The 57,671-nt window shown below is 42.8% G+C and carries 50 protein-coding genes (2 of these 50 cut by a window edge); 26 read left to right on the top strand and 24 right to left on the bottom strand.

The annotated features are described in order from the left end of the window. Positions 1-470: the 5' portion of a hypothetical protein gene (locus A2W93_05375; GenBank protein OFY56305.1), read on the bottom strand. The gene continues 79 nt to the left of window position 1, outside the view; 470 of the gene's 549 nt are visible here — the first part of the coding sequence; it begins with the start codon at positions 468-470; the stop codon falls past the left edge of the window. A 9-nt stretch (positions 471-479) separates the two neighbouring features. Next, positions 480-1,751 carry a serine--tRNA ligase gene (locus A2W93_05370; protein ID OFY56304.1) on the bottom strand — a complete coding sequence of 424 codons (1,272 nt, stop codon included), beginning with the start codon at positions 1,749-1,751 and terminating at the stop codon, positions 480-482. Between the two features lie 164 nt (positions 1,752-1,915). On the opposite strand from A2W93_05370, the gene A2W93_05365 reads away from it, so the two are divergent. From A2W93_05365 to A2W93_05355, 3 genes are read left to right on the top strand one after another with little or no spacing between them, the layout of a single operon-like run. Next, positions 1,916-2,662 carry an ABC transporter permease gene (locus A2W93_05365; GenBank protein ID OFY56303.1) on the top strand — a complete coding sequence of 249 codons (747 nt, stop codon included), beginning with the start codon at positions 1,916-1,918 and terminating at the stop codon, positions 2,660-2,662. Next, entirely contained in the window at positions 2,659-3,411 is a 753-nt protein-coding gene (locus A2W93_05360; GenBank protein OFY56302.1) for an ABC transporter ATP-binding protein, read from the top strand. Before A2W93_05365 ends, A2W93_05360 begins: the two co-directional genes overlap by 4 nt. Then, positions 3,408-3,935: a hypothetical protein gene (locus A2W93_05355; protein ID OFY56301.1), complete on the top strand. Its 528-nt coding sequence runs from the start codon at positions 3,408-3,410 to the stop codon at positions 3,933-3,935. Before A2W93_05360 ends, A2W93_05355 begins: the two co-directional genes overlap by 4 nt. A gap of 141 nt (positions 3,936-4,076) precedes the next feature. Here the strand turns inward: A2W93_05355 and A2W93_05350 are convergent, their stop codons facing one another. From A2W93_05350 to A2W93_05320, 7 genes are read right to left on the bottom strand one after another with little or no spacing between them, the layout of a single operon-like run. After that, entirely contained in the window at positions 4,077-4,667 is a 591-nt protein-coding gene (locus A2W93_05350) for a hypothetical protein (protein ID OFY56300.1), read from the bottom strand. Between the two features lies 1 nt (position 4,668). Further along, positions 4,669-5,136, bottom strand: coding sequence for a hypothetical protein (locus tag A2W93_05345; protein ID OFY56299.1), 468 nt, complete (start codon positions 5,134-5,136; stop codon positions 4,669-4,671). Beyond that, positions 5,133-6,128 (bottom strand): hypothetical protein, encoded by a 996-nt coding sequence (locus A2W93_05340; GenBank protein ID OFY56298.1) that lies wholly within the window; start codon positions 6,126-6,128, stop codon positions 5,133-5,135. Before A2W93_05340 ends, A2W93_05345 begins: the two co-directional genes overlap by 4 nt. Continuing rightward, a complete protein-coding gene (locus A2W93_05335; protein OFY56297.1) occupies positions 6,121-6,711 on the bottom strand; it encodes a hypothetical protein in 591 nt (196 codons plus the stop codon). Before A2W93_05335 ends, A2W93_05340 begins: the two co-directional genes overlap by 8 nt. After that, a complete protein-coding gene (locus A2W93_05330; GenBank protein ID OFY56296.1) occupies positions 6,708-7,145 on the bottom strand; it encodes a hypothetical protein in 438 nt (145 codons plus the stop codon). The genes A2W93_05335 and A2W93_05330 overlap by 4 nt, the downstream gene beginning before the upstream one ends. Beyond that, positions 7,142-10,021 (bottom strand): hypothetical protein, encoded by a 2,880-nt coding sequence (locus tag A2W93_05325; protein OFY56295.1) that lies wholly within the window; start codon positions 10,019-10,021, stop codon positions 7,142-7,144. Before A2W93_05325 ends, A2W93_05330 begins: the two co-directional genes overlap by 4 nt. A gap of 2 nt (positions 10,022-10,023) precedes the next feature. Further along, a complete protein-coding gene (locus tag A2W93_05320) occupies positions 10,024-11,526 on the bottom strand; it encodes a hypothetical protein (GenBank protein ID OFY56294.1) in 1,503 nt (500 codons plus the stop codon). 345 nt (positions 11,527-11,871) lie between these two features. Here A2W93_05320 and A2W93_05315 point away from each other — a divergent pair, with 345 nt between their 5' ends. The 7 genes from A2W93_05315 to A2W93_05285 all read left to right on the top strand — a co-directional run bounded on the left by A2W93_05315 (position 11,872) and on the right by A2W93_05285 (position 18,445). Next, on the top strand, positions 11,872-12,375 hold the full coding sequence (locus A2W93_05315) for an RNA polymerase subunit sigma-24 (GenBank protein OFY56293.1): 504 nt from the start codon (positions 11,872-11,874) through the stop codon (positions 12,373-12,375). Continuing rightward, positions 12,372-13,373 carry a hypothetical protein gene (locus A2W93_05310; protein ID OFY56292.1) on the top strand — a complete coding sequence of 334 codons (1,002 nt, stop codon included), beginning with the start codon at positions 12,372-12,374 and terminating at the stop codon, positions 13,371-13,373. The genes A2W93_05315 and A2W93_05310 overlap by 4 nt, the downstream gene beginning before the upstream one ends. Before the next feature lie 54 nt (positions 13,374-13,427). Beyond that, positions 13,428-14,813 carry a hypothetical protein gene (locus A2W93_05305; protein ID OFY56291.1) on the top strand — a complete coding sequence of 462 codons (1,386 nt, stop codon included), beginning with the start codon at positions 13,428-13,430 and terminating at the stop codon, positions 14,811-14,813. Positions 14,814-14,944: 131 nt separating this feature from the next. After that, a complete protein-coding gene (locus A2W93_05300; protein ID OFY56290.1) occupies positions 14,945-16,393 on the top strand; it encodes a hypothetical protein in 1,449 nt (482 codons plus the stop codon). Positions 16,394-16,475: 82 nt separating this feature from the next. Continuing rightward, the gene (locus tag A2W93_05295) at positions 16,476-16,952 is read left to right on the top strand and encodes a hypothetical protein (protein OFY56289.1); all 477 of its coding nucleotides are present in this window, start codon (positions 16,476-16,478) and stop codon (positions 16,950-16,952) included. 213 nt (positions 16,953-17,165) lie between these two features. Then, on the top strand, positions 17,166-18,167 hold the full coding sequence (locus A2W93_05290) for a 3-oxoacyl-ACP synthase (GenBank protein OFY56288.1): 1,002 nt from the start codon (positions 17,166-17,168) through the stop codon (positions 18,165-18,167). 110 nt (positions 18,168-18,277) lie between these two features. After that, positions 18,278-18,445: a 4Fe-4S ferredoxin gene (locus tag A2W93_05285; GenBank protein OFY56287.1), complete on the top strand. Its 168-nt coding sequence runs from the start codon at positions 18,278-18,280 to the stop codon at positions 18,443-18,445. 242 nt (positions 18,446-18,687) lie between these two features. Here A2W93_05285 and A2W93_05280 read toward each other — a convergent pair whose 3' ends face one another. After that, the gene (locus A2W93_05280) at positions 18,688-18,984 is read right to left on the bottom strand and encodes a hypothetical protein (GenBank protein ID OFY56286.1); all 297 of its coding nucleotides are present in this window, start codon (positions 18,982-18,984) and stop codon (positions 18,688-18,690) included. Between the two features lie 211 nt (positions 18,985-19,195). Here A2W93_05280 and A2W93_05275 point away from each other — a divergent pair, with 211 nt between their 5' ends. Beyond that, entirely contained in the window at positions 19,196-20,308 is a 1,113-nt protein-coding gene (locus A2W93_05275; GenBank protein OFY56285.1) for a hypothetical protein, read from the top strand. A 3-nt stretch (positions 20,309-20,311) separates the two neighbouring features. On the opposite strand, the gene A2W93_05270 is transcribed toward A2W93_05275, so the two are convergent. From A2W93_05270 to A2W93_05250, 5 genes are all read right to left on the bottom strand, one after another. Continuing rightward, on the bottom strand, positions 20,312-20,839 hold the full coding sequence (locus A2W93_05270) for a hypothetical protein (protein ID OFY56284.1): 528 nt from the start codon (positions 20,837-20,839) through the stop codon (positions 20,312-20,314). Positions 20,840-20,928: 89 nt separating this feature from the next. Beyond that, positions 20,929-22,842, bottom strand: a complete 1,914-nt coding sequence (locus tag A2W93_05265; GenBank protein OFY56283.1) for a hypothetical protein — start codon at positions 22,840-22,842, stop codon at positions 20,929-20,931. 71 nt (positions 22,843-22,913) lie between these two features. Then, a complete protein-coding gene (locus tag A2W93_05260) occupies positions 22,914-23,672 on the bottom strand; it encodes an NAD(P)-dependent oxidoreductase (GenBank protein OFY56282.1) in 759 nt (252 codons plus the stop codon). Beyond that, positions 23,669-24,991: a hypothetical protein gene (locus tag A2W93_05255; protein OFY56281.1), complete on the bottom strand. Its 1,323-nt coding sequence runs from the start codon at positions 24,989-24,991 to the stop codon at positions 23,669-23,671. The genes A2W93_05260 and A2W93_05255 overlap by 4 nt, the downstream gene beginning before the upstream one ends. Further along, complete coding sequence (locus A2W93_05250) at positions 24,988-28,665, bottom strand: phosphoribosylformylglycinamidine synthase (GenBank protein OFY56280.1); 3,678 nt, start codon at positions 28,663-28,665, stop codon at positions 24,988-24,990. The genes A2W93_05255 and A2W93_05250 overlap by 4 nt, the downstream gene beginning before the upstream one ends. Before the next feature lie 427 nt (positions 28,666-29,092). Between A2W93_05250 and A2W93_05245 the strand changes: the two genes are divergently transcribed. Genes A2W93_05245 through A2W93_05235 form a run of 3 tightly spaced genes read left to right on the top strand, consistent with a single transcriptional unit; the run spans position 29,093 to position 31,359 of the window. After that, positions 29,093-29,656 (top strand): hypothetical protein, encoded by a 564-nt coding sequence (locus A2W93_05245; GenBank protein ID OFY56331.1) that lies wholly within the window; start codon positions 29,093-29,095, stop codon positions 29,654-29,656. Beyond that, entirely contained in the window at positions 29,646-30,281 is a 636-nt protein-coding gene (locus A2W93_05240) for a hypothetical protein (GenBank protein OFY56279.1), read from the top strand. Before A2W93_05245 ends, A2W93_05240 begins: the two co-directional genes overlap by 11 nt. A gap of 4 nt (positions 30,282-30,285) precedes the next feature. Further along, positions 30,286-31,359, top strand: a complete 1,074-nt coding sequence (locus A2W93_05235; GenBank protein OFY56278.1) for a hypothetical protein — start codon at positions 30,286-30,288, stop codon at positions 31,357-31,359. 99 nt (positions 31,360-31,458) lie between these two features. Here A2W93_05235 and A2W93_05230 read toward each other — a convergent pair whose 3' ends face one another. From A2W93_05230 to A2W93_05210, 5 genes are all read right to left on the bottom strand, one after another. After that, positions 31,459-33,675: a hypothetical protein gene (locus A2W93_05230; GenBank protein ID OFY56277.1), complete on the bottom strand. Its 2,217-nt coding sequence runs from the start codon at positions 33,673-33,675 to the stop codon at positions 31,459-31,461. Positions 33,676-33,678: 3 nt separating this feature from the next. Beyond that, positions 33,679-34,200, bottom strand: coding sequence for a hypothetical protein (locus A2W93_05225; GenBank protein ID OFY56276.1), 522 nt, complete (start codon positions 34,198-34,200; stop codon positions 33,679-33,681). Between the two features lie 13 nt (positions 34,201-34,213). After that, positions 34,214-34,534, bottom strand: a complete 321-nt coding sequence (locus A2W93_05220) for a hypothetical protein (protein ID OFY56275.1) — start codon at positions 34,532-34,534, stop codon at positions 34,214-34,216. Positions 34,535-34,676: 142 nt separating this feature from the next. Then, a complete protein-coding gene (locus A2W93_05215; GenBank protein OFY56274.1) occupies positions 34,677-35,339 on the bottom strand; it encodes a hypothetical protein in 663 nt (220 codons plus the stop codon). Between the two features lie 127 nt (positions 35,340-35,466). Beyond that, on the bottom strand, positions 35,467-35,784 hold the full coding sequence (locus tag A2W93_05210) for a hypothetical protein (protein ID OFY56273.1): 318 nt from the start codon (positions 35,782-35,784) through the stop codon (positions 35,467-35,469). A gap of 209 nt (positions 35,785-35,993) precedes the next feature. On the opposite strand from A2W93_05210, the gene A2W93_05205 reads away from it, so the two are divergent. After that, positions 35,994-37,358 carry an MATE family efflux transporter gene (locus A2W93_05205; GenBank protein OFY56272.1) on the top strand — a complete coding sequence of 455 codons (1,365 nt, stop codon included), beginning with the start codon at positions 35,994-35,996 and terminating at the stop codon, positions 37,356-37,358. A gap of 99 nt (positions 37,359-37,457) precedes the next feature. Here the strand turns inward: A2W93_05205 and A2W93_05200 are convergent, their stop codons facing one another. Beyond that, entirely contained in the window at positions 37,458-37,688 is a 231-nt protein-coding gene (locus A2W93_05200; protein ID OFY56271.1) for a hypothetical protein, read from the bottom strand. 98 nt (positions 37,689-37,786) lie between these two features. Between A2W93_05200 and A2W93_05195 the strand changes: the two genes are divergently transcribed. The 4 genes from A2W93_05195 (at position 37,787) to A2W93_05180 (ending at position 44,150) form a co-directional block, all read left to right on the top strand. Then, positions 37,787-38,236 (top strand): glutamyl-tRNA amidotransferase, encoded by a 450-nt coding sequence (locus A2W93_05195; GenBank protein ID OFY56330.1) that lies wholly within the window; start codon positions 37,787-37,789, stop codon positions 38,234-38,236. 11 nt (positions 38,237-38,247) lie between these two features. Beyond that, on the top strand, positions 38,248-39,996 hold the full coding sequence (locus tag A2W93_05190; protein OFY56270.1) for a hypothetical protein: 1,749 nt from the start codon (positions 38,248-38,250) through the stop codon (positions 39,994-39,996). 136 nt (positions 39,997-40,132) lie between these two features. Further along, positions 40,133-43,243, top strand: a complete 3,111-nt coding sequence (locus A2W93_05185) for a hypothetical protein (GenBank protein OFY56269.1) — start codon at positions 40,133-40,135, stop codon at positions 43,241-43,243. 4 nt (positions 43,244-43,247) lie between these two features. After that, complete coding sequence (locus tag A2W93_05180; GenBank protein OFY56268.1) at positions 43,248-44,150, top strand: hypothetical protein; 903 nt, start codon at positions 43,248-43,250, stop codon at positions 44,148-44,150. Positions 44,151-44,486: 336 nt separating this feature from the next. On the opposite strand, the gene A2W93_05175 is transcribed toward A2W93_05180, so the two are convergent. After that, positions 44,487-44,918 carry a hypothetical protein gene (locus A2W93_05175; GenBank protein OFY56267.1) on the bottom strand — a complete coding sequence of 144 codons (432 nt, stop codon included), beginning with the start codon at positions 44,916-44,918 and terminating at the stop codon, positions 44,487-44,489. A 170-nt stretch (positions 44,919-45,088) separates the two neighbouring features. Here A2W93_05175 and A2W93_05170 point away from each other — a divergent pair, with 170 nt between their 5' ends. From A2W93_05170 to A2W93_05150, 5 genes are all read left to right on the top strand, one after another. After that, entirely contained in the window at positions 45,089-46,900 is a 1,812-nt protein-coding gene (locus A2W93_05170) for a hypothetical protein (GenBank protein ID OFY56266.1), read from the top strand. A 250-nt stretch (positions 46,901-47,150) separates the two neighbouring features. Further along, complete coding sequence (locus A2W93_05165) at positions 47,151-47,606, top strand: hypothetical protein (protein OFY56265.1); 456 nt, start codon at positions 47,151-47,153, stop codon at positions 47,604-47,606. Between the two features lie 65 nt (positions 47,607-47,671). Next, positions 47,672-50,821, top strand: a complete 3,150-nt coding sequence (locus A2W93_05160; protein OFY56264.1) for a hypothetical protein — start codon at positions 47,672-47,674, stop codon at positions 50,819-50,821. A 297-nt stretch (positions 50,822-51,118) separates the two neighbouring features. Next, positions 51,119-52,048: a hypothetical protein gene (locus A2W93_05155; GenBank protein OFY56263.1), complete on the top strand. Its 930-nt coding sequence runs from the start codon at positions 51,119-51,121 to the stop codon at positions 52,046-52,048. 224 nt (positions 52,049-52,272) lie between these two features. Next, positions 52,273-52,716 carry a hypothetical protein gene (locus tag A2W93_05150; GenBank protein OFY56262.1) on the top strand — a complete coding sequence of 148 codons (444 nt, stop codon included), beginning with the start codon at positions 52,273-52,275 and terminating at the stop codon, positions 52,714-52,716. Between the two features lie 32 nt (positions 52,717-52,748). Here A2W93_05150 and A2W93_05145 read toward each other — a convergent pair whose 3' ends face one another. Beyond that, positions 52,749-53,312: a DNA-3-methyladenine glycosylase gene (locus A2W93_05145; GenBank protein ID OFY56261.1), complete on the bottom strand. Its 564-nt coding sequence runs from the start codon at positions 53,310-53,312 to the stop codon at positions 52,749-52,751. A 134-nt stretch (positions 53,313-53,446) separates the two neighbouring features. On the opposite strand from A2W93_05145, the gene A2W93_05140 reads away from it, so the two are divergent. After that, the gene (locus A2W93_05140; GenBank protein OFY56260.1) at positions 53,447-55,192 is read left to right on the top strand and encodes a hypothetical protein; all 1,746 of its coding nucleotides are present in this window, start codon (positions 53,447-53,449) and stop codon (positions 55,190-55,192) included. Between the two features lie 205 nt (positions 55,193-55,397). On the opposite strand, the gene A2W93_05135 is transcribed toward A2W93_05140, so the two are convergent. Further along, positions 55,398-56,897 carry a hypothetical protein gene (locus tag A2W93_05135; protein OFY56259.1) on the bottom strand — a complete coding sequence of 500 codons (1,500 nt, stop codon included), beginning with the start codon at positions 56,895-56,897 and terminating at the stop codon, positions 55,398-55,400. Positions 56,898-56,972: 75 nt separating this feature from the next. On the opposite strand from A2W93_05135, the gene A2W93_05130 reads away from it, so the two are divergent. Beyond that, positions 56,973-57,671, top strand: partial view of a DNA primase gene (locus A2W93_05130; protein ID OFY56258.1) — the beginning only. 1,257 nt of this gene lie beyond the right edge of the window; the window shows 699 of its 1,956 coding nt (coding positions 1-699); its start codon is at positions 56,973-56,975; its stop codon lies beyond the right edge, outside the window.

The raw sequence follows: 57,671 nt of genomic DNA, 5'->3' as shown, positions 1-57,671 counted from the left end.
CGAACCGCATTATCTGATATCAGATTGCTTTTCATGATCAATTGTCCTATTGCGTCCTTTTCCTGGTTAATATAAACTAAAAACAACTCTTTGCTGATGTTCTTTGACTTCAGGTCATACTCAAGATCGGCCAATTGCTCAAGGGCAAACGAATAATCTTTTTCAACAGATCCGTATTGTTCAAAATAAGTCTTCAATGGTTTTTTCAGTTGGCCAAACTCTGTCATCAATTTCCACGCACCTTCGCTGTACTGGTCTTTGAAATATTTGTTTATTGAATCAATTTTTCCAAGATAGGACAAATAAATTTCATGGACCTGAGCTGTATCAAGCACTTCGAATTTTTGTTTTGCTTCATCCAGTTTCAATCGTTCAGACCGAATGTCCTTCACTCCTCTTCGGACATAAGCCGGACGACAGGAAACAAAAAACAAAGTGGCAACAATTGTAAGAACAATTATATTTTTCATTACAGCGGGTTATTTAATGATATCGGTTCCCATAAAAGAAACCAGAACTTCCGGAACTCGTATTCCTTCAGGAGTTTGATTGTTTTCGAGCAATGCAGCAACAATGCGGGGCAATGCCAGCGCGCTTCCATTGAGGGTGTGCGCCAATTGTGTTTTACCTTCCGAATCTTTAAAGCGGAGCTTCATGCGATTGGCCTGGAATGATTCAAAGTTAGACACAGAACTCACTTCAAGCCATTTCTGTTGCGCAGCGCTGAAAACTTCAAAGTCGTAAGTGAGTGCTGCTGTGAAACTGATATCGCCCCCGCAAAGGCGTAAAACGCGGAACGGAAGCCCCAAGCCGCGCACCAGTCCTGCCACATGTTCGCGCATTTCTTCGAGGATTGCATACGATTTATCAGGTGTTGAAATCTGCACGATCTCAACTTTATCGAACTGATGCAAACGATTCAGCCCGCGAACATCCTTGCCATATGAGCCGGCCTCGCGGCGAAAACAAGCGCTGTAAGCCGCATTCTTCACCGGCAAATCTTCTTCTTTCAGAATCACATCGCGGTAAATGTTTGTCACGGGCACTTCTGCAGTTGGAATCAAATACAGATTATCCTCATTGGCATAATACATCTGACCATCTTTATCGGGAAGCTGCCCTGTCCCATATCCGGAAGCTTCGTTCACCATGAGCGGTGGCTGAATTTCAACATAACCGGCTTTGATGGCCTCTGTCAGAAAATAATAAATCAGTGCCCGCTGAAAACGCGCGCCCAATCCGGTGTACACGGGAAATCCCGCTCCGGTAATCTTAACACCAAGTTCAAAATCTATCAGTTTATATTTCGTGGTCAGATCCCAATGTGGCAATGCATCTGCGCCAAGATCAGGAATAATTCCTTCGCTGTGAATGATTTCATTGTCTTCGGCCGAATGACCGGATTTTACCGAAGAATGTGGCAGGTTGGGCAACAGAACCAGCTTCGCGTTCAGCTCAGTCACAACATCATCGTGTTGCTGGTTCACCACTCTGATTTTCTCTTTCAATTCTGCTGTCTGGTTCTTCAGTTCCTCAGCCAGCACCGAATTCTTTTCTTTTATGGCAACACCGATCTCTTTCGAACGACTGTTCATCTCGTTTTGTGCATCGTCGCGCTCCAGCTGCAGCTTTCTGCGAGAATCATCCAGCGCAACAATCTCGTCAACCAGTGCAATATTTTTAAAATTTTTCACCGCAAGGCGTTCCTTTACAAAAGCGGTTTCCTGTCTGATCAGTTGTATCGTAAGCATGAAAGTAATTTTTTGCAAAAATACCATTTTAATTCGTCTCTGAGAAACAGAACTTCGGATGAATTGAGATATCCGATTTTTGATTTTTGATTCTGAAGGAAGCCACCGAAGTTTGAATTTTGAGACAGCCTCTATTAGTTATTTTTTTTTCCTAAATTCGCATCATGATTCGAAGATCTATTATCAGTATTGGCGAATATCTCATGCTCATGCTTCGGGTTTTCAAAAAGCCGGACCGCATGGACCAGTTTCGCAATCAGGTATTCATCGAATTCAAACTGCTGGGAATTGAATCCGTAGGAATCATAGCCATTATCAGCGTTTTCATGGGCGCCGTTTTAGCCATGCAAACCGCATACAGCATCGATAGTCCGCTGATTCCGCGTTATACAATCGGGTATATTACCCGTTCCTCCATTGTTCTTGAATTTTCTGCAACCATCATGAGTCTTATCATGGCTGGAAAAGTCGGCTCGCGCATTGCCAGCGAGCTGGGAACCATGCGCGTTACCGAACAAGTTGATGCGCTGGATGTAATGGGCATCAATTCGGCCAACTTTCTCATTTTGCCAAAAATTGTTGCCTTTGTTCTTATTTTCCCGGTATTGGTTGTTATTTCAATGTTTCTGGGTGTTATGGGTGGTTATATGGTGGCCGTTCTCACTGGCCTTTTCAGCGTTGATACCTACATGCTCGGCGTACGTTCATTCTTTATTCCTTTCGAAGTTTTCTATTCGTTGATCAAATCTCTTTTCTTTGCATTTATCATCACATCTGTCAGTTCCTTTTTTGGATATTCTGTGAGCGGCGGAGCACTCGAAGTTGGTCGAGCAAGCACAAAAGCCGTGGTTCAGAGCAGTATTATGATCATTCTGTTCAACGTTATTCTCACTCAAATCCTGCTCACATGATCGAAGTCCGCAATATCAACAAAAGCTTCGATGGAAAACAGGTGCTGAAAAACATTTCAGTAAAACTTGAACCCGGCAAAAACAATCTGATTATTGGGCAAAGCGGTTCAGGCAAAACAGTTCTATTGAAGTGTTTGCTTGGTCTTCATAAGGTTGATAACGGAGAGATTTTTTTCGACGAGCGGAACTTCACTGCGATGAATGAATATGATCAGAAAAAAATCCGACAGGAAATAGGTACTGTTTTTCAGGGCGGTGCTCTTTTTGACTCCATGACAGTGGAAGAAAACGTAATGTTTCCGCTCAACATGTTTACAAATCAGACACGGCAACAAAAAAAGGAACGCGTTAACTTCTGTCTCCGCAGAGTCGATTTGCAGCATTCAAACAAACTCATGCCTTCCGAAATAAGCGGTGGCATGAAAAAACGCGTTGCCATTGCCCGTGCCATCGTTATGAACCCGAGATATCTTTTTTGCGACGAACCCAATTCAGGTCTCGACCCTAAAACATCAATCCTGATTGATCAACTCATTAGCGAGCTCACTAATGAATTTAAGATGACCACCGTCATCAATACCCACGACATGAATTCAGTGATTGAAATTGGCGACAAGGTTTCTTTCATTTACAAGGGAAATCTGTGGTGGAAAGGGACCAACAAAGAAATTCTGCATGCAGACAACACCGAACTGAATGACTTTGTTTTCGCAACTCAATTAACCCGACACTTAAAAGGAAAATTGTGAATCTGATTGACATTGTACTGCTGATCCCCCTCGGCTGGGGCATATACAAAGGTTTTTCGAAAGGATTGATTCATGAACTGGCGCAGATTGCAGCGCTTGTTCTTGGTGTACTTGCTGGACTTTATCTGAGCAAATGGATTGGTGGTTTTATTGCTGATATATTCGGCACCAATGAGCAACATACACAGCTGATTGCTTTTATGGTGGCCTTTCTTGGAGCCCTTATTCTTGTTTTTCTTGTTGCACGCATGGCTGAGAATGCTGTAAAAAACCTAAGTCTCGGAATCGTGAATCGCATTATCGGTGCGGCTTTCGCAAGCATTAAATTTATTCTAATCCTGAGTCTTCTTATCAATTTCATCAATTCCGCCGATCCACACGGAATATTTCTGAAAAAAGAAACCCGCGAAGGAAGTCTGCTCTACAAGCCCGTTGGTGCCGTAGCACCGCTGGTGATGCCCTTTATCATGCAGGTGATGTCAGACACCGAAAAAGGAACTCCTGTTTCAAGCCCAGAAGAATAATTTTCAAATTGCTTAAAGCTTAAAGTTGTAAAGCATAAGAAATTGTGCACTCTTTAAACATTAAGCATTAAACTTCAAGTGATTTGCTTTGCGCTTTGTGTTGCAACCTTAACAAAAGCTTCTATCCCCCAACAGTAATCCTTACTCTTTTTTCTTCCTAAACCCAAACTGTACCCCCGCTGTGATGCTCCAGCGCTCGTTGCCGAGGGGATAATAATTGTCTTTAAAATCGAATAAAAGATAATTATTGTCTGGAATTGAATAATACAACAATTTACTGAACTGCATGTAAAACCTGACTTTTCCGAATGGTTTGGATATCAGCCCGGCCTGCCACGAAGGATTAAAATTCCATTGATTGAAAAAACCGGCGCGAACTCCGGCATATATTCCATGAACCAGAAAATTGTTCTCTTCGGACAAACAACCAATAATCGACAATGATGCAAATGGTTCTGCGCGGAAGTATGAGTAAGTTCTATTTTCCGAAATGTCTTTCAGTAAAAAATTGTGTGTGGCAACGCCAATACCTGCATTAATTTTCAAATATTCTGCATTAATAAACGAATATGAAATTTTTCCTTCTGCATTGGGTAATGCGTTGTTGCTGATATTTGGACCGTTTGGGTATTGAAAAATATAGCTAAACCCGCAAGAATACGATAATTTCTGAGCCGAATTTTCACAAAGCATAGAAGAAACAAAGAGAAAACAAACAAGTGCCTTTTTCATGTTATTGTCTTTTAAAAACAAACAAGTGTCTTGTAGAATACGACACATAATCACTCACATAACTATATTTGAGAACATCTGTGCTACAGACATACCCAATTGATAATGCATTGGTTACAAAAGGTTCATTTGTGCGATAAATAATGTAATATCCAATACTTGCTATTCCGGAAGAATCATCAACAATATTAATATCAACTGACTCAATATCTTTTGTCTCAACCACAACTGTGTTTTCAATATACTCCGTGAACCCTGTTTTATTGAAAACAAATTGCAGATTGTACCCTAATGAATCTAAAGATATCGTATCCTTGTATTCAGTTATAGAAGTTGGATTATGAGTAAGAATGCAGCTGTCCAAAACCCAGTGCCCAACCAAATATCCATATTCGGATGGCAATGAATCTTCTCGTTCACAAGAAATAAACCCCAAAATAATTACAGATATATAAAGACACTTTTTCATTCAACTATCAGTTTAAATGTTTCAATTTTCTGATTATACGCCAAACGCAAAATAAACAATCCCCGATCTATCCCATCAAGTGAGAGCTTATATACAATATCGAAAAATTCATCTGATATAACTAACATTCCAGTTGAAGAGAGAAGTTCAATCCTGCAATTTGCTTCATTTCCCGGCAACTCAATGTTAATATATTCTCCCGCCGGATTAGGGAAAATCCGAGCTTCTCTGATATCAAAATTATTAGTTTCAATAATTTGAAAATCATTAGTAACTGCGTTTATTTGTTTTCTTATCGAATCCAAATGTTGTTCTGCACTTTTATCCTTGTTCTTCGGCTCGACTGTGAACAGAATAATAGGGCGGGAAGAGGTTCCTGTGGTAAATGGGAAATTCAGGTTTAGTTTTCCAGTTGCGCTATACTTTTCTTCGCTACCAACGACTTGTAATGTAAATGCATTGAAATATGTTACAATGTATCTCTTCTTTGATTTAACATCTGCCTGCATGGCCTCATTAATATTATATGCAGTCTTCGCAATATTGTATGCTTGATCATTCCAAGTATCAGTATTAGGGTTCTCAATTAATTCAAAATCCAAAGAATCTTGTGATTTACCCCATTTAAACGTATCACACTTCGCCACATCCCATTGCGTATAAAAATTAAAGGTGCGGTTTGCCAGCGCACCTACAGCTCTTAATTTATCGGGTGAGCGTAGATAAAATAAATCGACAATACCGGGTTTGCGAACCCAGTTTTCGTAGTGCATTTCATCATAATCATGATACGGTATCCAGCCCTTTTGTCCATTATCGCTTTCATCAAAATCATACCCTGCCACAAAAGCCCGCAAACGCCCGAAATGCGGCCACAGCTCTCGTTTGTGCATATTATCCCACAGCAGTGCACTGCCGCAAATGCCTGTGAATGATCCGATCCAGAGGTCGCGGATCCAGGAGGCGTCGTTGTTATTTAAAGCACTAATCATTCTCTTTTGGAATGATTTTATAAACAACTCCTGTCGAAATGACAAACAGCTCTGATCCCCAAAGCTGATAAGTAGTAAGGTCGTACTTGTCTGGCAAGCCTGAATATAAGCTCAATGGAATATGACATGAAACAAAAAAACCAAGTTTTTTGAACTCAAAACAGTCTATTCCAAAATAAGTTGATCCTTGACCTGTTGTATTATAATAAAAAAAAGTTCGCAATCCCAAATAAGGGGCGAAAATTAACTTTCCACTCTCCTTTCCAAATATGCTTTTCTTTATTGAAAAATCGAACAGAAACCCAAATGCTCTTGGATTGAAAAACTCTTTGCCCGTGTTATTATTCTCCGCAATGTAAAAATGTGAAGCAAATCCTTGCTGCATCTGTAGACTCCAATTCCATTTGCGCAACACGTTTTCCGACAACAGAAACTCATAATTCGGCACGTATTGAACTCTATAATTGGGGCCTACGTCGTACAACTGATTATACTGCACACCGCACCGCACGCCCAGTTTGTATGTCTGTGCAATAGCTGAAGAACAACAAAACAGAAACATTATCAGAAAAGTTTTTTTCATTGCACCCTCCTGTAATAAGTTCTGCCGCCCTCAATATCCTCACTGTCAATCTCCGGAAACAACAACAACAGGCCTCCTCCAAACTCAAGCATATCTTCATTAATATGAAAATAGAAATTAATACCGGTTTCGAAATGGATTATATTGGTGTCATAGCTTTCTCTGACAATCAGATTGGAAATATCGTACTTCCTGCCAATGTTTTCAGTTGAACTTATATAACAGTCATCCTTAAAGAACACTCTTCTGTCATAATTTTCAACAGGTTTTGTGTGTGATATATATCCACCATGATAATCTGTAGTAAATGCCGTTGTTTCATACGCCACCCATTCTCCTTTGAGATATTCATATTCGGGCGGCAGATCGGGGGTTTCTTTTTTGCATGAAGAAAGCAATAACAAAAGCAGTAAAGCGGAAACTATTGATTTCATTGTTTGACAAATTTAATGGTTTTTGTATTGGTTCCCGTTGTGATTTTCAAAATGAAAGTGCCTGGGTTGAAGCTGGATATTTCAATTTTCGTTAGCATATCGTATGAAACTGTTTTACTAATCATTCTGCCAGTCAAATCAAAAATTGAAATGTCGGCCAGTCCCGATAATGCGGGTATTTCAATATTCAAGCAGTCATTAGCCGGATTGGGGTAAACGCGAATTTCCGGCTCTGATGCAATCTCCTGATCGCTCTGGAAATCCAATAACAGCTCTTTGTACACTTCTTTCACTGCAATGGTGTCATTTGGAAATGTTTCAGCAGATTTATTTCTATATGGATAAACCCGCATCAGATACATTGATGTTTCAGGCACCCCGCGAATATCAGGATACTTTATCTGAACTCCATTAGGACCTTTTCTATCAGTAACTGTTGCTACAACATTTAGAGTCCATGGACTCACAAATTCTATAGTATATCGTTTCCCCCAGACTCCGGCATAACCGCTCAAATCTTTAATATAAAGTTTCTCATCGTCATAAGAAACTGTTCTTTTACTTGAATACATATCGTCATCAACAAGAGTCCATGGATTTTCATCTGTAATATCATTATGGCCAGAATCAAAGTTGTCGTCTTTTTGTTCAAACTCTTCTCTAGCTCTTTGATTACCAACAAAAGGATCATTGCTGCAAGACCAGCTTGTATAGAAATTATATGTATTGTTTTCTACAATTCCTATTGCATGTTCTTTATCAGGAGATTTTAAATAGAATGTCTCAACAACGCCAATAAACTTTGGTTTATGAATTAGATATGGAAAAGTATCGATAGAGTAATATTTATAATCTACATGCCTGTCGTGTTCAGGCACCCACCCTTTTTGTCCATTATCACTTTCATCAAAATCATATCCTTCAACAAAAGCCCGTAGCCGTCCGAAATGCGGCCACAGCTCTCGTTTGTGCATATTATCCCAAAGCAGTGCGCTGCCACAAATGCCGGTGAATGAAGCGATCCAGAGGTCGCGGATCCAGGAGGCGTCGTTGTCGCATAGCCAATAATTGTATCCTGAAACGGAACCAAATTCTCCATGAATGAATGGTTTGTCGCAAAGCGGCCGGTCATCGGAACCAGCATCAGCATTGTTGTGAAAATCATTGACAATGTTTACACTGTTTTTATACAAGTCGGGGAAATCTCCATAATTCTGCTGAGTAATAATATCCAGCGAATTTAAATAATAAGTGTGGTCATCCGCAATTTTGGGGCCCCCGGTTAAATAATTTACACTGGTTAAGTGCCTATCGTGTCCCATGTAGGTAATCATTAAATTAATCATACTGCTTTGCCATGCATTGACTTTCTGTCTGAAAAACGCTTCGTGAGTATAAGGGGCATAATCAGATCCCGGCACATCTTTACATTTATTTTCAGCCACATCGAGAAAAACTTCTTTTGTTCCACATGTCCCATTAATTTCATTGATGGTTTCGAATGCAGATATATTGGTCGAATACCCCCATCGGGCAATCATGTAGCGCAATCTGTTTGTGTAATATTTAATAGCGCGATAATCCAGAAAAAAACTTTCGGGATCTGTTAAACCCAGATCCTTATTATAGCAATATCCTTCATCCGAGCTGTTGTCGCATTCTTCCGAAATGCTTGCTTCGCCATACGCAGACCAGTCCCACATAATTCGGTCAGGTTTTAGAAAATAATACTGAACCGAGGTGTTGAAATGTATGAACAAGCCCTCCTGTTCAGCTTTCTCAACTATTCTGTCAACTTCCCAGCCGACATTCATACGATTGTAATAATTGCAAATTTGTTCAAATTCAATATCTGAAAACCATGGCAGAATATCCATCTTGAAATAGTTGGCTCCGGCAGAAGCAAAGGCCTCCAGCTCTTGCTCAAAAATAGTATATACTTTCTGATATGGCATTGCTCCAGACCAAACGGATTCCGGGAAGCCCAAACAATTGTTCCCATACGGATCAAAATCATCGGTCGGATCATCAATTGTTCCATTGAAATCAACATAGCATAATGGATCCGTCAGATTCATGCCAACAGGGAAAAAAGGTTCATTGCCGATTTTCAGAAAACGTTTATTTGGCCCGACACTTACGAAATCATGACCGTCAGACTCATTCACATTAAAAGTAAAAAAACTGGTAGAATATTCTCCAAATCCATTAACGATAGCAATTATTCTGCATTTCCATGTACCAGTATTTTTTGGAGTAAACCGAACTCTGAAACGATAGTCACTTGGGACATTATCCCATGTCCAGTTCGCCGGATCAGAATCTGATTGATTTCTTGCAAAATCCTCAAAGAAAAAACCATTCTGCCTGTAAGGCCCTGCCCAGCTTACGGGATTTTGCTGATAAGAAAATTCTGCATACACATCAATTTCATCCGGGTCAAATGGATTCAGGCTGGGATTCGTACGTGGTGCAACATCCGATTTTCCGGCAGCAATAAATTCATCAATCAATGCTTCAATTTCATTGTTCAGTTTTACGCCCAGCTCCAATTTTTTAAATTGCCCTACACTCCCCACCGTTCCCGGCTCGATCCACGCAATCTGAAGTGCGTTGGGGCGTATGCTTGCATGCAAATCGCCCTGTTGCACAGGCGAAATATTTGTGCCTGGCCCGAAATGTATGCGGTTGTCAGCTTCCATGATCACGTTTTTGTTATTCACATGCAGATCGCTGCTCACTTCAAGGCAACTGCCGGTTATGTACGGATTTTGCCCACCAAGATTATTCACCCCGATCTGAGTGCAGGGCAAGGTCTGCTGGGCATAAACAGCAAGTGTCATCAGCACAAATATAATCAAAAATAATTTTTTCATGATTATTTCTGATTTTTCATTTCATCAATCTGTTTCTGCAGTTCAATCACATAAAGCGAAAGCTCTTCAACTTTTTTCAGCAGCATCAAATTCATTTCCTGAACCGACATGGTTTGTCCTACCACCTCAAATTCTGCCGGAATGCCAGGAAGATGGCCGTTTTCGAAAATATATTTTTCAAGTTCTAAAATAGTCATTAACGAATAATCCGGTTTGAAAACATCATCCCACCAATTGGTGAGTGTCACTTCCAGATCCTGACAGATTATATTTCCATTAACCCGCATCAATCCAGCACCTAATGTCCCAGATGTATTGCTGCGTGCACCGATTTCAATCACGCGTCGTTCATAGATCTCAGCGTCTGTAAGACTTACGGTGGTGTTTGCTCCTGTTGATATTGGAATGATAAACATTTTCCCTCCGGCATCAGTTGCTATCACTCCTCCGCCATAACCGGCAGCGGCTTCACCAGTAATGGTCCATACCGAAGGTTGCCAGGTGTTGGTGCGGGTGCGGGTTGCATTCATGCCCATGTAGCTGATTAGCCATCCGGCATCCTGATTTACGGCACTGCCAAAACTGATCTGTTCGTAGCCGTTGCCAATCACCAATTTATCTGACGGAGTTGACGTGCCAATTCCGACATTGCCCGGTAAATTTACGATGGTAGATGGTCCAACAAAAAAAGAAGGAACCTCATTCGACTGATTGAAACCAACCATCAAACAGTTCTCCTTTGTGTTTGTGAAAAAATTATTGCTACCTGTTCCCGATCCGATTGTAATGGAGTTCTTTCGCGCCGATCTGATGTAGCTGCCAATGGCAATACTGTTTTCTATCCACGCTCTTGCGTTGTTGCCAGCGGCAAATGAATTATTTCCTGTTGCAGAACTAGTGAATCCTATACTGACGCCCGGATATGGCATTGCTGAAGATGCAGACTTTCCATATATTTTGCGGGAACAATAATCCACCACAAGCGTTGTGTCACATCCAGTAGCCGGGTCTCCATCTTCTTTTCCAAAAACAATCATTCCATTGTTTCCAACAATTTCCTTGGCCGATAACAATTCTGTTTTAATTATTTCTGTGCCTTTAATCTCTGTTGCTGAAATTGAATTGCCCACTTTCAATGAATCAGCAATGACCATGTTTTCATTGACTATCATTTTTGTTCCAACCGTGAGCGAATCCTGAACAATCATGCTACTGCCCACCGACAATTTTGATCCAACCGAAAGTGAATCTGTCACCGACACGCTGCCATCGAGTTTCGAATTTCCGTTCACCTGCAGTTTCTCAGTGGGACTGGCAGTGCCTATACCCACGTTTCCCGTGTCGGGCAGCAGGTTCACTTCGTTCTGCACCTGCGCATTGGCTGTGTTTGTGAGCAACAGCATGAAGAACATTGTTGCAACAGCAATTATACAAGTGGTTGCGGAAAACTTGCTGCTCTCTCTACAAATGGCCGTTTCCGGGCGTTTCAGAAAATTGAATTTCATAATTGTTTTATAGTTGAAGCTGCAAGAATATGAAATAATTTTTTATTTGTCAAATATTTTTAATTTTTTGTATGTATTATTCAATTTTTTAATGATGATATCAACCAATTTATAGTCGTATCGCATTTCATTAATAATGTAGCACATTTAAATCGCAGTAAAAATCAAACCCTGCATACCCGGTATTTGTTACAATGAAAGCGGGACATTGTGCTTTATGCTCTGTAAGCACTAACGCTGCCTTTTTAACTTTAGAAACTTGATTAACTTTATAAACTTGGCTTCCCCCTGTAACATTTCGTAACTTTACTCCGTCATAGGCCTGTAAAGTAACCAAACCACCTGATGGACCGACAAGAATATAACCGTTGCGTTGAGCTGTATTCCGATGCAGTTTACCGGTTTATCCTGAAAAATACCGCCGACAGTGAAGAATCGGCCGATATCGTTCAGGAAGCGTTTGTCCGCATGTGGGAAAAATCGGAAACGGTTTCTTTCGAAAAAGCAAAATCCTATCTGTTCACTTCGGCCTATCACATTATGATCGATTACTTCAGAAAGAAAAAACGCTACTCAACCGGCTTCGACATGGAAGACGACAGCCACTGCTGGCACCCGGCAGCCGATGAGAAAGCGTCGTCGTTCGACCTGAAGGCCATTCTGAATGAAGCACTCGACAAACTTCCACCCATGCAGAAATCGGTGATTTTGCTGCGCGACTACGAAGGATATTCCTACGAAGAAATTGGTGAAATAACCGGCCTGAACGAAAGCCAGGTGAAAGTGTACATCTACCGCGGACGCATTGCATTGAAAAATTACATAAAAAGCCCGGACCTTATATTATGATCAGCCACGGAAACTATATGGAACGCATTGTTGATTACTACGACGGAAAGCTGTCGCTGAGCGAGTCTGATGCACTTATGGATTTTCTGGAAATGAATCCGGCGCTGCATGAGGAATTTCTGATGTTTGGTGAAGCCATGCCGGAATCTGCCACCGAAGCACCTTTGAGAGCTCCCGCCTCGCTGCATGCACAACTGAAAAGCATTCCCGACAACGTTTTTGTTCTGACCGATGAATTGCTGGTGGCTTATGCAGAAAAAGATCTGGATGCATTCAATATTAAAAAAGTCGAAGAGGCAACCGATCAAAACCCGCAACGGAAGCGCGATCTGGAGATCATCAGTGCAGCACGTTATGAGGCAGATGAAGCTATTTCCTTTCCTTATAAAAATAAACTCTTACGCAAAGAGCCGGTTGTGTTTTCATTGCGCAGAATGATGTATTATACATCGGCAGCAGCAGCTATTTTTATTCTCGTATTTTTTCTGTGGCCGGCATCAAGTCATAAATCAGGCATTCAGAGCGATTCTCACGTATTTGCCAACCTGCATTTAATAAACGTTGCAGATGAAAGTTCATCTGATAACAATTCGGAAAATCCTTCCGAATCACAGACGTATTATTATCAGAATGCACCGCAACTGGCCGACAACACTACAAACTCTGATAGAAATCACGAACATATTGCAACTATGTCGCCGCGTCAGGCAGGACAGTTACAAGAAATTACACAAATGACTACCGGCAATATCGATGATGTTCGCAATGAATATCTGGCCCTCTATGATATCATAGAAATGAAAAATACAAATGCGGATAACAGCAACCCGCAAACCGGCACCCTTACCGCTTGGAAGGACTGGGGTAAAGGAATTTTAAACGGAGAATCCTCCATCGCAAACACCCCAGCCGACATTTCGCTGCGAGATGTTGCAACATTCAGCTACAGTAATATTTCTCGATTTGCTTCTGAGAGCCTCTCTCTAAGCCAGAAATAAAAACAGCTGTAACTTTCGCACGTCCTTCTTCGTCCCATTACAAAATCACAAACTATGAAAACTCTTGTTTTAATTACTCTGATGACTGTCACCTGTACTGCCATGTTTGCACAACAGATTGTTGACAGCTTTACTAAAATTAATGTGACGGGCGACATCGAAATAACCGTCAAAAACGGGGACGAACACGGCATCTTTTTTTCCGGTTCGGAAGCTAGCCGCGATGGGCTCATTTACAATATCAGCGGTGGTGTTTTGAATATCGATGCCACAAAAATGACGGAAGCAATAAACATGAAAATCACAGCCCCGGTGATAAATGAAATTTCACTGAGCTCAGTGTCACAACTACATTCCGAAGGAATTATCAACACCCAAAAGTTAAAGCTTACTTCGGAAGGGGCAGCCGAATTTCGCATGGATTTGCAATGTGAAACATTGAGCCTTGATCTTCAGGGCGCATCAGAAGCGTGGTTGGGGGGCAATGTTAATCATTTGATTGCGCAACTAAAAGGGGCAGCCGAAGTACACGCCTACGAACTAAGCGCAAAATCGGCTGAAATTTATACCGAAGGAGCATCCAGCATGAGGGTAACTGTCACTGATAGTCTCAAAGCCACAGGCAGCGGCGCTTCTGAAATTGCATACGAAGGAACACCAACCAACGTTGATCTGAATATTGAAGGAGTAGCAAGCATAAAAAAACGCAGTGGTGAAAGTGTTGGATCGGCCTTACCTGACGAAAACGCAAACAATCAAACCGGCAATTGTGCTGAAAATGATGATGACAAATCCCGTGAATTCAATGGTCACTGGGCCGGCGTTGATCTGATGATGAACAGTTTCGTTTCGAAATACGGCGATATAAATACAACGCCCGGATACGATTTCATGGAAACTGATCTTGCAAAATCCATTGGAGCCCAGATTAATTTCATGGAATTTAATATCCCCTTTGTTGAAAAAGAAAAAATGGCCATTGGTCTGACAACCGGCCTTGGTTGGAGCATGCTGAACTATCGCCTGCAAAATGATGTTCGTCTGATTAATGATTCTGCAGTGCTTATGGCTTACTCCGACACCGTTTCAAATACAACCAGAAGCAAACTCACCACCTCATATCTCATCATGCCGCTTATGCTGGAATTCAACACCTCCGGCGAAAAGAAAGATAATGGATTTCATCTGGGAGTCGGCGCTTTTGGCGGAGTCAGACTTGGCACACACAGCAAAGTTGTCATTGACGATCGTGGAGACAAAGACAAATTCAAATCAAACGGCAGTTTCCATCTCAATCCTTTCAAATATGGCCTGATGGTCAGAATGGGCTGGGGACCCCTGAATCTATTCGCAAACTATGCACTCTCTGAAATGTTCGAAAAAAACGAAGGCCCCGCGGTTTATCCCGTTGAGTTCGGACTTTCCTTCGACATCAACTAAATACCCTACTAAACTCATGACTTGTAAGCCTGCCTGTGCGCAGGCTTTTTTGCTTTAGTCGGAATAATTAAGGATATAAATATATTTTCCCTATTTTTGAAGTCTAAATTTCTCAGAAATATTGCTGCACCATGAAATACTTTTTATCTGTTGTACTCTTTCTTGTTAGCTTCAGTTCTTTTACCCAAACCTTGCTGAAACAAACACAAGCGTTTGGAATGGATGTTCCGGCAGTCGTGATCATTGATAACGGTCAGAAAATTCTTGTTGGATCATACGACACTAAGCTATATCTGATCAACGCAACATCAGGCGCAACTGAAAAGGAAATTCCCGAACACAAAGGATTTGTTCTGTCTCTTGCGTATAATGCAAAAACAAATACCGTTGCCTCAGCTGGCTGGGATCAGCGAATCATTCTTTGGGATGCTGCCACCATGACAAAAAAACTTGAGATTGCTGCTCACAACGACAGAATTACAGCGCTCAGTTTTTCTCCTGACGGATCACGTCTGGTCAGTGGTAGCGAAGATAAAACCATTTGCGTTTGGGATGTAATGACAGGTGGAGAAATTTTCAAAATTACCGACCACCTCGATGCCGTAACAACCGTAACTTACAGCAAAGACGGCAACAGCATTGCCTCCGGTGGATGGGACAAAATCGTAATGCTGCATTCTGCCATTGACGGAAAACTGATAAACACATATAAAGGACATCGCAGCTCAATAAATTCCGTCGATTTTTCTTATGCCGGCGACATGCTTGTCTCAGGCTCCGACGACAACAGCATTTCAATCTGGCGTACCGATTCGGCAAAATCAATTGCAAAATTTGACTTTTTTAAACTTCCGGTAACAAAAGTTAGTTTTTTCCCGGGTGACAAATATATTTTCTGTGCCGATGGCAGCGGTGAGCTCAAAATTTACAATGTGTCAAACCGTTCACTTCTGACTCAGAAAACCATTCACAGTGGAGGTGTAAAAGACATGTATATCAACTCCGCATTAGGTCTTATGGCAACCAGCGGATCAGAAAAGGTTGTGAAATTATGGAATATCAATGAGTATCTGTATTTCGACTGCGTTAAAGAGAAGACAAAATCGCTTCAGGAAATGGCGAAACCCAAAGGCGAATTTGAAACAAGCGAAATGTATGAGCGACGAATGAAAGAATATGATATTAAGAAAAGTGCATTGGTTTCGGAATGTACCAAAGAAGCAGATGCAATCCGCAAAGCCAAACAGGAAGAGCTCGACAAAAAAACACTGGGCACTTATTCTTATGTGTATTTTCCGATTCAAAGTTTAGGTGCATATGATGCTGACAAACAGGAATATCCTTTCTATTTCAATGGCCAGGCCGGAATGATAAAACTTAGCATCGACGATGCAAAATCGCTTAAATCAAACATGGACAAGGCAAAAGTAAAAGCGATTAAACGCGTTGTAAACGGGAACACGGAATATATTAACACAGAGTTTATTCACCCCGTAACTGGCAAAAGCATTGCCTTCGGACGCCATGTTTCGGCGACAGAGGATCCTATTTTAGGTAAGTTCTTGCAATCCAACCACTAAGTCCGGACGGAAAAGTCGTTAATTTGGTTTTGTATTCCGCAAATTATTCATATCTTTGCAGCCCGTAAAAATGGGGTTCGTGATGACGTCTGATCAATACATCATTCATTTCACAGGATTAGCAGCAGGAATGCATGACTTCTCCTGGAATGTTGATGGAAAGTTCTTTGAAGCAGACAATTATTTAGGAGTCACTGATGCCTCCGTGCAGGTTAATTGCAAGTTGCAGAAGTCGGACAGACTGATGGAGCTTGATTTTAGCGGCGAAGGCACCATAACACTTCCCTGTGACCGCTGTCTGGGACCACTGGAATTGAAGATTAATGCTTCAAGAAAAGTCATAGTCAAGGAATCTGAACTGGAAAATTCTGATAATGATGATATTTTCTTTGTTAACAGACAGGATTATGAGTTTTCGGCAGAGAACTGGATCAGGGAAATGATACTTCTTTCCTTACCGATGCGCAATGTGCATCCCGAAGACAAGTGTGACAACGAAATGATTGAAAAGCTGGACAATCTGTCAGACGACAGCGGACTGAAACCTCTGAATGAATAAAAATTAAATTGCAATGGCAAATCTCAAGTATCGTTGGTCAAAGACCAGAACCCGTAACCAAAGAGCGAATTTCAAAGTCGAAGCTCCTACTTTTGCAGTTTGTTCAAACTGCGGAACACCGGTGCTTTACCACCATGTTTGTCCTGAATGTGGCTTCTACAAAGGAAAACTGGCAATTGAAAAGGCCTCATAATTCACTAATCTGCCTAGGAAATGAGTAAAATAAGAGCAGCTATCACCGGGATAGCCGGTGCTGTGCCTGATTATATCCTGACAAACGAAGAGCTTAGCCGCATGGTTGACACTACGGATGAATGGATTATGACCCGGATTGGAATTAAAGAACGTCATATTCTTAAAGAACCAGGCAAGGGCTCGAGTGAACTCGGAGCTGCTGCAGTTAAAAAACTGCTCGAAAAAACCAATACTAAACCTGAAGAAATCGAATTGGTAGTGTGTGCCACTGTCACACCTGACCATCAATTCCCTGCTACAGCAAGCATTATTAGCGACAAAGTGGGCATTAAAAATGCTTTTCACTTTGATCTTAATGCCGGATGCAGCGGATTTCTTTTTGGGCTGGCCACAGTTACCGCTTACATTGAATCAGGCCGGGTAAAAAAAGCCATTCTGATCGGTGCTGAAAAAATGTCATCTATTGTAGATTATACCGATCGTGCCACTTGCCCCATCTTTGGTGATGGTAGCGGTGCCGCCCTCATTGAAGCTACTGAAGAAGATTTCGGCGTCATGGATATGAAGCTCGAAAGTGATGGCGTTGGCCGAATTCATTTGTATCAGAAAGCGGGTGGAAGTGCCTGGCCTTCTTCTGCTGAAACGGTTGCAAACCGCGAGCATTTTATTTATCAGGAAGGACAACCTGTTTTTAAATGGGCTGTTTCTAAAATGGCCGATACCGCAGTTGAAGTTATGGAGCGCAACGGTCTCACTTCAGAAACCCTGCAATGGCTCGTACCACATCAGGCAAATCTCCGCATTATTGAGGCAACGGGTAACCGCATGAATCTCCCGAAAGAAAAAGTGATGGTGAATATTCACAAATACGGGAATACCACTGCCGCTACACTGCCGCTTTGCCTTCTCGATTATGAAGATCAGCTGAAAAAGGGTGACAACCTCATCCTGGCTACATTCGGAGCCGGATTCACATGGGGAGCCATTTATGTTAAATGGGCTTACGACGGAAAAAAATAATACCGACGAGGCGCCTTACGGCGCCTTTTCTTTTTGTGTTTTTTCAGAATATTTTCTACTCGTTTGACAATTATGTATATCTTTGCATCCTAAGTTAAAAAAACAGAGTTATGGCTTACGTTATTTCAGAAGATTGTACTGCATGCGGTACCTGCATCGATGAATGTCCAGTTGAAGCAATCAGCGCCGGAAATATTTATAAAATAGACCCGGATATCTGCACCGACTGCGGTTCATGTGCTGATGTTTGCCCGGTTGAAGCTATTCACCCGGAGTAATATTCGCCCAGCAGAAAAAACTGAAGGCTGCCCGCAAGGCGGCCTTTTTCAATTTGTCAGCATCTGCCATATTGGACAATTAATGTTGATGCCTGTCGGAATATCAGATGCCAGGTTTCATATGCTTTTTGCAGATCTTTTGCTTATAGATTTTCCAGGTTGCCTAACCTGCATTCCGATCAAATACAATGTTAAGCTGCTTCTAAACGACCAGCTTAATTTTCACGGACAAAACTAAATAATCAACCTCCGCAAACGCTGATGCAATGCAGAAGATTACTTATTGCATCCGGCTTCAGGCTATAATAGGTGTTTTTACCATCGCGGCGCGACAGTAATACTCCTTTAGATTTCAGAATATTCAAGTGATGAGAAGCAGCTGCCTGCTCTATCTCCAGCTTTTCGTATATGCTGGTCACATTCATTTCCTGTTGCTTTTCGAGCATTGAAATAATCTTGATTCGGACAGGATGGGCAATGGCCCTTAATCTTTGTGCTATGTCCTCAATTTTTCTGATATCAATTTCTTGCTTTGCCATCTATAAAATATTTATTATTAATGAGCAAATATAGATAATTATTTAAGAAAAGCAGACTTTTGAAAAAAAAATTGAAAGAAATACATATTTTATCGATATTTGTTCTGGATATGTATGCGAAACCTCCATCTTTTCACGGCATTCAAATAGAGCAACCATGATTATCATTCCAGAATACTTGTTGTTACCTGACTCTACGATCAGAAGCGGCATGGCAGTGAAAACCGGAACCGACGGTACTATTCTGGAGGTCTTCCCGTCTGAGTATTGTGAATTGATTGAAGCAAACTCCTACAGATGTTGCGGATTGTTGATACCTGGCCTTGTAAACAGCCATTGCCATCTTGAACTCAGCTGGTGCCGTGGCTTGTACCCCGAACATGCCGGAATGGAAGCATTTTATGGGGCTATGAGTGGCGTACATTCAAGAAGACCTTCCGACAAAATAATCCTTTCCGATATTCAGCGTGCTATCGATGAACTGCAGCGGCAGGGCATTGTGGCGATAGCAGATATAAGCAATACGGATATTACACTGAGTGCAAAAATCAGAAGCAATATTCATTTTCATACATTCCTTGAAGTATTTGGCACTAATCCCCGCGAAGCAAAATACCGGTTCAACGACTTGCTGTCACTGCAGAATGTATTCGCTGAAGAGAATCAAAGCTGTTCGCTGTCGGCACACACGCTTATAACACTTTCAGAGACACTAGTGTCGCTTCTGATGACCCGGATAGCAAAAGAAAAATCATTTCACAGCATACATTTTCTTGAAAGCAATGAAGAAAATATTCATTTCGAAACGAAGATTCCTGTTCGGAATGTCCATGGAGCTGAAGCTGAAGCATCGCCTTTCGACTCCGCTGCTGAAGCCGCCTGCAAATCATTGCCATCTTCAAACAAAGTCATGTTCGTTCACAACACTTTTGCTGACAAAAAAACGATTGAAAAAATTATTTCCTGTTTCCAGGATCCATGGTTTTGTTTCTGCCCGGCTTCGAATCAGTTTATCACCGGCAGTTTGCCGGATGTTCCAATGATTCATGCATTGACTCCGAATATCCTCATTGGCACTGACAGTCTTTCATCGAATCATGAGCTAAACATGTTTAAGGAAATTGATATTCTGTTGCAAAAATTTCCGGCATTGAAACCAGAAATATTGTTGCAAGCCGCCACGCTGAATGGGGCTAAGTTTCTGGGCATTGACGATCGTTTCGGAAGTATTTCAAAAAACAAAAAACCCGGGCTGGTATTGCTTGAAAATTACCAACCCGGGCTACGAGAGTTCAGTTCACTCAAAGTGAAAAGACTCATTTAATTTCTACCACTCATCGTTTCTCAAAACTTTAGGTTCCATGCCTTTTTTCATACTGGCAATGATTTCCTTTATTTGAGTGTCGACCTGATTCAGGTATTCATCACATTTGGGAGTGTATTGCGGATCGGCTTTATCGAGCCAGCGTTCCAGCGGAAACATTGATAAATCCTTCTTTCTGAATTCATCAAAGGTGAAGCGATAACGGCCTTCCTTGGCTTCAATTTTCAATTTGTATTCAACAATAATATTCGATGTTAAGACATTTCCGTCAGCATCGGTTTCCTTCATTGCAAATCTGTGCGCACAAAGGATTACTCCATTTTCAGGATCGCGTAAAGTAGTTACAGACTGAGGATTTTTATAAAAAGAGTTTATCCAGGTGATGGCTCTGTTGTACAGGGTGTCTTTTATCCCTTCCATTGTTACAACTTCTCTGTAGGTAATTTTTTTAGTGTCTGGATCCAAAGACACTTGAGCATTGGCGGCCAGCACCGACAATAAAACAATTGAAAGAACAAAAAGCTTTTTCATACAAATAATTTTGCGGGGTATTACAAATTTAATTCCAAAAAATCTGAAGGACTAAATTACTCAATTTTTTAAAACTTTCAGGGGTTGACTTATTTCCAGTACAAATTCCCGTCGTCGTCCATTCCGATTTTGCCATTATCCATCATCCACCGGATGGCGCTGGTGGCTTTTTCGCTATCCATTGAACCAAACATAGCCAACACTTTATCGTAGGGCATAGGAGCTTCTCTCAGCGCCGGTTTAACGCGATCGAGCACTTCGTTGAATTTATATTCAGACAGCCCGGTATCGCTGCGTTTTTCGCAAACATCGCACATAGCACAACGGCGCGATTGTGTTTCGCCGAAATAATCAAGAAGCAGCTGGCTGCGGCAGCGCGTTGTACCAGACAAATAGGTCTTCATCGATGCCAGTCGTTTGATTGCTTCCTCTTTTCGGTTATAATAATGGTCCTGTGAAAAAATAACATTCTTATGATCAATGCGGTCGCTCAAAAATGTAATTCGGGGACTGTCACTGGCAGCTTCATACACGATTAGACCTAACTTATTCAGTTGCTTAAGTCCTTTTATCACAATCATTTTGTCGGCATTCATTTTCCTTGCGATTGAAAATTCATCAATCCGCACAAAATCAGTGAACAGACCCGTGTACATGCGCAGCAGCAAATCAACGAATGGGCTCAGTTCGCGGTTTTCGACCTGAAAGCGATAAACATCATTTTTGTCAGCCAGCATTTTCACTTTCGACGGAGTATGAATTGCTTCGCTGAGTGAAACATATCCTTCCTTTTCGAGAATGCGTATGCCATTAAATGTTTCGACCGGAGGGAGTGAAAAGCGGTTGCAAAAATCGGCAAGTTCAAAATTCCATGTTGACAATTTTCCTGTGCCTGTAACAATCTGAAAATAATTGCCCAGAGCGTTATAAGCACGCGAAATGAATTCCGGATCCGGAAACGATGCTTCCACGTTTTTCTCTGCTTCAATAATATCGGCTTTGTTCCACAGAAGCCATGCCCACGACATATTGCCATCACGGCCACCGCGGCCGGCTTCCTGAAAATATGCTTCGATACAATCCGGAATATCCATATGCACCACCAGGCGCACATCGGGTTTGTCGATACCCATACCAAACGCATTGGTGGAAACCATCACTCTTACTTTGTTGTTCAGCCATTCGCTCTGACGCTTATCACGCTCGTTTGGCAGCAATCCGGCATTATAAAAATGCGCGCTGATGTTATTCCTCACCAGGAAATCGGCATATTCCTTTGTTTTTCGGCGGTTACGGACATACACAATGGCTGTGCCTTTGTGTTCATCAAGCAACTGCAGCAAGCGCCCTGTTTTATCCTCTTCCTGAATGGCATTATAAACAAGATTGCTGCGATAGAACGATTGTTTAAAAACATTTTTCGCCTTGAAAGCCAGCTGCTCCATAATGTCATCGACAACTGCCGGAGTTGCTGTTGCTGTGAGTGCAATTACAGGTACGTCAGGAATCAAAGAGCGGATCTTTGAAATATTGCGATAAGGAGGGCGAAAATCAAAACCCCATTGCGAAATGCAATGAGCTTCATCGACAGCAATTAACCGGACTCGCATTTTTTGGATTCGCAGCAGAAACATCTCGGTTTCAAGCCGCTCGGGGGAAACATATAAAAACTTAGCCTCACCGTAAATGCAGTTATTGAGAATCGTTTCAATCTCATACTGGTTCAGCCCACTGTGAATGGCATAAGCAGTAATGTTTCTTTTTTTCAGGTTTTCAACCTGATCTTTCATTAATGCAATCAGCGGTGAAACAACAATGCACAAGCCATCCTGCGCCAATGCCGGAATTTGAAATGTAATGGACTTCCCTCCTCCGGTAGGAAGCAACGCAAGCGTATCCTTTCCGTCCAGGACGGAGAGGATAATATCTTCCTGCATGGGGCGAAACATTTTGTATCCCCAGTATTGCTGAAGCACTGATAATATCTTAGCTCTGTTGTCCATCGTATAAATTCAAATGTAAAGAAAATTTTTCAAACAGAAGAATTTCTCAAGAATCAGAGAAACACACCGACTTATTCCTTGTGGATAACACCAGCACAAGCCTGGGCGGCTGGCATAAGCAAAATATCGTTCACATTTACATGGGGTGGTAAAGATGCAATATAATGAACTGCTTCGGCAACATCATCTGGCGTTAAAGGTGTAAACCCTTTGTAAACATCAGCGGCTCGTTGCTGATCGCCCTCGAAGCGAACCAGACTGAACTCAGTTTCCACTGCGCCCGGAGCCACTTGCGAAACTTTTACGTTGTGTGGAAGAAAATCGATGCGCATACTTTTTGTAAGCGAATCAACCGCAGCTTTTGTTGCACAATAAACATTTCCATTTGCGTATGACTGGCGCCCTGCAATGGAGCCGAGGTTAATGACATGACCGCTTTTACGTTCAATCATCTGTCCGACAACCGCACGGGTCAAATAAAGCAATCCTTTCACGTTTGTATCAATCATCTGTTCCCAGTGATCAATGTTGCCTTCCTGCAACGAACTTAATCCTCGTGCAAGGCCTGCATTATTTACCAGAACATCGATTGCTTTCCATTCGACAGGGAGTGAATCAATGGCATTGACAACATCATCTTTAACTCTTATATCAAACGACAGCGTGAGAAAATTATCACCGTACTGTGAAACCAGACTGTCTTTCAACTGCGAGAGGCGCTCAGAGCGACGTCCACAGAGGATTACCCTGTTGCCACTGGCTGCAAATTTCTTCACACATGACTCACCAATACCGCTGGTGGCGCCGGAAACGAGAATTATTTTATTCATTCAACAACTTTTTTAATTTTAAGCAATAATGCAATTTTATTAAAGTCGATTAGCAGAAACAACATTATAAAAAGAAACGGCAATAAAGGAATTCTATATCGCGCAAGAGCACCAAGAACAGGTGTAGTGAGTCCGGTAATTACTGATAATACAATAACAAAGAAAAGACAGAAAAACAGGATGCGCGCATTTTGCACTTTTCTCTCATGGAAAATAACCGCCAGTAATAATGTTACGACAATGACAATGTTCTCAATTAACACGGGGACCATAATCATTGTGTTAATATCCGCAGGGAAAGGTCTGAAAAGCGTGTTTATTACAGCATTTGGGGAATACTGTAAAAAACTCAGAAAATTCGGTTCAAGCGGAATCGGATCAATCATGCTTCCGGCATTTGAATAAAGGGCAAGATTGACAAAATCATGAAGTTTATTGGTGATCAGCTGAAATACATTGAAGTCGGCATTGATATTACCTGCAAGTACCGCGAGATTAATAAATACCAAAAGCGAAATTAATTGTTTTGCAAACGCATGCCTGTTGTTTGTAAGGACTATCCATGTGTTGGCTATCACCACCGGAAGCATTACAGCCAGGACATAGGTCTTTGTAAAATACATCAGCACCAAACTAAACAACAACAATAAAACCCTGAATACATTGAATGAAATAAACAGCAGTTGTTGATATGAATACAGAAAAATACCCATGGCGAAAATCAGAATACTTTCTTTCAGTATGCCAGAACTCCAGAATACAACGGAAGGGATAAGAAAAACTGCTGCATACAATGCAAGCGCTTTAGTGCTGAAGTACTTGATAAAAGTCTTGAAAAGCGCCAGCAGCCCAATGAAACCCAGAATAATAAAAATGATATTGTGAACCTGAAAAAAGCCGAATGAAAAAAGCCGAATGAATGCATTAATTCGGATAATGGTGTGAGTGTCATTATACATTACAGTCTGATACTTGAGATACCAGTTGTCCATTTTACTGTAGTAGTCATCAAAAAAACGCTGATTGTCGTCGTTGATGCCACTCAGCATGGTAAAATAATCAGAAGGCGATGTCTTGAGCACATCATACATCACTTTACTGTCATCGAAATAGCGAAAAATATCAGCATCATTTCTGCCGGAATAATACGATGTATAAATGAATGTAAGACCCAATCCGGCAATAACCTTCAAATAGAAGGCAGCCAGCACCCATCTCTTTTTAATTCCGGGCAAGAAAAACGGCCTCCACTTTAAAATCAGCAGCGTCATTACTGCAACTATAGCAAGGCAATATAGAATTTCAGCTGCAAGCATCATTTGCTATTCGCCTCAATCCAGTCGTGTGCAGCAACAAAAGCGTGCGCCCAGGGCGAAACCACATCGGTGTTTGCGCCTGGTTTGTAATATGCCCACTGCCACGGAAAGACTGACCGTTCTATATGAGGCATCATGGCCAGGTGGCGCCCATTTGATGTACACAAGGCCGCAGCATTGAAGTCGGATCCGTTCGGATTGGCAGGATATTCCTCATACAAATACTTCATTGGGATGATGTAATCGCTCTCGTTTCCTGAAAGGCTGAAACGGCCTTCTCCATGCGCAATCCAGACGCCCAGATTCGAATCAGAAAAAGCTTTAAGCATCACACTCTCATTTGGGAGAACGTGCACCCCAACAAATCCGGATTCGAACTTGTGAGAATTATTCCAATGCATTTCAGGTTTTATAGTATTTTTTTTCTTCTCATTAAAAATACCGAGTTCAACCATTAGCTGACAGCCATTGCAAATGCCCAGGCTCAATGTATCGGGTCTTGCATAAAAATCGTCAAGCGCTTTTTTCGCTTTAGGATTATATAAAAATCCAGCAGCCCAGCCTTTGGCAGATCCAAGTACATCGGAATTGCTGAATCCACCAACAAAAACCAGCATGCTTATATCATGCAGATCTTCGCGTCCTTCAATCAAATCGGTCATATGCACGTCGCGCACGCTCATGCCAGCCATATACAGGCTGTAAGCCATCTCGCGATCACCATTCACGCCTTTCTCACGAATTATGGCGGCCTTTACATTTCTTTTCTTCACTTCAGGCAAACTGCCATTGAAGAATGGAGGAAACTCATATTTCAGCGGCTGCTTATGATAGTTTTTAAATCGGTTCTCAGCCATACCTGGCTTTGTTTGTAAACGATCAAACAGGTATGATTTCCTAAACCAAACATCACGCAATTTGTCAATATCGAAATATTCGTACTGAACATTCTTGATGATTTTTAGTACTCGCTCGCTGATCACACGGCCAATCGGGAAGAATGAAACATTTTTACTGTAAAGAAAATCGACAACAAATTTTGTGTCTTTTACCTGAATCAATACACCCGGTTTTTCAGAAAACAGAATGGCTGAAATATCAGTTTCTTTAATGGTGCTAATGTTGATATCGAGCCCCACATGCGGGTTTGCAAAGCACATTTCGAGCAATGAAGTAATCATTCCTCCGGCGCTGATATCGTGGCCTGAAAGAATTTTATTTTTCAAAATCAATGTCTGAATTGCATTGAAAGTATTTGAAAAATATTCGGGATCGGGCACATCAGGAGCGTTCTGCCCAACCGCATTCATTGTCTGATAAAAGATACTGCCACCCAGAGCAAACGGGCCTTTGGTGAAATCGATATAAATTAATGTTGAATCAATCTCTGTTGTCAACACCGGTTTCACCGTTTTTGTGAAATCAGTACTCTGCGCAGTTGCCGACACAATAACGGTTCCGGGAGATTTTACCATGGAACCATCTGGGTATTTCTGCGTCATTGACAAAGAATCTTTTCCTGTCGGAACATTGATTCCAAGGGCGATACAGAAGTTGCTCAATGCACTGACGGCATCATAAAGCCGTGCATCTTCGCCCGGATTTTTACAAGGCCACATCCAATTTGCACTGAGCGAAACGCCATGCAACCCATTTTTTAACGGTGTCCAGACAATATTGGTAAGAGATTCGGCAACACTCAGCCGGGCACCTGCACCGGCATCGATCAACCCAGCCACTGGTGCGTGACCAATAGAAGATGCAATCCCAAATTTGCTACTGTAGTCCAAAGCTGCAATTCCAAGATTGTTGAGTGGCAATTGAACTTCGCCACAACACTGCTGCAGTGCGACTTTGCCGGTTACGGAGCGATCAACTTTGTTGGTCAGCCAATCCTTGCAAGCTACGGCTTCAGTGCTTAATACATTATTCAGAAAAATATTGAAATCGCGCAACTCATAAGTTGGCTCATTATATTCCTGTTCAATATGTCGATCTTCGATCACCGTCTTTGGTGTGCAGCCAAGTAAATATTGGAGTTTCAGATTGAAAGGCTTGCGACCGTCTTCGCCTTCAAAAGTGAGTTTGTGATTGCCTTTCACCTCGCCGACAACATACAATGGTGCGCGCTCACGTGCAGCGATTTTTTCGATCAGCGGAAGCGATTTTTCACGCACAACCATTCCCATGCGTTCCTGCGACTCGTTGCCGATAATTTCAAGATCTGACAGGGTCGGGTCACCTTTTGGAAGTTTATCGAGAAAAATTGTGCCGCCGGTATCTTCGACAAGTTCGCTTAAACAATTGAGATGTCCACCAGCACCATGATCATGAATGGAGACAATTGGATTGTCGCTCGATTCAGCCAAAGCACGCACAACGTTGTAAACACGTTTCTGCATCTCGGGATTGGCCCGCTGAACAGCGTTTAGTTCAATCGAATTCGTGTATTTTCCGGTTTCGACCGATGACACAGCACCACCACCCATGCCAATGCGGTAGTTATCGCCACCCATCAAAACGATGAGATTTCCTGGTGCCGGTTTTCCTTTGATGGCCTGTGATTTTACTCCGTAACCAACCCCGCCAGCCATCATAATAACCTTGTCAAAAGCGGTAAGTGTCTTGCCTTCGTAATGTTCGAAAGTAAAAAGACTACCAACAATCAGCGGCTGGCCAAATTTGTTTCCGAAATCGGAAGCGCCATTGGATGCCTTTATTAAAATTTCTTCAGGTGTCTGATATAAAAATTTGCGACGCTCCGGAATTTTTCCATCAGCATCGGCAACGGTCTCCTCGAGTTGAGGCTTCGAAGTCATATAGACTGCGGTGCCAACCAGTGGCATACAGCCTTTTCCCCCTGCCATACGATCGCGGATTTCACCACCGCTTCCGGTCGAGGCGCCAAAGAATGGTTCTACGGTGGTTGGAAAGTTATGTGTTTCTGCTTTAAGCGAAATAACAGATTCTACTTTGCGCGTTGTAAATTCGGAAGGAACATCATCGTGCTGCGGGCAAAAAAGTTCAATTTCCGGCCCGTCGATAAATGCCACATTGTCTTTGTATGCCGAAATCACATCGTTCGGATGCTCCTTGGTGGTCAACTTTATCCATTGAAACAGCGACATTTCCATTTCTCTGCCGTCAATAATAAACTGTCCGTTGAAAATTTTGTGACGGCAATGCTCGGAATTCACTTGAGAGAACCCAAAAATTTCGCTGTCAGTGAGCTTCCGGCCAATTTTCTTACTAATGTATTTTAAAAACCGGACTTCTTCGAAATTCAAGGCCAGACCTTGCTGTTCATTATACTCTTCGATGTGGTCAATAAATTTTATCGGTTCCGGCTGACGCTCCTGATTGAACATTTCCGGAGTCAGACCACTGTATTCCATTTCCAGCATGGGGTCCATCTTGCCGGATTTGGGACGGAACATCTCGATGCGCTCAATGCCTGCCAGTCCCATGTTGACTGTAATTTCAACGGCATTGGTGCTCCATGGAGTTACCATTTCGCGGCGTGGTCCAATAAATTTACCTTTAATTCCTTCCGTAGTTATTTCAGAGCAGCTACCAAACAGCCACCTGAATTTTTCCACATCTTTGTCCCCCAACTTACTGCGGCTCTGCACTACAAAAATGAGCCCTTCGCTTTCCTGCTTAAAAAATGTTAACATTCTTCCCGGGATTATTTTGCAAACCTAAGGGAAAAAACGGAGATGTGCAAATGTTAAATGCAGTCTATCACAATACTTTGAATATCACCGCAAAAGATTAAGAGACTGTCAAAAACAGTTCACTGTTACGACATTCCACCGTTCCGGCCACACTTAACCCTCGAAGAGTTCGGAACTCTTCGAGGGTTTTCTAAACAGGCCGGAACATGGAACCGTCGTAACAACAACAAAAACAACGGTTCCATGTCCTTCAGCGCCTACGTCGCTTTCGGACGGTGGAATGTTGTTTTTGCTTCCAACATCATTTTTAGACAGACTCGTAAGATTTATAAATCACCAAAATCGGGAAAATTTTTTATAACTTTCCAAGCTTTTTGCAACCTTTTGGAATCTCGTTCTACTTTAGTACAGAATTTTGAATAACAGCGTGGAATTTACCGATCAGCACAGAGAACTCATTGAACAGTGCCGGCGTGGAGAGCGGAATGCTTTTCGCGAAGTGTACCGCTTGTATTCAAAAAGCATGTACAATGTTGCATTACGTATGACAGGACTGGCCCACATAGCAGAAGACATTCTTCAGGAAGCATTCACCGATGCATTCAGCACACTGAATAAATTCAGGAATGAAAGCACTTTCGGAGCCTGGCTCAAAAGAATAGTGGTGTTTAAATGTTACGACTATCTGAATTCGAAAAGTGCCGGGTTTGAATTTCTCGACGACATGGAGCGCTTCGATCAGCCCGATCAGGAGCCGGATTTCAACGAAGAAGAAATGGCCCGGGAAGTGAAACGCATTAAAGAAGCCGTTCAATTGCTGCCTTCGGGAAGCCGCACGGTGCTTACGCTCTACTTATTCGAGGGCTATGATCATGAAGAGATTGGACAAATTTTGAAGATATCGGAATCGACCTCGAAGACTCAGTATATGAGAGCGAAACAGAAACTGAAAGAAATACTTACGCAATCCCCCTTACACAATGAAAGATAATCTTGAAAAATTCATTTCGCAAAACCGGCCGCGGTTCGATGACGAAGATCCCTCGCCTGCGCTGTGGGACCGCATCGAAAGCAGTGTCCCTGCTCCTGCGCGTGTGGTCAGAATGCGACCGCTCACTTACGCGGCATCGATTGCGGCTGCGTGTTTGATCGTCTGGATCGTCGCAACCCTTGTATTGAAGCCCCGGACATTGGATGCTGAAAAAATTCTGTCGCTCGATAAATTAAAACCGGAACTTCAAAGAAAACCGCAAACCGATACCGTATTTGTTCCTGTCCTGGTTAATCCATCGGCCATTGCGTCGAACAATAGCGTTGTAAATACGCCGGACGATAATATTTACGCCGAAATTACCCGATACTATGATTCTGAAATTGCAAAACGCAAGGCCAAACTGCAATCAGTTTCGCTGGAAGATGAAAACGTTATGAGCCAGGTACAGGAAGAGCTTGCCATGATTGACACCCTCAACGCACAAACACGACGTGAACTCGGAAATGGCATGAACGTAGGGATGGTAATGGAACAACTTGTTCAGAATTACAGACAGAGTATTGACATTCTCGACATGATGCTTGAACAGGTGAACGAGGAATATGCACAGATAAATGAATGAGTGTATGAAAGCAAAACTGTTTTTTATTGCATTGTGGATACTGGCTTCAGGAGCGGCCTATGCACAATATTTTGTCGCAAATAAAACTTATCACGGCAGTTATTCTGCTGCTGCAAATTCTCAAATTACAATCGATAATAAATATGGAAACGTAACAATTATTCCATCACAAAACGATTCGGTTGTATTTGATGTGATAGTAGAAGTTACTGATAAAGATATCATTGAAGCAGAAGACCAGCTTGCTCAAATCAATCTGAGAATGGGGTCTTCAGGATATTACATTTATGCTGCAACAGAATTCAATGGCAGTCGCAATGATTTCAAAACCGACTGGAAAATGATTGCCGGCGCTGTTTTCAATAGTAAAAAAATGGTAAGGATTGATTATGTTGTAGCAGTTCCTGTTGGCGTTTCTTTAAAAATCAACAACACCTACGGAAACATTATCATGCAGGATCATTCCGGAATTCTGAATATCGATCTTACGGGAGGAAACTTCACAGCCGGCATTCTGAGCGGTAAAACAACACTCACATTCAACGGCGGAAAATCACAGATTCTTGCACTGACCGATGCAACTATAAAGGCGGACATGAATGAAATGCAGATTGAAAGCGTGTCTTCGGCCTGGTTCGATTCACGCGGTTCGCAATTCACCATTCAGAAAGCCGGAACAATAACGGTGGATTCGCGCCGCGACAAATGGTTTATCGGTAACGCAACACAAATCAGCGGCTCAGGCAGTTTCAGCAATTTCACCATCAACCAGCTGCTGAAAGACTGCAACATGAAAACCTTTTATGGCAACCTCACGCTTTCGGCCGTTGACAGCGGATTTCACAGCATCAACCTGATTGCCGGAAGCAGCGATGTGAGTATTGCTCTGCCTCCAGGTATTGTTTCGCAGTTCAATTGCGATCAGAAAAAAACACGGGCCATTCTGCCGGCACGGCTGAATCTGAAAACTGAAACCATTGATGAAAAAACGCAGCAGTACCGCACAGGCAATGTTGTTGAAAATGCAACATCGTTTGTCAATCTGAATGTGAGCGGCGGATCGGTCAATGTTTACTGAGTGGTGAGGCAATAGTCAAAAGTCGTTAGGAATAAGGAGTGAGCGTTGCGCATTGTGCCGCATGCCCGGAGTTTATCCCGACAAAGGCGGGACCTCATGCTATTCCTTCACAAACCTCAAAACCTTCACTCCTCCGCTGCCGGTGATTCGCAGCATGTAGGTGCCCGAAGCGTAAGAGCTGAGATTGAGATCAAGGACAAGATTGAGGTCGGCGATATCGCTGAAAACGGTTTCGCGTTTAACGCCAGTCATGTCGTACAGTTCAATGGTGAGCTGCTGTTCATTTTCCGAAACAACCGTGAGAGTGGCGCTGTTGCCGCATGGGTTTGGATTGAGCCACACACCCACCGCAAGCTCTGTCGCAGCCGTTGTATCGTACATGTAAAAATCTTCCCACAGCGGCATATCAAAATCCTCTTCCTCATAGCTATCTTCGGAATACACAATGGGTGCGCGCTTTTCCATGGGTACACTGATCAATGTGTCGTAGTAACAACCTCTGTAATTCTCACTCCAGGGAGGCGCCGCCATGTTTTTATATGAAACCCAGCCGCAGCTGTAGCTCTCTATCCGCGCCAGAAAATGCGCGCCCGCATCTACGCGGAAGCCGTCTGTGAGTTTTATGCTTTCTCCTGCCTTGAGGGAGACATCGCCATTGTATCCGGGAATATAATGCCCATTTAAAGGAAACAATGCTTCATTTGAAACAACCATATCCGTCTCAATGGTGCTTATTGCTTTTATCTCTTCCGGATTGGCCGTAGATCCGTATTCTATTCCACCACCAAAAGGATAATACATCGGATAATACGCAGAAATATTTCTGTTGTTTTGATTAACGTAGGAAGGAAAACTATAATGCTGCCCTTCATAATCAAATCCATGTGGGAAAGCCAGACAGGCGAGATTGTAGAGGAGCATGTAGTCAACACCGGGAAAAACTCCAGTTCTATCACTGCCTAGATTCTGTGAATTCAGATCTGCGTCATATTTATACTCAACTGCCCATCCATTTGAAAGATAATGAACCTCATCTGGCCATTTATACTTATGAGGCCCCCCGCAAGGAGCTGTTGACAAGTGTTCTAATAATTTCGAAAACGGATACCCATATTTCTCTTTGGTCATGTCTTTGTCAAAAAGATAACCATACAGAAGCAGATACATCACATTCCACTGATTATTGCGACTTAAAATAGTAATGATAGCACTAGCACTGGCGTTAAAATTCATTCCGGTTGCGCCCGAAATTGATACCAATTTAATATACATGTCGCGGTCAAAATTGTTTCCGATATTTGATCCAACATTGGCTGCCAAAGCTGAAGAATATGCAGTAAAACCAAGAGCATTTGTTGCTGTTGGAAGACCAAACATTTTATCTACACTTTTTCCAAGGGCATAGTAAATCCCTAAAGAATTACCTCCATTTGGCCATAGGATATAATCCATATCAGGGTAACTCATCTGAAATGGGTAGACTTCTCCTGTGGCAAATGTTAGAATCTTTTGAGCAATTTCTATTGCCTTATACTTAATGTTGGGATTGTCCACGCATTTTGCTACCAAAGCAAGCCCCATGAATGTGCCAACTATTTCATCATTGCTGATGAATTTGTCCGATTTCCAATAATTCCAATATGACTCCTCTTTGTTTGCATATTCTGAAACTAAGTTTTCAAATCCATCTGTCTGACTATCATGGTTAAGGTAAAAATAATTATTTTCAGACTCATATTTTCTAGAGCATAGAATTACATTTGATTCAATTGCAAACGGATAGCCTCTTCTTCTGTTCACATATTCATCAACGTAGTCCGAATAATCCCCAGATATCAAACCCTGATTAAAATAGTCAGTCATCGAACTGCTTAGTATTGGAGGAACATCATTCCGGATGAAAAAACCATTATACAATTCAAAAGGATAATTCCACGGTTCAATGTCTTCACAATTATCCATCCTTATAAGTGCATCAAGAGCCAGATTCAGTTCATAAAGCGTTACATTTGCATCAGCAATTTGACCATTATCTTTCAATAATTTATATTCCGTTGCCAGAAGCCCAATATAATACCCATTGATTTTTCGCGTCTGCCCCCATTCCGCTCCATTATATTGAGCAATATCATCATCTTGCCCATTAGAATTTCTCGATGTCATCAGAACAGAATTCCCTTCATCAGTTCCCGGATAAACAAAGTATTTCAACCTGTCTCTGTAAAACCAGTACTTAACAGCATTATCATTAAACACCTGCGAATACACACTTAGTGTGCTTCCAACAACCATAAAAAAAATAGCAATATTTTTCATATTCTATTCTTTAAACTTAATTTCATATACATCGCGGTCATCATCTAGAAAAAGCCACATTTCATTGTCCGTGAGTCTTGTTATTTTAAAATTAACGCTTCCTTCTTCTGGCGTCATCAATAACGGATAAAAGTGTCGCCCGGGATACCATGAAGTATCAATCATGTGATTTTTCATTGGAATATATACATCCTTATCGATTTGAATAAATGTCTGATATCCTGTAGCATAGCTTATTAACGAATCATTGCATTCGATAAAACCAGATACTTCCAAGGATGGAGAATCGTCAGGTCGTTCATAATACGGAGAATAAATTTTGAAACTAAGATCGTAATACGACTTCCAGTAATTTGTCAGATCCTCTCCATTTTTTGAGATATATTCAATCCGGTATGTCCCATAAATTCTTTTCATCACCGACCTGAAACTTACTTTCGGTCCATCCTCAAATTTACTGCAACCAAAAGCAGTAGTGAGAATAAGCGCAAGCACAAAAATATTTCTGATTGATTTTGTTTTCATTAGTTGTGAATTTTTACGCGCGTTCAACGTTGGGTTTGTTCAATTTAAGCGGATTAATCACTAAAGCAACTGGAATATCATCCTCGCATTTATCCATCCGTATTAATGCATCCAGTGCCAGATTCAGTTCCTGTAGGGTAGCGGTAGCATCAGCATTTTGACCGTTGTCTTTCAGTAATTTATACTCCGTAGCGAGCATACCAATATAATAACCCTGCAATTTATGCGTATTTGCAGTCTCAATGCCCTTGAAAATCGGATAATTATTAGCATAGTCCTTATACGAATTCCGGCAGGTCATGATTACAGATTGCCCAGGTTCAATTCCTGGCATGACAAAGTAATTTAATCTGTCACGATAATACCAATATTTCGTCTGCGAGTCATTAAATGACACTTGGCAAAACAGCTGATATGAAATGATAATATTTAAAAGACAAATGAAGATCGTTTTCATGATTTCGAATTTAATTATCCTATATTGTAATCACAAGAAACCAAACAGCCACAAATGCAATTAGAAAAACACAAAGCAAAACCAACTCAATAGTCAAGACTGTCTTTATCATAACAATCCCAGACCAGTTATCCTTGTTTTGCAAGGTTTTTCTGCGAGCGATAAAAAGCGAAACTATGCTTAATATGTAAAACAATATGCTTAAAAACCCAAGTATGTTAGAAATTGTCCATAAAAAATTACTGTAAAGTAAGAATAAAACAATTGACAGCCCAAGAAACCCTAATCCAAGAATAGCCAATGGATGCAGTTTTTTTGTATCACAAGTGGCCGGAATAGCTGTCAGTAATGAAGTTTTTCTGATCAAGAAACGTTTGAATACAGACGGAAATCCTGAGTCAACATTTGATATGCTCTGTGTAAGCGCCTTTTCCATTGAAAAGTGTTCTTTCTGAACAGAATCATTTGTTTGATCCGGTGCTGAAACGAGTTCCGGTTGAGTTGCGCAAACATCGGCATCCTTCATTGTATCTACATTGTCAATAAAAGTATCGGCAAACTGACTGCTATCGCATTGAACAACCTTACCTGTCGCCCGCTGACCTAAGAAAAAACCTTTCATATATTGCCGCTTCTCAATCTGACAGGAAGTCACAACAATAACTCCAATAAATAAGAGCAAGAATGCAGATAAAGCTCTGCGAGCAGAAAACACTAAAGTCTTTCTTATTGCTTTTATTTTCATTGGGGTTGGGATTTGGTGAACAGTTAATGGTTATTGGTTAACGGTTAACTGTCAATGGTTGTTATCAATTTGAAGTATTTTCAATCATCTGCCTCAACTCCTCATTTTCCTTCTTCAATTCAAGCATATAGAGGGTAAGTTCTTCAATTTTGCGGAGCAGGGTGCCGTAGCTTTCACCCAAAGATAAACCATTTTCGGTCACTTCGGTTTCGGAGGGCACATCGGGCAGGTGGGCATTTTCCACACTCTTTGGCAAATTGAATTTCATAATTGTAATATAATTGAAGCTGCAAGAATATGAAATAAAATTTATTTTGTCAAATATTTTTAATTTTTTGTATTTATTATTCAATTTTTTATGATGCAATTTTAATTTATACAATCATATAAGGATTCTTTAATAACAAAATGACATTAAAGCAAGAATACAAACTTCCCCCGAAAAAAATTCAATACCGCAAAACATTGCACATTTCACCGCGCTCCAGGCCCCATGCATTTAGAGTTGCGCCTTACAAAACTCACAACTGACCACTCACAACTGACCACTTATCCTTATCTTTGCCCGCTACAAAAAATTATCCAGCCCGGATGGATCCGAAACTCGAAGAACTTGGAAAAGGAAAAATCGGCAAGTTGTTGCTCAACTATGCGCTGCCGGCCATTATTGCAACAACCGCCAGTTCGTTGTATAATATCATCGACCGTATTTTTATTGGGCAGGGTGTTGGAGCAATGGCTATTTCGGGTCTGGCGCTTACTTTTCCGGTAATGAATCTGGCAATCGCTTTTGGAACGCTGGTAGGTGCCGGCGCTTCGGCCCTTGTTTCCATCCGCATGGGACAAAAACGCAGAGCCGATGCCATCCGCATTCTGGGAAATGCGTTGGTGCTGAATATCATTATCGGCCTATCCTTTTCTGTTTTGTCGATGATATTTCTGGAGGATATTCTGCGTTTGTTCGGCGCCAGCGATAATACATTGCCTTTTGCGCGCGACTTCATGCAGATTATTTTATCCGCTGTAGTTATATCGCATATGTTTTTCGGACTGAATAATATTATGCGTTCATCGGGATATCCGAAAAAAGCCATGGTCTCAATTTTACTTACCATTGCCGTGAATATTATTCTGGCGCCATTGTTTATTTTTGTTTTCAATTGGGGCATCCGCGGAGCTGCGATTGCAACAATGGTATCACAGTTTATCGGTTTGGTATGGGTGCTGGCGCATTTCATCAGCCGCAAGCCATTTATACACTTCAGACCGTCGGGTTTCAGATTAAAGAAAAGAATTGTATCGGATATTTTTGCCATTGGCTTATCGCCATTTATGATACATGTTGCAGCAAGTGCGGTTTCACTCATTACCAATCTGCAGCTGACCGGATTCGGTGGGGATTATGCCATTGGCGCTTACGGAATTATAGGCAGCATCGGCATGCTGGCAGTGATGATAGTCCTTGGCCTCACTCAGGGAATGCAACCGATTGTTGGGTTTAACTACGGCGCCAAACAGTATAACCGCGTTACAGATGTTTTGAAACTGACCATTCTGTGGGCAACGGGAATCAGCATCTTTGGATTTCTGGCAAGCATGATTTTCCCCGAACAGATAGCCCGGGCATTTACCACCGATGAAACCATGATTGCCACTACTGTTCACGGCATGCGAATAACCATGATTGTTTTCTTTGTTGTTGGTTTTCAGGTGGTGGTTTCAAGTTTTTTTCAGTACATCGGAAAAGCAAAAATTGCCATTTTTCTCAGTCTTTCGCGTCAGGTGATATTTTTAATTCCGTTGCTTTTAATACTTCCCGGATTTTTTGATCTCGACGGCGTGTGGATAGCTTTGCCAGCCTCAGATCTTATAGCCACGATCACTACCGCTTTCATTTTGTTTTATTACAGAAATAAATTGCGCAAACATGGTGAAATTGCAATGACACCAGAGTGAGTGAAAACATTTTCTTGTGACAAAGAGTTTAACAGAGTACACACGGAGTAACACAGAGTAGATTTAACGAGGCAAAAGCCGTAATCAATTGCAGCAAAATTAATCTGCAAGCGAGCTTGCATAGTTCAATTTGCTGCAATTGATGAGCACAACTACTTTGTGTTTTTCAAACGGCTTTTGCTCATATATTACTTTGTGCGACTTGGTGCTGAACTTTGTGAGACTTTGTGAACCGAGCACCGGCGGTGAGAGCTCATGCGCTGCCCTGAGCCTGACGAAGGGAGCACATTGCGAAAGTGATATAATGCGCGAATAAACTGCGATTCCCATTGCATTATTTGGAATTTAATACGTCGGCCGGGGCGTTATCAGAATAGGAGCATCACATGAATCCGGATTTTCGTATTTTTGTAAAAAACAAAACAATCATGAGTTTACTCGAAAAAATAAGCACCGACATTATGGCCGCCATGAAGGCGCGCGAAATGGAAAAACTTGAAGCATTACGTGGTGTCAAAGCTGCATTACTTGTGGCCAATACAGCCGAAGGCGGAAAAGAAATCACAGAAGATGACGAACTGAAAATTCTGCAGAAGCTTGTGAAACAACGCAGGGAATCGGCTGAGATTTACAAAACTCAGAATCGTATGGATCTGTATGAGGTTGAAGTCAATCAGGCCAATGTGATTGAAACCTATCTTCCGGCGCAAATGAGCGAAGAAGAAGTGAAAAAAATCATTCAGGAAGTTATTGTTCAAACCGGCGCCAGCAGCATCAGGGACATGGGTAAGGTTATGGGAATGGCTACAAAACAATTGGCTGGAAAAGCTGATAATAGTTTAGTGTCGCGATTGGTGAAAGAATTGCTGCCAGCCTGATTTACATACAAATGCTTCAGCCCAAATCTTTCATAACGATTCTGACAGCACTCCTGCTGTTTACAGTTCAGGTCGCACCGGCACAGGAAAAGCCGGATGCCAAGCCTGAAAATGAAATAATATCCCGGATTGATATTCTGAATGACAGTGCTTTTCATATTCTGAATTCCGATCCCGCCAAATCTTTGGATCTTTCACAGATGGCCCTTGAATCAAGCCTGAAAAACGGATATGCTGAAGGACAAATGAACGCGCTGCTGCTCAGCGGAATGGTTTATAAAAAAATCGGCGCTTTTGATAAATCTGCTGACGCCTATTTTCAGGCACTCCGTATTGCTGAAGCAGAAAAAAACAACGTGAAGATTTCAAGTTGTCTGAACAACATCGGCAATATTTATCAGGCGCAGAATAATTTCGAAAAAGCGCTTCATTATTACAACCTGTCGCTCAATCTTGAAGAAGAACTCGACAACAATCCCCAGATTTCAATACGTCTTTATAACATTGGCGCGCTGCATGAATCGGTTGACAGTCTTGACCGGGCGCTGACATTTTATTACAACTCTCTGCTTATTGAAGAACAGATTAAAAACAACGAAGGGATTCTGTTTGCCCTCTATGGCATTGCCGGAGTGGAAACCCGGCTTGGAAGATTCGACAGTGCCCTTCACAATCTGGAACGAGCGCTGCGGGTTGCACGTGAAATGAATGACCACTCAGGGTTATCGCTCGTTTTTCATGAATTTGGCAAACTCCACCTGGCCCGGAAGGATTTCAAAAACGCTGTTCTGTCGCTTGACTCCGGTATTTATTATGCAACCAGTGCCAGAATGAAAAATGAGCAGATGATGATGTACAAAGACATGTCAGCTGCTTATCATGCCATGGGGCAAAATGATGAAGCTTATCGGTTCCTGCTTCTTCATGTGAATATGAAAGATACCATCGCGGGTATTGAGATAAAGGGGAAAGTTGCCGAACTCGAAACCCGTTTTCAGGTTGAAAAAAAGCAGGAGGAAATCCAGTATTTGAAAAACCTGAATGACATAGAATCAAGAATGGCGGATGCTGAACGTAGAAGCCGGATTTTCCTGCTCATTACCATCATTATGATCATTGTTCTTTCTGTGTTCAACCTGCGACGGGTGGCTTCCGACACCAGAAGCATTGTTCAGATAAGCCTGGCGGCCTTTGGCGGGCTGTTGGTGATCGCGTTCATTATATCCCTGTTTTATCTTCCGCTCAGCTGGCAAGTGTTTTTGCATAGTTTCCGCGATGTCATCATTTATTCTGTTCCGTTTCTTTTTATTGGAATTTTTGTTGCAGAACGGATCCTGATGAAAAAACATCTGACCCGGGCAGCCGATTATACAAAGCAGATCCAGGAAATCCATCCGGCAGCCAGCGAAAAAATCATTGCATTTCGTTTTGAAGGGAAGGATGCGGCAGTCAGCATACCACTGAAGGATATTCTTTGCATTGAGGCTGCTGACAATTATGTAGCGCTGTATTATTTCGTGAATTCCATGGTTAAAAAGGAACTGTTCCGGTCCACAATGAAAATGGCCGAGGAACAACTGGCTGGCAATGATGAGATGGTGCGCTGTCATAAATCATACATAATCAACATATCGAATATTCACCATGTATCGGGCAATGCGCAGGGATTCCGGCTCCATTTAAACGGACTTGATTTCGAAATTCCGGTTTCACGTACCTTCCCCCGGTCGATGATCGATCAAATCAGAAAACGCAGTTAAATCGTTCATTCAGTGCTTGTTTATCCTTTACCGTTTGCCCACTAAGCGTGCAGATGACCACAAAAACATGCCCCTTGTCCCCGTGAAAAAAATTCGCGCTTTGAGCGTTATATCTTAGCGTCAAATTATTTTTCCAATGAATCGATTTTACTTTTTAAGGGGATTTCTTCCGGCCATTTTCATTTGTGTTTTTGCAGGCGGTTTGTCAGGTCAGACTTATAACATGGCCACATACAACGGACAAACCGTAAACACCTGTTCCGGCACTTTTACCGATGGAGGCGGAGCCGGTAGTTACGGCAACAACGAAAACTACACCGTCACATTTTGTTCTTCATCGGGGCAACCGCTGATGTTTGATTTTTCAACATCCGGTTCATTCGACATAGATGTCCCTGACGACACGCTCTTCTTTTATGACGGAACAGCAGCCACAGGAACTCCCATTGCAATACTCACCTACCTCGACGACAACACCCAGACCGGGTACAGTTCGCAGTTAAAAATAAACACGGTCAGCACCTGTGTAACTGTTGTCTGGAAATCAAATTCTGCAGGTACCGATGCAGGCTGGTCGGCAGTGATTTCATGCGGAGCCCCGCCCACCTGCGCCAGCAATCCACCGGCAGCCGATATTTTCGGACAAGCTACCCCCGTCTGTAATATTGCCAATTATTGTGGAACAACGGCCGCGTATTATGGCGAAGACACCCCATTCAACCTTATCGGCGGTGGCGTTTGTCCAACCCCTGACGACGGCATTTTCGGCGCAACCATTGAAAATAACTCCTGGCTAAAATTTGAAGCCATGGCCACTTCCGCCATTTTCGATTTCACTGTTTCGGGCGGTTCCTGCATGTCTGGAATTCAAGCTGGAGTATTTTCGTACAACCCAACAACACACTTATTTGCGCTTAAATCGCCCTGTGCGCTTACCGATGCAGGTCAAACGGGAACTTTCTCACTCACTGCTTCTTCGCTTACTCCCGGCGAAGTGTATTACATGATGATTGACGGTTACGCCGGTGATAACTGCGACTACACCATTGCGGTTAACACAGGCGTCAATATCGTGGATGCCGGACCAAACCAGGCGGTTTGCGATACATTCACAACACTCGCCGCCAACTCACCCATGACCGCTGGCCTATGGACTGTTTTTTCCGGATCAGGAAATTTCCTTGACAATACAGCCCCTGATACTTACGTTAGCGGACTCAGCACAGGAAACAATGTTTTTGTATGGACTTCAACCAGTAGTTTCTGCGGTGCTGTTACCGATACGGTTACCATTAATGTTACTTCCTCAGCACCCATTAATCTGAGTTGCGGTACATCCACGACCAACAGCGTTCAGTTTACATGGACGGTCGCAGCGGGTGCCACGGGATACAATATTTCTTACACCATTAACGGCGGATCGGCCAACAATGATGCGACAACCGGAACAAGTTATACAGTAAACACGCTCAGCCCTGGCGACAATGTAAACATGACGGTAACACCCACCGGCGGCTCCTGCTACACTTCGGACAACATTACCTGCAGCGCAACGACAGCAGCCTGCGGCGCCAATGCCGGCACAGTAAAAGTCTTTATCAACAGCGTCGATGTTACCAATGCTTCCAATGAATACGTTCTATGTTTCGGTGATGATCTGGATATTGTTTCCGACAACAATTTCACTTTGCCCCCCGCAGCAGGCATTGATCCAACCGGTCTGGGATATGGATTTTACACCGCTGCTCCTGTAAGTATTGATCCGGCGCTCGATGCAGGGTTTTCAGGCCTGATTGATTACCACGAAGACATCAGTGATTTGAATTCATCCGGGCCAGCATCACCTGTGTTTACAGCTATTGGCACCTCAAATCCGTATTTCTGGATTGTTCCTTTCACCCTCGATGACCAGCTGAATATCGCTAATGGCGGCTTGGATGATTCCCGTGGATGGGATACTGACAGCGATGATTGTTTCGATTTGGGGACGCCTATGAAATTTACCTATCTCAATCAATTGACAGCTGCCTACGATGAAGACTGCAGTAATGGGACCTCCACAATTACCATCAGCGGCGGCTCGCCGGAACTGATTGCCGGAACCGAATATCAGATCAGTCTTTCCGGTGCAGGTACTCTTTCCGATACAACGCTTATTGTCAGCGGAGGCAGCGTATCTGTATCTGGCCTCGGTAGCGGTGATTCATATTCACTCGCGATTGCCGATGACAATGGATGCTCCATTACAGTTGGCAATACTTCTTTTGTTGCAGGTCCTTCACTATCATATGTTGCCGTTAATCCTGATTGCTTCGGCGATGGCAGCGGCAGTATTGATCTTTCGATAACCGGTGGAACTGGTGCAATCAGCTACGATTGGAGTCACGACCCGCTGGAAACAGCTCCAGATCTGGCAGGGCTGGGCGCAGGCACATACGTTGTAACGGTCACAGACATTTCTGGTTGCACCGATATCGCATCTATTACGATCGTTGAACCACAGAAAATTTCTTTTATTACATCTTTCACAGACCTCACATGTTTTAATGATTTTACAGGATTCGCCAGTGTTGCGGCAAGCGGAGGCACTCAGCCCTATTCATATTTATGGAGCAGCAGCGAAACCACAGCATCCATCAGCAGTCTCAACGCAGGCGTTTATTCAGTCACACTAACCGACGCACATGGATGTGATACAGTTACTACTGTACTTCTTACACAACCTGATTCAATATTAGTTTCTGAAACAATAGCCGATGCCTATTGCCCTGAATCGACCGATGGCAGCATCGGGCTTATAGTAAACGGCGGTACGGCACCTTACACCTATAGCTGGAGCAGTGGCATATTTGCAGCGACGGCAGATAATCTTGCATCAGGTGAATATGCAGTGACTGTAACCGACACACATGGGTGTGAAGAAACGAAGACATATTCAGTCAGTTTCATTAACGATGTTTGTCTGAATATTCCGGATGCATTTTCACCAAATGCAGATGGAGTCAATGACACATGGCAGATCGAAGGAATTGAAAACTTTGAAAACATCCGGATTCAGATATTCAACCGCTGGGGTCAACTGGTGTTTGAATTTGAGGGAACAGGCGTTGCATACAATGATTCTGATGCGCAATGGGACGGCAAAGTCAACGATACCGAACTCACAACAAACTCCTTCATCTATATGCTCGATCTGATGAACGGTCAGCAAACATACAACGGAATTGTAACTATTATTAAAGACTAATGCCATGAAAAAAATAATATTTGTTTCAATTATTCTTCTTCTGTCCGTTGCATCAACAGCGCAGCAGGAGCCAATGCACAGCCAGTACACCTTCAACTCATTTGTGTTGAATCCAGCTGTAGCTGGCAGCAACGATTATATTCCGTTCAGATTTGGGATCAGGCGTCAATGGACAGGAATTAAAGACGGACCCATGACTCAGGTTCTGAGCATGCACAGCAGCATAGGGCAGGCAAGCAGAATGGGTGTTGGCGGTGTAATAATTCATGACCAGTACGGACCACTTAGTAAATCGGGAATACGCGGGGCGTTTGCCTTCACAGTGAATCCCGGTTCGAAAACAAAATTTGCTTTCGGACTCGCGCTTTCCTGCTACCAGCTTACCGTTGACGAAAGCAATCTGAATATCATCAACCCGAATGATGTTGTGATTAACGGAGAAACCGAATCTGTCATTATTCCTGATGCCGATTTTGGAATGTATGTGCACAATGAGCGGTTGTTTGCTGGATTTTCGGCAACACAACTCATCCAGTATCCTCTGAATTTGAACAATGACCTCCGAAAACAGATTCCACATTTTTATTTGCTTGGAGGATATCGTTTCAAAATAAGTGAGAATACAGATCTGGAACCATCGGCACTGATTAAGAAAAACGGGCCTATGCCTGTGCAGTTAGACATCAATGCCAGAGCCATTTTCAACAAGGACTACTGGTGTGGCCTTTCGTACCGGACACAGGATGCGGCTGTTTTAATGATCGGAATGAATTTCAACAATTTGTCAATCGGTTACGCCTTTGATTACACGCTGAGCAAACTCACCAGTATCAACAATGGAACGCACGAGCTGGTGCTTGGTTTCAACATGAAACAAAAGTCAAGGACCTCCGCCCCAATTCTTTAAAATGCTCAATGCAGCACCTGCAAATGCAATAGTTATGTTTTATTCATGTTTATAATTACCCCTCCGGCACGCGTCACCCCCTTGGCGCGTGCATTTTTTTGTGCGCGAAAAGCTCTTGGAATAAGTTCAAAAAGTTTCTAAAGTAAAAAGTTGAAAGGCGACGTAAAGAATTGCGACGCAATGCACAGAGCTTGGAGCTATGGAAGGAAGTTCAACGCACTCAGGTCGCTTCGCGACGCAGAGAGGTTGACTTAATAGCTTCTTCTGAAAGTTTCCTAATCTTTAGTCTGGCTGTTGGATTGGAAATTATGAGTTATAAAATAGGTGCACTTTTATTCAATCAAGGAGTGTTCTTTTAATATCCGCTACAATCTCCCCATGATCAAATGCCAGTTGCGGCAGCTGATTGAGCGGAAACCATTTCACTGATGCGGCATCGTCGCCGGCAACAGCAGCAGGAAATACATCTTGAATTGAAGTAAAAATCACTGAAATCGTGCGACCGCGCGGATCGCGGTTGGGGCGACTGTAAGCACGAAACTGCTGCAAATTTTCCAACTGTACATTTGTTTCCTCCTGAAGCTCGCGCGCAATGGCCACTTCGAGCGTTTCATCTTCGTCAACAAATCCGCCAGGCAAAGCATAACAGTCTTTGAAGGGATCGTGTTTCCGCTCAATCAAAAGAATAAACCAGTCATTGCATTGTTTCACCAAAATTGCTGCATCGACAGTCACAGCAGGGCGCGGATATTCGTAGCAGTATTTCATAATTACAAACTTACAAAATCTTTTCGCCGAAAAAATTCCTTTTCACTATCTTCGTTATCCGATTATACGAAAATGAATTGAAACCCTATAAGGGTGAATGCTTCGGCGCGTGTAATACCACTACAAAATCTGACCCCATGAGACACTTTTTCTGGTTATTTTTTCTTCCTTTGTTTTCTTTTGCACAACAGCAAACTCCTGAATCTTCGCCCGCAGAATGGATGAATAAAAATCAGGAACTGAGAAAAAATGCTTTTCAATTTCCAGATAAAAACATCATCATGGGAGATACATTGTATATCACCGATGATACCTTAATTACCGGCAACTGGAGCTTTAACGGAACACTCATTGCGGTTGATACGGGAAAAATTTTAATACAGAATGCTACCGTACTTTTGGCAGGGGACATGATTGTTTTTGGCAACGATGCACGCATTGATATTCTGAATTCAACAGTCAATATGCCGCAGCAATATTTCTATCAGCGCTCTATGATTGCGGCTGGCAGCGGAATTATGAACATTGAAAACAGCACACTCAATTTCAACGGACTATCGCATAATATGTCAATTGCCGATAACGGAAGCGTGATTATGAACAATGTCACTACTACCGGATTCCGCACCTGTGGCCTGAGTGGAACAGGATCTATAAACATTAACGGCATTAATCAGGCGGGAGAATTTGTCATTACTGGTTCTTCAAATGTTGTTATTAAAAATGCAGAAACCGTTCTTTTGTGGCACCAGTTCCCGGCCGGAAGCATTATAACACATTCGTTTCCTGATGGCGATACATTGCTAAGCTACGATTTCAACAACACCACCCCGGGTGTAAGCGGCATTGATTATAACATTGAAATTGACTCATGCACCGATGTAATGTGGGGCCTGATGCCGGAACCAAACACAAATGTTGCGATCAGCAACAGTACTCTCCGCACCATCGGGCTCTGGTTTACCGGCAGTGATTCTTTGAATGTGTCTGGATTGGTGAATCAGACCACCTATGCAAACCAGCTCATGAATATCAGCGATCGCAGTCTAACGCTACAGGCCTGCTCGGTTCGCACATGGAGCATTTATACATTCGACACTGTAAAAGTCAATGTTCAATCGTGTATAGTTGGCGAAATAGGCACCTTCGGCTATTCGCAGCTGATGACCAACACAACGATGATAGACGGAAGCGGCGGATATTTCTTCGCGGGTGATCACAGTATCTGTTTGGGAGGTTACACCACTTGCAGTTCTGCGGTGCGATCGCAACAAAACGGGATCATGCTGTACATTAACAGCAATGTGCTGTATGGCGCGCTGGAAGCGCTTGGAGAAAGTGTGCTCATTGTTGCACAAAGCACAATTCCACAGGATCCGGCATACCGCGATCAGGGCTGTGCCTGGTTTGTGAATATTGATGGCCCCTACGAAACTTATTACGGGCAAAATTATTCAGTGAATGGTTCAGCATGGATTGACAAAGATCCTTCGTCGCTATTGATGGATTTCGGTTCGTACCAATTGTTTTACAGCACCGACATGGGAATTACATGGATTGCAGCTGGACCTGAACAAGTCATGGAGAAACGTCACGAATGGCTCGGCTACATCAATACAGCATTGTTTCCATCCGAAGGAAATTATCTGATCAAAGCAACACTGAAAGACAATCAGACCACCCCGGTAGCCATTGATGCCATTGTTGCGTTGAATGTTTTGCCAGCCTATTTAAGTGTTTCGGAACAGGAAAGCAATATCCGAATATATCCGAATCCGGCTACAGATGTTATCTACATTGACTTGTTGGAAAATTCAAAATGCGACATAAAACTGTTTTCCATGGACGGAAAAGTTGTTTTTGATCAACGCAACATCTCCGGAGATGAGACTCATATTGACGTTTCGGACTTATGTCCCGGATTGTATCTTGTGGAAATTGCTGGAAAAAATATTTACAGAAATAAAATTCTGGTACAATAAAAAAATAGTTGTTTCTTAAATTATCGGTGAGTTTTAAGGGCTAATCTTGTAGAATATTTGTGCTAATTTTGAGTGTAATAACAAAAGAATCAGCAATATAATCAATATATCAAAACAACTCTGTACTAATAATTATACTGTTTCGAGTATTTTTTATACGTTTCCTTATTTATTTTTATCCATTGGTCGAATATGCTCATTAATTCATTATTTTTGCAGCCATAAAACTATTAACTTAAAAACAAACCACATGGGAACAAAAAAATTAAGAGGCGGAGCTATTTTCCGCCTGAGATTTGGGATTGTGCCAGGCAGTTTGTTGGTCTTGTTCTTACTGAGCATATCAACAATAAATGTCAATGCACAGAATACTTTTAAACAAGGGGAACCACTGCAGGTAAAAACACAACAACCGTCTGAGCAGGTATCTGAAAAAGTTATCGTTGTGAAGAGCACCGAAGTAAAGGTTGAAAAAAGTCAAACACCTGAGTTCACAATTCCCTATCTCAATTACAAGGGAATTAGCAATTCTGAACAAGCAAAAGCCGAATGGATAAACGACAATCCGGAAGCGTATCAGGAATTGCTGAATCAAAGCACAGTGGAACAACCAGCCGTGAAAGAAATTCCGGTTGTACAATCAAATTCTGCTGCAAAACCTGTTCAGGGAACATCGGATGGCAATGCTCCAATAATTAATCAATAACACTACGAAAAATGAAAAAGAAAATCTACTCTTCATTTGCAAAAGTGTTTTATAGCGCTTTACTTGTGTTACTGGTCTTCATCTCAGAAACAGCACAGGCACAAACTCCCCAATACTATAATTATAACATTGTTGATGGTGCAAATTCTTATCCATTGAATCAGGTATTGGGACAGCGAGTACAGCTGCTCTACAGGGTAGGCGAATTCAATAATCCTACACCAGTGGTCCCTGGATACATAACCAGCATTGCAATAAAAATCGCATCAGGATACCCGCTCGGACCCTGGCAGTATAATGATTTCACAATCAAAATGGGACTGACCCCTCTTACAGATTTGCCAGCAGCAGATTTTTACACCGGTTCACTTTCAACCGTATATTTCAAAGACTCGGTTACCCTTACAGGCGTAGCAGGAGATTGGATGACCATACCACTGGATGTGCCTTTCTATTATAACAATACCCAGAGTCTGGTTGTGGAAGTTTCTCAGTCATCCATTGACGGCTCTGTTTCAGGGTACAGCTGGTCAAAAACAGATGGAGCCGGTTACTCAAGGGCTTTTTCAAGCCCTGGTGCGCCCAATACATTTTCAGGTGCCGATGCGAATCAATATCACATGGGACTGAATATGACTAAAAACGACTCCTGCATCAGAGCTGTAAACGTGCTGCCGGGAACCACCGTTTATGGTACTACTACGGGAGCATTGGCGCAAAGTGTTCCTGATTGCAATACTGTCCTTAGCACCGCTCCTGGAGTCTGGTTCAAATTTACATCTACTGGTCCGTTTTCAAATGTCAACACCTGCACAGGAACAAGTTTTGATTCAAAAATAGGTGTGTTTACAGGTGATTGTGATTCTCTGATTTGCATAGGTGGTAACGACGACAATTGCGGATTACAGTCCAGTGTGAATATCTGTTCGCAACCCGGTATTGAATATTTTGTTTATGTTACCGGATACAGTTCCTCAAACGGACCCTTCGGATTAACAGTCACAAGTGGCGTATCGGCACCTCCTGTTTTCTACTCAACGCCAACCACCTATGTCCAGGCGAGTGATCCGGATGAGTGTGGCGCTTTTGTTTATGTTTATACCCCTTATTATGGTGATGACTGCGGAGCAACCATCACCAATGATTACACTGGGACCGATGATGCCAGTGCTTTTTATCCGGTCGACACAACCTTGGTCACCTGGCAGCTGATTGATTCAGACAGCAATGTTGTATCGAATTATGTAGATACCATTGTTGTATCCGACGTTGGAGCTCCTGTACTCCATTGCCCGGCCGACGTTGTTCAGTCCACAGATCCCGGCACATGCGGTGCGATTGTAAATTACACTCCGCCGGTTGGAATTGACAATTGCGTAAATACTGTTGTGCCAATAGATCTGTATCATTCCAACACGCAAAACATCATTCAGGGAATAGCCTGTTCAAATGGCATTGTTGTTTTGCATAACAGACTTGCAGTTGTATTTGATCTTCCTGCATTGGGCTACCCCTCAGGTCTTCAAACCGACACTGTAGATTTTGCGATTTATCAAGCCACCTCACCAGTCGGATATCAGCCAGCAAAAATCAATCTCTATACCCTATCCGGCACAATGGATGTAGCAAACCTGACTCTTCTGGATTCTATGTCAATTCAGATTCCCAACTGTAATGACACAATTCTCTCTTATCCTTTCAGTACATTCGTTCCAGCTGGAGCTAGTCTTGTTTATGAAATTGAAGTTCAGGACGGAACAGATTCTAGTAACTACATGAGAATTGGAACAAATCTTGACGGCCAATCGACACCTTCATACATTCTGGCTGAAGACTGCGGTGTAAATAACTTCGCAGATCTCACCGCAGTGTGCTGCACAGATGCGTATGTGATGAATATTCATGGCGTGAGCGGTGGTGGGACTGCTCTGGTTTCAGGCATTGGTTCGGGCGGAGTATATCCTGTAGGAACCACTACCGATGTCTATCAGGCAAGCGATGCAGCCGGGAACGTAAGTACATGCTCAGTTAACATTACCGTTGTTGACGAAGAAGCCCCAGCTGTTACAGCTCCCGCGGATATTACAATCAATGCCGATTCCTGTGTTGTTCATAATGTTGGCTGCTCTGTGCAAAATGGTTTTGCAGGCGCCTTCGATCCTTACTATTGGAATTTTTATCAGATCAATGCTGACGGATACAGCGATATCAGCGGTGCTCCCGACACTATTTCAATGACTGGCGGAAACAACATGAGCGATAATGAAGGTTTCACCAATGCTTCAATCCCTGTAACATGCAATGGAAACATCACTTTCAACTGGGACTACATCGGTGGTGACAGTGCGCTCTACGATGTTCCTCAGTACAGTCTTACCGGTGGCGCACCCTACACATTGCTTCCCGGATTCTTTACCACTGGCCCCATAAATCAGTCGGGTACCGCTATCATTCCTGTTCAGGACGGGCAGACTTTTGTGCTAAGTCTTTATACGCACGACAACATGTATGGTGAAGCAACGCTGACGATTTCTGATTTCAGCGGACCTGCTACAGCGATGCCTGTTTTCAGCGATAATTGCGGCATTGAATCTGTCACCAGCAATCATCCTTCGTCGGAGTTCGAAGCGGGGGAAACTGTTGTAACCTGGACTGTAACTGACATTCACGGGAACACAACAAATACCGACCAGATTGTCACTGTCAACGAAAGCATTGACCCAGCAATAACATGTCCTTCAAATATTGAAATCACAACCACTTCATCGGTTGGAGAAATATATCTGTACAATGTAACAGCATCAGATAACTGCGCATTGATTGACCTAACTCAAACCGGAGGACTACCAAGTGGTTCACAATTCCCGATTGGTGTAACAACCAATTCGTGGACTGCAACTGATGCATCTGGAAACACAAGCTCCTGCTCGTTTACTGTTACCGTTTTAGACGTAACCAGTCTTGGCGAATCAGGCGAATCAGCTGTTAATGTATATCCGAATCCAGCCAGTGAAATTGTTTTTGCTGAATTACCCGAAGGTTTCACAGGTACAGTTGTCACCTTATACAGTGCTGAAGGCGCAGTTGTGAGGTCATACGGAGCATGCAACGAGAAACTTGTTCAATTCAACATTTCTGATCTGAGCGACGGCGTTTATTTTATGAAATTCGAAAATCAGAACACATCATTCTACAAAAAAGTGGTGAAAAACTAAGGCGATAAAACATCAGCCGATGAATTGACAACATTTTTTTCGATCTTAAAAACTCCCGTAATTGATTTTGCGGGAGTTTTTTTTTCAGATATTATTCCTGGCAAAATGAAATGATTGCAATACTTCATTACTCAATTACCTCATTCACATTTTCCCTTCAGCTCCTGTGGTAATACATGTATTCATGCGGCCTGCAAGAAGCCGAACATCAATATAAATACATGCAACGGATTTCAAATATTATGTACTTTTACAAACGATTTCATATGTTTTGAATCGGTTTTCTTTTTTGCTACCATGAATAAAAAACAACTTGAGGCCGAATATAAAAATCGGATTTTCCGCGCGACTGATTACATTGAATCGCACATCGATCATTCTTTTACACTGGAAGAATTATCGGCGGCGGCAGCCTTTTCCAAATTTCATTTCAACCGTATTTTCAAAGCATTAATTGGCGAAAGTCCTTTTCAATATATTCAACGTATCCGTCTAGAAAAATGTGCCGCAAATATGTTGTCAAATCCAAACGACAGCATAACCGAAATCGCTTTCAAATGGGGCTTTCAGGATATGTCGGTTTTTTCACGTTACTTTAAAAACTATTTCGGAGTTACGGCATCTGAATTTAAAAAACAAAAAAGCAATATCGGTCAAGCGGAAAGCAATATGCATCAATCCGGTTGCCGCAACACCGGGTACTTTTGTATTGACAAACCTATAAAACAAAGGAGGAAAACAATGAAACAAAACAAAAGTACTGAGGTGAAGGAATTTCTGGAAATGACGGTTGTATACGTCCGTCATATCGGACCCTACAAAGGCAATGATGATCTATTTTCCACCTTGTGGGGTAAGCTCTGTACCTGGGCTGCAGCACGCGATCTGCTGCAACAACCCGATCTAAAATTCCTGACTGTGTATCACGATGATCCTAAAATTACAGAAGAAAACAAACTCCGTATCAGCGTGTGTATGACGGTTCCGCCCGCCACAAAAACCGATGGCGAGTTCGGCAAAATGAAAATTGATGCCGGCAAATATGTGGTTGCACGTTTTGATCTTGGGTCCGAAGACTTTACCGAAGCATGGGACTGGGTCTATGGTTCATGGCTGCCCACCAGTGGCTATCAACCCGACGACCGGCCCTGTTTTGAAATTTATCCTGAGGAACCGAAAGACGGCAGATTTATCGTGGATATCTGCGTGCCGGTAAAACCATTGTAATTTTTTCAAAAAAATTTGCGGGGCTCAGGAAAAACAATTTTTGTCATTCTGAGCCCTGCCACTTTTACACCGAAAATTACTTCAAAAATCAAAAACCGCTAATCGCTAATTTTATATCAGGGGCTTTGTGCCATTGTGGCATTTTATAAGGCGGCCCTGATATTTATCATGTTTCTCTACAAAACAAGTCGGGATAGTAGAAATTGACGTATTTTTGCAACTTAATGAAAGATAGTAAAGCAAGATCCATCGTGAAAGGTATCAGTTGGCGCGTTGTCGCCAGCTTTGATACATTTGTGCTTGGATATATTATTTTTGGAAATGTAGCGCAGGCCTCTACTATTGCTGGTTTCGAAGTGCTCACGAAAATTCTGCTGTTCTTTTTTCACGAACGATTATGGAATGTCGTAAAAGCCGGCCGTCGCCCCGATGGCAGTGTTGCACCCTGGCGATCGCTTGTAAAAAGCATTTCTTATCGCTTTTGGGGGAGTCTCGACACAACGCTGCTTTCGTATCTGGTCACCGGAAACATAGGCCATTCCTTCATTCTGAGCGGAACCGAAGTGGTAACCAAAATCGGATTTTTCTATCTGCACGAACGTGTGTGGTCACATGTGAAGTGGGGTCGGATTTATGAAGATGCCGATGTAAAATTGCGCGATGTATAAAGCTGTGCAAAGTTTATAAACTTCGCATAACTTTAATATCGAAAGCACCCTTTCACATGATCATTCACCAGGCCGCAGGCCTGCAGATGGGCGTACACGATGGTGCTGCCGACAAATTTGAATCCGCGCTTTTTCAGATCTTTGCTAATGGCGTCGGAGAGCGGTGTTGAAGCTGGTATATCCGTCAGCAGTTTCAATTTTGAATGCACCGGCTTGTTGTCAACAAAGGCCCAGATATAGTTACAGAATGTTCCAAATTCTTTCCTGACTTCAATAAAAGCCTTTGCATTGGTCATGGCTGCGGCAATTTTCATTCTGTTGCGTATGATGCCGGCATCCTGCATTAGCAGATTGAAATCTTTTTCGGTGAATTTCGCCACCTTCTCGAAATCAAAGCCGGCAAAGGCTTTCCGGAAGTTTTCGCGCTTGCGCAAAATGGTGAGCCAGCTAAGTCCGGCCTGAAAAGTTTCGAGAATCAGAAACTCAAACATTTTATGGTCGTCGCGCACCGGCACGCCCCATTCTTCGTCGTGATATTGGATGTAGAGCGGATCGTTGGTGCTCCATGCGCAGCGTTGAATATCCTTTGCAGCCATATTTTTCTGTAAATATAAAAAAGATTACGCTGCGCGAAGTTTAAACTTCGCGCAGCGGAGTCTGTCACCTTTTTGCGGATTTCTTGTCTGATATATCGAAAACGCCTAATTTTGACACCTTTCAAACCAACTTCATGATCAAAATCGCTATTGTATGTTTTGCAGCCCTCCTGCTGGCACTGAATGCCGGAGCACAGGATCTGCCCAAAGGCATGACCGAAGAAGAAAAGGCCATGATGCCCTTTTATAAGTTTCCGCAAATGCGCAGCAGTATTACCACCCCGCCAACATGGACTCCCCGCGCCATGGCAGAATGGGAAGAAATTGATGTGTTATTGATTACATGGACATCCTACACTTCGGTGCTTCGGCAGATTGTCGATGCGGCTCAGGAAGAATGCACCGTGCTGATTGCATGTAATTCTCTTGACGGAGTTGATTCGACACAGGTAAAAAGCTATTTGACCTCTGGTGGCGTACCTTTAACCAATGTAAAATTCCTAACTGCTCGCTTTAACTCAGTCTGGATACGCGATTACGGTGCACACACCATCTATCAGAACGAAGTCGGCAATAATTATCTGGTCGATTGGGAATACAACCGATCATTTCGTCCTAGCGATGATACCATGGCGATTAAACACGCTGCCTGGGCCGGTCTCGATTTGTATTCCATGACCGTATCTCCCTGGGATTTTATCGCCACCGGAGGCAACCTGATGGTCGATGGATTTGGCACAGCCATGTCGAGCGAACTGATTGTGGATGAAAACCCATCGCATTCTGTTGCTGAAATAGATACCATCATGAAGCATTTTCTTGGAATCGACCAGTACGTGTTGTTCCCCACCCTGCCTTACGACGGCATACATCACATTGATATGCACATGAAACTGCTCGATGAAGAAACTATACTTGTAGGCCAGTATCCAAGTGGCATTTCGGACGGGCCCCAGATTGAAGCCAATCTGCAATGGCTGCTGAGTAACTATATGAGTTGTTATGGAACACCCTATAAAGTTGTGAGAATTCCGATGCCATCAAGTACTTCAGGTGGCTGGCCGTCTTCAGGTTCTTATTACAGAACTTATACAAACGGCGTTTTCGTAAACAAGGCATACATTTATCCAAGCTATTATGAAGAATATGATACGACTGCCTTTCGTATTTATTCAGAAGCTCTGCCCGGATATACCATTGTCCCGATTGATTGTGACCCCGACCCCATCAGTGCAAGCGGAGCCATTCATTGCATTACCAACTGCATCGGCAGTAATGACCCACTGCTGATATCGCATCAGCCGCTGGCCAGTACGCAAAGCGGTAGCAACGACTATCAGGTGAACGCCTATATCAAACACGAAAGCGGTATTGCAGCAGCCAATGTGTATTACAAAACGTCGCTGGCCGGATCATATGTCAGTGTGCCTATGAGCAGCACCGGAAGCGATAACTGGACAGGTCACATTCCTGTACAACCCGATGGCAGCACGGTGTATTATTATGTTCAGGCGCAGGCTGTGAGCGGTAAAACGCAGGTTCGTCCCATGCCGGCACCCGCAGGTTACTGGGAATTCAATTGTCAGAACTATGTCGGCATGGAAGAACAATTTGCAAGCGTCGGCATGGAAAGCATTTATCCGAATCCCGCAGCCTACCTCACCTGCATTCCTGTTGAATGCGGAAATGGCTTCACAGGCCGCCTTTCGATGATCGATGCCACAGGCCGCACAGTAAATGTCATTCACGAAGGCGAATTTGCAGCAGGTAAAAACAATTATTTTTTCAACGCCATTGGCTTTGAATCGGGGCTCTACATCATTCAGCTCGAAAGCGAAGAAAGTGTGCAACAACAGAAAGTGATTGTGAGAAACTTTTAATCAGTGGCCAGTGGCCAGTGGTCAGTGATGAGTGAAAAGTGAAAATAAAACTCACTACTGACTTGTTACCCTGAGACCCGCCGCTGTCATGCTGAGCCCCGCTGTCATATTGAGCGGAGTCGAAATATTGAAAGCGGGGTAAACTCCGTGAAGCACGAACAGCGGGATAAACTCCGTCGTAGGACACTACTGACTACTGTTTTTTCTACTTGATTTTTAAATAATTCACGTAGGATTCATTGTATTCCTCAATCATCAGACAGGCCAGATTGTGCAACAGCATAAAGTCAATTCCTGAATAATTCCCAAGCGACCAGTTTTCGCCCGATTGACCATTTTGCATATCAACAGTTGCGGACCACTTGAACTCGGCTGACCAGCCCGGCGTTTTCGGATATTTGCTATTTCCATATTGCCAGGTTCCATTGGTCGGAACCAGCTGCAGTTGTTCCTCCAGGCGTCTGAAGTTATACATGGACGAATCAATGGCAACATCGTTCAATGCTGCATGAAGCAACAAATAGAACGTGTCCCAATGATAATCCGAAGCCATGTTTTTTAATAGTTTTGGTACATTGCGGCTGGTTCTCGATGCGCCTGAAACCGACATTGCCTCTGCCATTAAAAAACGAAGTATCCGGTAATCAGCATTTCCAATTCCGCTCAGGCATGCCAGCTCGGCCCCCTCGTATGCATCGCGGCACCAGGGCGCTTTTACAATGGCCGGATAATGTTTTTTTAGAAATTCTTTTCCGGCAATTTTATAGGCCAGCGATTTCATGGCGTAAGCATATGCCCGGCCATCTGCGCCGTTTTCATTACCCATGCGTGTTCCATCAGGAAATAAAGGCCGCCACCAGAGCGTCTTTCGACTGCCACACATAAAATTAATCATTCGTAACATCTGATCACGGGCGGTGTTGCGTATAATTGTATCATCGACATACTGAAACGTTAACGCTAATCCAACCAAAGACCCCAGCACTTCATCCTGCGACGTAAATTTCTGGTTTTTATAATAGTGCTTGTAATCATCATTCTGTCTGGTGAAAGAAGCTTCATCCGGATGACTCTTTTCCCTTTTTGTGAAAAAATATCCATCCTTCGATTCATACATTTTCAAAGCTTCGACAGCATGATTCTGAATCAGAGAGGGCACCCCATACTCTTGACGATCAACCCGCCACGAAAAATAATCACTGTCATTCAAACCATTATTCAACTGTGTTGAAAAAACGCGGGAAAGCACAGGTGGCGCATCTTCACGCACAAAAAATCCATCGAGCGTATCTTTTCGAAACCACGGAGGACCGCTCTCACAGCGGTCGGTGCGATCAAAAGCATTGAGCACTATCCGAATCTGAGCTAAGGTGTTTTCGGCGGATATCAGGTCTCCAGCCTGTTTCAGCAGTGCATATTCCGTAGCCAGAGACCCGAGCAGGTAACCCGTTCGCGTATGAGTCTGACCAAACGTGATACTGTAATGATAATCCACTTCGTCACCAGAAGGATAAACGCCATCGGGATCGGCCCAAACATCGCGGTTGCGGATATTGGCGAGCAAGCCCCCGCCGGGCTCGTTCGAAAAAACCACAAAATAATTCAACCGCCCGCGATACCGAAAATATTTCTCATGCACAGAAACCGAATCCTGCGCCTGAACATTGTCTGCCACAACAAACAATACAAAAAAAGAAAATATCACGAGGCGAATACTTATCAACAAAACAGCTCCTAATTTTTATGTACCCGAAATTAATCATATTTTTGTAATCACATCATGATTCGTCGCGAAGATATATTACGCATTATGGATGCCGTGCGCATCGAAGACGTGGTTGGAGAATACCTGTCGCTCAAAAAGCGCGGCTCCAACCTGATCGGATTATGTCCGTTCCATAATGAGAAAACGCCCTCGTTCAACGTTTCGCCTTCCCTCAATATCTTCAAATGTTTTGGATGCGGCAAAGCTGGCAATGCGGTGAATTTTCTGATGGAATACGAGCATTACACCTATCCCGAAGCACTTCGCAAGCTCGCTGGCAAATTCGGAGTTGAGATCGTTGAGGAAGAAGTTGACGACGATTACAAAGAAAAAAAGACCGAAGAAGATCAGGCTTATTTCGTTCATGAATTTGCACATAAATGGTTCGAAAAACAGCTTTGGGAAACCAAAGAGGGAATGTCGGTCGGATTAAGCTATTTTCATGAACGTGGTCTGAGCGATGCTGTTATAAAAAAATTCGGACTCGGCTATTCGCCTCAGTCCTACACTGCCTTTGCTGATCATGCACGCAGCGAAGGTTTTGACAAAGAAACACTGGCTAAAAACGGGCTCATCAGCGGTGAAAGCGGCAGCGACCGCTTCAGAGATCGCATTATCTTCCCGATTTTCAGCATCAGCGGACGAGTGATCGCATTCGGAGGCCGCACCCTGCGCTCCGATGCAAAGATTGCCAAATATGTCAATTCGCCGGAG

The organism is Bacteroidetes bacterium GWF2_43_63, from assembly GCA_001769275.1.
Taxonomy (GTDB): Bacteria; Bacteroidota; Bacteroidia; order Bacteroidales; family DTU049; genus GWF2-43-63.
The sequence above is the reverse complement of the archived record's forward strand: the minus strand, read 5'-3'. Positions and strand labels throughout refer to the sequence as shown.

What these genes read in the sequence shown, in the direction of transcription:
- A2W93_05370 (OFY56304.1), bottom strand. Translation starts at nt 1,751, where the DNA reads ATGCTTACGATACAACTGATCAGACAGGAAACCGCTTTTGTAAAGGAA.
- A2W93_05365 (OFY56303.1), top strand. Translation starts at nt 1,916, where the DNA reads ATGATTCGAAGATCTATTATCAGTATTGGCGAATATCTCATGCTCATG.
- A2W93_05360 (OFY56302.1), top strand. Translation starts at nt 2,659, where the DNA reads ATGATCGAAGTCCGCAATATCAACAAAAGCTTCGATGGAAAACAGGTG.
- A2W93_05350 (OFY56300.1), bottom strand. Translation starts at nt 4,667, where the DNA reads ATGAAAAAGGCACTTGTTTGTTTTCTCTTTGTTTCTTCTATGCTTTGT.
- A2W93_05345 (OFY56299.1), bottom strand. Translation starts at nt 5,136, where the DNA reads ATGAAAAAGTGTCTTTATATATCTGTAATTATTTTGGGGTTTATTTCT.
- A2W93_05340 (OFY56298.1), bottom strand. Translation starts at nt 6,128, where the DNA reads ATGATTAGTGCTTTAAATAACAACGACGCCTCCTGGATCCGCGACCTC.
- A2W93_05335 (OFY56297.1), bottom strand. Translation starts at nt 6,711, where the DNA reads ATGAAAAAAACTTTTCTGATAATGTTTCTGTTTTGTTGTTCTTCAGCT.
- A2W93_05330 (OFY56296.1), bottom strand. Translation starts at nt 7,145, where the DNA reads ATGAAATCAATAGTTTCCGCTTTACTGCTTTTGTTATTGCTTTCTTCA.
- A2W93_05325 (OFY56295.1), bottom strand. Translation starts at nt 10,021, where the DNA reads ATGAAAAAATTATTTTTGATTATATTTGTGCTGATGACACTTGCTGTT.
- A2W93_05320 (OFY56294.1), bottom strand. Translation starts at nt 11,526, where the DNA reads ATGAAATTCAATTTTCTGAAACGCCCGGAAACGGCCATTTGTAGAGAG.
- A2W93_05315 (OFY56293.1), top strand. Translation starts at nt 11,872, where the DNA reads ATGGACCGACAAGAATATAACCGTTGCGTTGAGCTGTATTCCGATGCA.
- A2W93_05310 (OFY56292.1), top strand. Translation starts at nt 12,372, where the DNA reads ATGATCAGCCACGGAAACTATATGGAACGCATTGTTGATTACTACGAC.
- A2W93_05305 (OFY56291.1), top strand. Translation starts at nt 13,428, where the DNA reads ATGAAAACTCTTGTTTTAATTACTCTGATGACTGTCACCTGTACTGCC.
- A2W93_05300 (OFY56290.1), top strand. Translation starts at nt 14,945, where the DNA reads ATGAAATACTTTTTATCTGTTGTACTCTTTCTTGTTAGCTTCAGTTCT.
- A2W93_05295 (OFY56289.1), top strand. Translation starts at nt 16,476, where the DNA reads ATGACGTCTGATCAATACATCATTCATTTCACAGGATTAGCAGCAGGA.
- A2W93_05290 (OFY56288.1), top strand. Translation starts at nt 17,166, where the DNA reads ATGAGTAAAATAAGAGCAGCTATCACCGGGATAGCCGGTGCTGTGCCT.
- A2W93_05285 (OFY56287.1), top strand. Translation starts at nt 18,278, where the DNA reads ATGGCTTACGTTATTTCAGAAGATTGTACTGCATGCGGTACCTGCATC.
- A2W93_05280 (OFY56286.1), bottom strand. Translation starts at nt 18,984, where the DNA reads ATGGCAAAGCAAGAAATTGATATCAGAAAAATTGAGGACATAGCACAA.
- A2W93_05275 (OFY56285.1), top strand. Translation starts at nt 19,196, where the DNA reads ATGGCAGTGAAAACCGGAACCGACGGTACTATTCTGGAGGTCTTCCCG.
- A2W93_05270 (OFY56284.1), bottom strand. Translation starts at nt 20,839, where the DNA reads ATGAAAAAGCTTTTTGTTCTTTCAATTGTTTTATTGTCGGTGCTGGCC.
- A2W93_05265 (OFY56283.1), bottom strand. Translation starts at nt 22,842, where the DNA reads ATGGACAACAGAGCTAAGATATTATCAGTGCTTCAGCAATACTGGGGA.
- A2W93_05260 (OFY56282.1), bottom strand. Translation starts at nt 23,672, where the DNA reads ATGAATAAAATAATTCTCGTTTCCGGCGCCACCAGCGGTATTGGTGAG.
- A2W93_05255 (OFY56281.1), bottom strand. Translation starts at nt 24,991, where the DNA reads ATGATGCTTGCAGCTGAAATTCTATATTGCCTTGCTATAGTTGCAGTA.
- A2W93_05250 (OFY56280.1), bottom strand. Translation starts at nt 28,665, where the DNA reads ATGTTAACATTTTTTAAGCAGGAAAGCGAAGGGCTCATTTTTGTAGTG.
- A2W93_05240 (OFY56279.1), top strand. Translation starts at nt 29,646, where the DNA reads ATGAAAGATAATCTTGAAAAATTCATTTCGCAAAACCGGCCGCGGTTC.
- A2W93_05235 (OFY56278.1), top strand. Translation starts at nt 30,286, where the DNA reads ATGAAAGCAAAACTGTTTTTTATTGCATTGTGGATACTGGCTTCAGGA.
- A2W93_05230 (OFY56277.1), bottom strand. Translation starts at nt 33,675, where the DNA reads ATGAAAAATATTGCTATTTTTTTTATGGTTGTTGGAAGCACACTAAGT.
- A2W93_05225 (OFY56276.1), bottom strand. Translation starts at nt 34,200, where the DNA reads ATGAAAACAAAATCAATCAGAAATATTTTTGTGCTTGCGCTTATTCTC.
- A2W93_05220 (OFY56275.1), bottom strand. Translation starts at nt 34,534, where the DNA reads ATGCCAGGAATTGAACCTGGGCAATCTGTAATCATGACCTGCCGGAAT.
- A2W93_05205 (OFY56272.1), top strand. Translation starts at nt 35,994, where the DNA reads ATGGATCCGAAACTCGAAGAACTTGGAAAAGGAAAAATCGGCAAGTTG.
- A2W93_05200 (OFY56271.1), bottom strand. Translation starts at nt 37,688, where the DNA reads ATGGGAATCGCAGTTTATTCGCGCATTATATCACTTTCGCAATGTGCT.
- A2W93_05195 (OFY56330.1), top strand. Translation starts at nt 37,787, where the DNA reads ATGAGTTTACTCGAAAAAATAAGCACCGACATTATGGCCGCCATGAAG.
- A2W93_05190 (OFY56270.1), top strand. Translation starts at nt 38,248, where the DNA reads ATGCTTCAGCCCAAATCTTTCATAACGATTCTGACAGCACTCCTGCTG.
- A2W93_05185 (OFY56269.1), top strand. Translation starts at nt 40,133, where the DNA reads ATGAATCGATTTTACTTTTTAAGGGGATTTCTTCCGGCCATTTTCATT.
- A2W93_05180 (OFY56268.1), top strand. Translation starts at nt 43,248, where the DNA reads ATGAAAAAAATAATATTTGTTTCAATTATTCTTCTTCTGTCCGTTGCA.
- A2W93_05175 (OFY56267.1), bottom strand. Translation starts at nt 44,918, where the DNA reads ATGAAATACTGCTACGAATATCCGCGCCCTGCTGTGACTGTCGATGCA.
- A2W93_05165 (OFY56265.1), top strand. Translation starts at nt 47,151, where the DNA reads ATGGGAACAAAAAAATTAAGAGGCGGAGCTATTTTCCGCCTGAGATTT.
- A2W93_05155 (OFY56263.1), top strand. Translation starts at nt 51,119, where the DNA reads ATGAATAAAAAACAACTTGAGGCCGAATATAAAAATCGGATTTTCCGC.
- A2W93_05150 (OFY56262.1), top strand. Translation starts at nt 52,273, where the DNA reads ATGAAAGATAGTAAAGCAAGATCCATCGTGAAAGGTATCAGTTGGCGC.
- A2W93_05145 (OFY56261.1), bottom strand. Translation starts at nt 53,312, where the DNA reads ATGGCTGCAAAGGATATTCAACGCTGCGCATGGAGCACCAACGATCCG.
- A2W93_05140 (OFY56260.1), top strand. Translation starts at nt 53,447, where the DNA reads ATGATCAAAATCGCTATTGTATGTTTTGCAGCCCTCCTGCTGGCACTG.